This is a genomic window from Streptomyces sp. NPDC092952, assembly GCF_044754785.1.
GTDB lineage: Bacteria > Actinomycetota > Actinomycetes > Streptomycetales > Streptomycetaceae > Streptomyces.
In genome coordinates, this window is record NZ_JBIVPT010000004.1 from 225,226 (window position 1) to 279,965 (window position 54,740).

At 73.1% G+C, this 54,740-nt stretch carries 57 protein-coding genes, 1 tRNA gene and 1 pseudogene (2 of these 59 only partly in view); 34 read left to right on the top strand and 25 right to left on the bottom strand.

Annotation, left to right across the window (positions count from 1 at the left end; translation table 11 throughout):
* The 6 genes from ACIQGQ_RS12020 to ACIQGQ_RS12045 form a co-directional block, all read left to right on the top strand.
* Positions 1–17 carry the 3' portion of a hypothetical protein gene (locus tag ACIQGQ_RS12020; RefSeq protein ID WP_402393936.1) on the top strand. The gene continues 463 nt to the left of window position 1, outside the view, so only the last 17 of its 480 coding nucleotides appear in the window; its start codon lies off the left edge, out of view; its stop codon occupies positions 15–17.
* A gap of 174 nt (positions 18–191) precedes the next feature.
* Complete coding sequence (locus ACIQGQ_RS12025; protein WP_402393939.1) at positions 192–386, top strand: hypothetical protein; 195 nt, start codon at positions 192–194, stop codon at positions 384–386.
* 85 nt (positions 387–471) lie between these two features.
* A complete protein-coding gene (locus ACIQGQ_RS12030) occupies positions 472–813 on the top strand; it encodes a lysine transporter LysE (protein WP_402393941.1) in 342 nt (113 codons plus the stop codon).
* Between the two features lie 298 nt (positions 814–1,111).
* Entirely contained in the window at positions 1,112–2,125 is a 1,014-nt protein-coding gene (locus tag ACIQGQ_RS12035; RefSeq protein WP_402393944.1) for a carbon-nitrogen hydrolase family protein, read from the top strand.
* A gap of 331 nt (positions 2,126–2,456) precedes the next feature.
* Positions 2,457–3,317, top strand: coding sequence for a helix-turn-helix domain-containing protein (locus ACIQGQ_RS12040; RefSeq protein WP_402393946.1), 861 nt, complete (start codon positions 2,457–2,459; stop codon positions 3,315–3,317).
* Positions 3,314–4,213 carry a helix-turn-helix domain-containing protein gene (locus tag ACIQGQ_RS12045; protein ID WP_402393949.1) on the top strand — a complete coding sequence of 300 codons (900 nt, stop codon included), beginning with the start codon at positions 3,314–3,316 and terminating at the stop codon, positions 4,211–4,213. Before ACIQGQ_RS12040 ends, ACIQGQ_RS12045 begins: the two co-directional genes overlap by 4 nt.
* A gap of 123 nt (positions 4,214–4,336) precedes the next feature.
* Here the strand turns inward: ACIQGQ_RS12045 and ACIQGQ_RS12050 are convergent, their stop codons facing one another.
* The 5 genes from ACIQGQ_RS12050 to ACIQGQ_RS12070 form a co-directional block, all read right to left on the bottom strand.
* On the bottom strand, positions 4,337–4,792 hold the full coding sequence (locus ACIQGQ_RS12050; protein WP_402393952.1) for a peptidoglycan-binding domain-containing protein: 456 nt from the start codon (positions 4,790–4,792) through the stop codon (positions 4,337–4,339).
* 250 nt (positions 4,793–5,042) lie between these two features.
* Positions 5,043–5,282, bottom strand: a complete 240-nt coding sequence (locus tag ACIQGQ_RS12055) for a hypothetical protein (protein ID WP_402393954.1) — start codon at positions 5,280–5,282, stop codon at positions 5,043–5,045.
* 86 nt (positions 5,283–5,368) lie between these two features.
* On the bottom strand, positions 5,369–6,262 hold the full coding sequence (locus ACIQGQ_RS12060; protein ID WP_402393957.1) for an SDR family oxidoreductase: 894 nt from the start codon (positions 6,260–6,262) through the stop codon (positions 5,369–5,371).
* Positions 6,259–7,230, bottom strand: a complete 972-nt coding sequence (locus tag ACIQGQ_RS12065; protein ID WP_402393960.1) for an alpha/beta fold hydrolase — start codon at positions 7,228–7,230, stop codon at positions 6,259–6,261. Before ACIQGQ_RS12065 ends, ACIQGQ_RS12060 begins: the two co-directional genes overlap by 4 nt.
* A complete protein-coding gene (locus ACIQGQ_RS12070) occupies positions 7,227–8,759 on the bottom strand; it encodes a flavin-containing monooxygenase (RefSeq protein ID WP_402393963.1) in 1,533 nt (510 codons plus the stop codon). Before ACIQGQ_RS12070 ends, ACIQGQ_RS12065 begins: the two co-directional genes overlap by 4 nt.
* Before the next feature lie 180 nt (positions 8,760–8,939).
* Between ACIQGQ_RS12070 and ACIQGQ_RS12075 the strand changes: the two genes are divergently transcribed.
* The gene (locus ACIQGQ_RS12075) at positions 8,940–9,605 is read left to right on the top strand and encodes a MerR family transcriptional regulator (RefSeq protein ID WP_402394809.1); all 666 of its coding nucleotides are present in this window, start codon (positions 8,940–8,942) and stop codon (positions 9,603–9,605) included.
* A gap of 175 nt (positions 9,606–9,780) precedes the next feature.
* Here the strand turns inward: ACIQGQ_RS12075 and ACIQGQ_RS12080 are convergent.
* The 4 genes and pseudogenes from ACIQGQ_RS12080 to ACIQGQ_RS12095 form a co-directional block, all read right to left on the bottom strand.
* Positions 9,781–9,963, bottom strand: a pseudogene (locus ACIQGQ_RS12080) (DNA mismatch repair protein MutT); the annotation flags it as partial.
* Positions 9,964–10,119: 156 nt separating this feature from the next.
* Complete coding sequence (locus ACIQGQ_RS12085) at positions 10,120–10,935, bottom strand: exodeoxyribonuclease III (protein WP_402393966.1); 816 nt, start codon at positions 10,933–10,935, stop codon at positions 10,120–10,122.
* Positions 10,936–11,002: 67 nt separating this feature from the next.
* Positions 11,003–12,427, bottom strand: a complete 1,425-nt coding sequence (locus ACIQGQ_RS12090; protein ID WP_402393969.1) for a sensor histidine kinase — start codon at positions 12,425–12,427, stop codon at positions 11,003–11,005.
* The gene (locus tag ACIQGQ_RS12095) at positions 12,424–13,158 is read right to left on the bottom strand and encodes a response regulator transcription factor (protein WP_402393972.1); all 735 of its coding nucleotides are present in this window, start codon (positions 13,156–13,158) and stop codon (positions 12,424–12,426) included. Before ACIQGQ_RS12095 ends, ACIQGQ_RS12090 begins: the two co-directional genes overlap by 4 nt.
* A 246-nt stretch (positions 13,159–13,404) precedes the next feature.
* On the opposite strand from ACIQGQ_RS12095, the gene ACIQGQ_RS12100 reads away from it, so the two are divergent.
* Positions 13,405–13,920 carry a DUF2231 domain-containing protein gene (locus ACIQGQ_RS12100; RefSeq protein ID WP_402393975.1) on the top strand — a complete coding sequence of 172 codons (516 nt, stop codon included), beginning with the start codon at positions 13,405–13,407 and terminating at the stop codon, positions 13,918–13,920.
* Positions 13,921–13,936: 16 nt separating this feature from the next.
* Here the strand turns inward: ACIQGQ_RS12100 and ACIQGQ_RS12105 are convergent, their stop codons facing one another.
* Together ACIQGQ_RS12105 and ACIQGQ_RS12110 are read right to left on the bottom strand one after the other, a co-directional pair.
* On the bottom strand, positions 13,937–15,139 hold the full coding sequence (locus ACIQGQ_RS12105) for a serine hydrolase domain-containing protein (RefSeq protein WP_402393977.1): 1,203 nt from the start codon (positions 15,137–15,139) through the stop codon (positions 13,937–13,939).
* 81 nt (positions 15,140–15,220) lie between these two features.
* A complete protein-coding gene (locus ACIQGQ_RS12110; RefSeq protein WP_402394812.1) occupies positions 15,221–15,994 on the bottom strand; it encodes an SAM-dependent methyltransferase in 774 nt (257 codons plus the stop codon).
* A 157-nt stretch (positions 15,995–16,151) separates the two neighbouring features.
* Between ACIQGQ_RS12110 and ACIQGQ_RS12115 the strand changes: the two genes are divergently transcribed.
* The 13 genes from ACIQGQ_RS12115 to ACIQGQ_RS12175 all read left to right on the top strand — a co-directional run bounded on the left by ACIQGQ_RS12115 (position 16,152) and on the right by ACIQGQ_RS12175 (position 28,348).
* Positions 16,152–18,875, top strand: coding sequence for a BTAD domain-containing putative transcriptional regulator (locus ACIQGQ_RS12115; RefSeq protein WP_402393980.1), 2,724 nt, complete (start codon positions 16,152–16,154; stop codon positions 18,873–18,875).
* Positions 18,876–19,132: 257 nt separating this feature from the next.
* Entirely contained in the window at positions 19,133–19,366 is a 234-nt protein-coding gene (locus tag ACIQGQ_RS12120) for a hypothetical protein (protein WP_402393983.1), read from the top strand.
* A 175-nt stretch (positions 19,367–19,541) separates the two neighbouring features.
* Positions 19,542–19,682, top strand: coding sequence for a hypothetical protein (locus ACIQGQ_RS12125; protein WP_376683981.1), 141 nt, complete (start codon positions 19,542–19,544; stop codon positions 19,680–19,682).
* A gap of 438 nt (positions 19,683–20,120) precedes the next feature.
* A complete protein-coding gene (lanKC, locus tag ACIQGQ_RS12130; RefSeq protein ID WP_402393986.1) occupies positions 20,121–22,805 on the top strand; it encodes a class III lanthionine synthetase LanKC in 2,685 nt (894 codons plus the stop codon).
* 53 nt (positions 22,806–22,858) lie between these two features.
* Complete coding sequence (locus ACIQGQ_RS12135) at positions 22,859–22,990, top strand: hypothetical protein (RefSeq protein WP_402393989.1); 132 nt, start codon at positions 22,859–22,861, stop codon at positions 22,988–22,990.
* A 25-nt stretch (positions 22,991–23,015) separates the two neighbouring features.
* The gene (locus tag ACIQGQ_RS12140) at positions 23,016–23,132 is read left to right on the top strand and encodes a SapB/AmfS family lanthipeptide (protein ID WP_402393991.1); all 117 of its coding nucleotides are present in this window, start codon (positions 23,016–23,018) and stop codon (positions 23,130–23,132) included.
* Positions 23,133–23,196: 64 nt separating this feature from the next.
* Positions 23,197–23,331 carry a SapB/AmfS family lanthipeptide gene (locus ACIQGQ_RS12145; protein ID WP_402393994.1) on the top strand — a complete coding sequence of 45 codons (135 nt, stop codon included), beginning with the start codon at positions 23,197–23,199 and terminating at the stop codon, positions 23,329–23,331.
* A 41-nt stretch (positions 23,332–23,372) separates the two neighbouring features.
* Positions 23,373–23,504 (top strand): hypothetical protein, encoded by a 132-nt coding sequence (locus ACIQGQ_RS12150; RefSeq protein ID WP_402393997.1) that lies wholly within the window; start codon positions 23,373–23,375, stop codon positions 23,502–23,504.
* 352 nt (positions 23,505–23,856) lie between these two features.
* On the top strand, positions 23,857–23,979 hold the full coding sequence (locus ACIQGQ_RS12155; RefSeq protein WP_402394000.1) for a hypothetical protein: 123 nt from the start codon (positions 23,857–23,859) through the stop codon (positions 23,977–23,979).
* A gap of 44 nt (positions 23,980–24,023) precedes the next feature.
* The gene (locus ACIQGQ_RS12160; RefSeq protein ID WP_402394002.1) at positions 24,024–24,152 is read left to right on the top strand and encodes a class III lanthipeptide; all 129 of its coding nucleotides are present in this window, start codon (positions 24,024–24,026) and stop codon (positions 24,150–24,152) included.
* Between the two features lie 154 nt (positions 24,153–24,306).
* The gene (locus ACIQGQ_RS12165) at positions 24,307–25,596 is read left to right on the top strand and encodes an MFS transporter (RefSeq protein ID WP_402394004.1); all 1,290 of its coding nucleotides are present in this window, start codon (positions 24,307–24,309) and stop codon (positions 25,594–25,596) included.
* On the top strand, positions 25,596–26,975 hold the full coding sequence (locus ACIQGQ_RS12170) for a M16 family metallopeptidase (protein ID WP_402394007.1): 1,380 nt from the start codon (positions 25,596–25,598) through the stop codon (positions 26,973–26,975). Before ACIQGQ_RS12165 ends, ACIQGQ_RS12170 begins: the two co-directional genes overlap by 1 nt.
* Positions 26,972–28,348, top strand: coding sequence for a M16 family metallopeptidase (locus ACIQGQ_RS12175; protein WP_402394009.1), 1,377 nt, complete (start codon positions 26,972–26,974; stop codon positions 28,346–28,348). The genes ACIQGQ_RS12170 and ACIQGQ_RS12175 overlap by 4 nt, the downstream gene beginning before the upstream one ends.
* Here ACIQGQ_RS12175 and ACIQGQ_RS12180 read toward each other — a convergent pair.
* Both ACIQGQ_RS12180 and ACIQGQ_RS12185 read right to left on the bottom strand, forming a co-directional pair.
* Positions 28,338–29,387, bottom strand: coding sequence for a LuxR C-terminal-related transcriptional regulator (locus ACIQGQ_RS12180; RefSeq protein ID WP_402394012.1), 1,050 nt, complete (start codon positions 29,385–29,387; stop codon positions 28,338–28,340). The two genes, ACIQGQ_RS12175 and ACIQGQ_RS12180, sit on opposite strands and share 11 nt — an antisense overlap.
* Before the next feature lie 407 nt (positions 29,388–29,794).
* Positions 29,795–30,853: a hypothetical protein gene (locus ACIQGQ_RS12185; protein WP_402394014.1), complete on the bottom strand. Its 1,059-nt coding sequence runs from the start codon at positions 30,851–30,853 to the stop codon at positions 29,795–29,797.
* 195 nt (positions 30,854–31,048) lie between these two features.
* On the opposite strand from ACIQGQ_RS12185, the gene ACIQGQ_RS12190 reads away from it, so the two are divergent.
* From ACIQGQ_RS12190 to ACIQGQ_RS12200, 3 genes are all read left to right on the top strand, one after another.
* Positions 31,049–31,222: a hypothetical protein gene (locus ACIQGQ_RS12190; protein ID WP_402394017.1), complete on the top strand. Its 174-nt coding sequence runs from the start codon at positions 31,049–31,051 to the stop codon at positions 31,220–31,222.
* A 49-nt stretch (positions 31,223–31,271) separates the two neighbouring features.
* Positions 31,272–34,118, top strand: a complete 2,847-nt coding sequence (gene lanL, locus ACIQGQ_RS12195; protein ID WP_402394020.1) for a class IV lanthionine synthetase LanL — start codon at positions 31,272–31,274, stop codon at positions 34,116–34,118.
* 73 nt (positions 34,119–34,191) lie between these two features.
* The gene (locus ACIQGQ_RS12200; RefSeq protein ID WP_352278210.1) at positions 34,192–34,317 is read left to right on the top strand and encodes an ALQxL family class IV lanthipeptide; all 126 of its coding nucleotides are present in this window, start codon (positions 34,192–34,194) and stop codon (positions 34,315–34,317) included.
* Positions 34,318–34,455: 138 nt separating this feature from the next.
* On the opposite strand, the gene ACIQGQ_RS12205 is transcribed toward ACIQGQ_RS12200, so the two are convergent.
* Entirely contained in the window at positions 34,456–35,133 is a 678-nt protein-coding gene (locus tag ACIQGQ_RS12205; protein ID WP_402394023.1) for a ScbR family autoregulator-binding transcription factor, read from the bottom strand.
* Between the two features lie 281 nt (positions 35,134–35,414).
* Between ACIQGQ_RS12205 and ACIQGQ_RS12210 the strand changes: the two genes are divergently transcribed.
* From ACIQGQ_RS12210 to ACIQGQ_RS12220, 3 genes are all read left to right on the top strand, one after another.
* Complete coding sequence (locus tag ACIQGQ_RS12210; protein ID WP_402394025.1) at positions 35,415–36,410, top strand: 2-dehydropantoate 2-reductase; 996 nt, start codon at positions 35,415–35,417, stop codon at positions 36,408–36,410.
* A gap of 235 nt (positions 36,411–36,645) precedes the next feature.
* Positions 36,646–37,554, top strand: coding sequence for an EamA family transporter (locus ACIQGQ_RS12215; protein ID WP_402394028.1), 909 nt, complete (start codon positions 36,646–36,648; stop codon positions 37,552–37,554).
* 204 nt (positions 37,555–37,758) lie between these two features.
* Positions 37,759–38,295 (top strand): hypothetical protein, encoded by a 537-nt coding sequence (locus ACIQGQ_RS12220; RefSeq protein WP_402394031.1) that lies wholly within the window; start codon positions 37,759–37,761, stop codon positions 38,293–38,295.
* Positions 38,296–38,535: 240 nt separating this feature from the next.
* Here the strand turns inward: ACIQGQ_RS12220 and ACIQGQ_RS12225 are convergent.
* The 7 genes from ACIQGQ_RS12225 to galU all read right to left on the bottom strand — a co-directional run bounded on the left by ACIQGQ_RS12225 (position 38,536) and on the right by galU (position 43,990).
* Positions 38,536–38,609 (bottom strand) — tRNA-Ala (locus tag ACIQGQ_RS12225).
* A gap of 74 nt (positions 38,610–38,683) precedes the next feature.
* Entirely contained in the window at positions 38,684–39,823 is a 1,140-nt protein-coding gene (gene glpR / locus ACIQGQ_RS12230) for a gephyrin-like molybdotransferase receptor GlpR (RefSeq protein ID WP_402394033.1), read from the bottom strand.
* Between the two features lie 159 nt (positions 39,824–39,982).
* Positions 39,983–40,624 (bottom strand): GNAT family N-acetyltransferase, encoded by a 642-nt coding sequence (locus ACIQGQ_RS12235; protein ID WP_385207610.1) that lies wholly within the window; start codon positions 40,622–40,624, stop codon positions 39,983–39,985.
* Positions 40,621–41,142 (bottom strand): molybdenum cofactor biosynthesis protein B, encoded by a 522-nt coding sequence (locus tag ACIQGQ_RS12240; RefSeq protein WP_402394036.1) that lies wholly within the window; start codon positions 41,140–41,142, stop codon positions 40,621–40,623. Before ACIQGQ_RS12240 ends, ACIQGQ_RS12235 begins: the two co-directional genes overlap by 4 nt.
* On the bottom strand, positions 41,139–41,648 hold the full coding sequence (gene moaC / locus ACIQGQ_RS12245) for a cyclic pyranopterin monophosphate synthase MoaC (protein WP_402394039.1): 510 nt from the start codon (positions 41,646–41,648) through the stop codon (positions 41,139–41,141). The genes ACIQGQ_RS12240 and moaC overlap by 4 nt, the downstream gene beginning before the upstream one ends.
* Positions 41,649–41,772: 124 nt before the next feature.
* Positions 41,773–43,083, bottom strand: coding sequence for a gephyrin-like molybdotransferase Glp (gene glp, locus ACIQGQ_RS12250; protein WP_402394042.1), 1,311 nt, complete (start codon positions 43,081–43,083; stop codon positions 41,773–41,775).
* Positions 43,084–43,087: 4 nt separating this feature from the next.
* Positions 43,088–43,990, bottom strand: a complete 903-nt coding sequence (gene galU, locus ACIQGQ_RS12255; protein WP_366292513.1) for a UTP--glucose-1-phosphate uridylyltransferase GalU — start codon at positions 43,988–43,990, stop codon at positions 43,088–43,090.
* Between the two features lie 104 nt (positions 43,991–44,094).
* Between galU and ACIQGQ_RS12260 the strand changes: the two genes are divergently transcribed.
* Positions 44,095–44,676, top strand: a complete 582-nt coding sequence (locus ACIQGQ_RS12260) for a 5-formyltetrahydrofolate cyclo-ligase (protein WP_402394815.1) — start codon at positions 44,095–44,097, stop codon at positions 44,674–44,676.
* Positions 44,677–44,686: 10 nt separating this feature from the next.
* On the opposite strand, the gene ACIQGQ_RS12265 is transcribed toward ACIQGQ_RS12260, so the two are convergent.
* Positions 44,687–47,443 carry a penicillin acylase family protein gene (locus tag ACIQGQ_RS12265; protein ID WP_402394045.1) on the bottom strand — a complete coding sequence of 919 codons (2,757 nt, stop codon included), beginning with the start codon at positions 47,441–47,443 and terminating at the stop codon, positions 44,687–44,689.
* Between the two features lie 273 nt (positions 47,444–47,716).
* Here ACIQGQ_RS12265 and ACIQGQ_RS12270 point away from each other — a divergent pair, with 273 nt between their 5' ends.
* From ACIQGQ_RS12270 to ACIQGQ_RS12295, 6 genes are all read left to right on the top strand, one after another.
* On the top strand, positions 47,717–49,210 hold the full coding sequence (locus tag ACIQGQ_RS12270; RefSeq protein ID WP_402394817.1) for a potassium/proton antiporter: 1,494 nt from the start codon (positions 47,717–47,719) through the stop codon (positions 49,208–49,210).
* 318 nt (positions 49,211–49,528) lie between these two features.
* The gene (locus ACIQGQ_RS12275) at positions 49,529–50,812 is read left to right on the top strand and encodes an MFS transporter (RefSeq protein ID WP_402394048.1); all 1,284 of its coding nucleotides are present in this window, start codon (positions 49,529–49,531) and stop codon (positions 50,810–50,812) included.
* A 66-nt stretch (positions 50,813–50,878) separates the two neighbouring features.
* On the top strand, positions 50,879–51,223 hold the full coding sequence (locus tag ACIQGQ_RS12280; protein WP_402394051.1) for an FmdB family zinc ribbon protein: 345 nt from the start codon (positions 50,879–50,881) through the stop codon (positions 51,221–51,223).
* 88 nt (positions 51,224–51,311) lie between these two features.
* Positions 51,312–52,145, top strand: coding sequence for an S-methyl-5'-thioadenosine phosphorylase (locus ACIQGQ_RS12285; RefSeq protein WP_402394054.1), 834 nt, complete (start codon positions 51,312–51,314; stop codon positions 52,143–52,145).
* Between the two features lie 264 nt (positions 52,146–52,409).
* Entirely contained in the window at positions 52,410–52,913 is a 504-nt protein-coding gene (locus ACIQGQ_RS12290) for a hypothetical protein (RefSeq protein ID WP_402394057.1), read from the top strand.
* 129 nt (positions 52,914–53,042) lie between these two features.
* Positions 53,043–53,513 (top strand): MscL family protein, encoded by a 471-nt coding sequence (locus ACIQGQ_RS12295; RefSeq protein ID WP_402394060.1) that lies wholly within the window; start codon positions 53,043–53,045, stop codon positions 53,511–53,513.
* A gap of 55 nt (positions 53,514–53,568) precedes the next feature.
* Here the strand turns inward: ACIQGQ_RS12295 and ACIQGQ_RS12300 are convergent, their stop codons facing one another.
* The 3 genes in view from ACIQGQ_RS12300 to ACIQGQ_RS12310 are tightly spaced (at most 21 nt apart) and all read right to left on the bottom strand, a layout consistent with a single transcriptional unit that may run on beyond the window.
* Positions 53,569–53,772 (bottom strand): hypothetical protein, encoded by a 204-nt coding sequence (locus tag ACIQGQ_RS12300; RefSeq protein ID WP_366292534.1) that lies wholly within the window; start codon positions 53,770–53,772, stop codon positions 53,569–53,571.
* A gap of 21 nt (positions 53,773–53,793) precedes the next feature.
* On the bottom strand, positions 53,794–54,201 hold the full coding sequence (locus tag ACIQGQ_RS12305; protein WP_402394062.1) for a hypothetical protein: 408 nt from the start codon (positions 54,199–54,201) through the stop codon (positions 53,794–53,796).
* Positions 54,198–54,740: the 3' portion of a Rieske (2Fe-2S) protein gene (locus ACIQGQ_RS12310; RefSeq protein WP_402394065.1), read on the bottom strand. The gene runs 129 nt beyond the window's last position; only the last 543 of its 672 coding nucleotides appear in the window; its start codon lies beyond the right edge, outside the window — the gene reads right to left on this strand; the stop codon is at positions 54,198–54,200. Before ACIQGQ_RS12310 ends, ACIQGQ_RS12305 begins: the two co-directional genes overlap by 4 nt.

A 54,740-nucleotide genomic window follows, 5' to 3' on the forward strand; every position in this document is an offset into this window, starting at 1 on the left:
CCCTCGGAATCGATTGACCCACCACCCCGCACCCCCTGCCTCGCTTTTGTCACATCTTTCTTCAAGAGGGTGGTGACCTTGCCGCTTCGCGCTTCTGACGACGATGAGTGTCGGCTGAGCGACTCAGGACCGTACGCGAAGTCGCCTGAAAATGAACGGTGTTCAGTGCCGCTGCGCCGACAGTACGAGCCGTGGAAGAGGGCTCGGAACGCTCCGGCCCCACTGCGCGCCGGGCCGATCCCGCCGACCACCCCCGCGGTCGGACGGCCACCGGCACCGACCGCCACAACCATGACCGCGTCCTGGACGTCATGAAGGCATGGGGGCACGACATCGGTGGCCTGGAGAACGCGGACGACGTCACAGCCCGGGAGTGCTACGCCTGACGCAGAGCGGAACACGATCCTGGTAGGCGCACGGTCACACAGGCTGCTGCTCCGAAGCCCCACCGTTCTAACGAAGGGACAAGCAGTGCCTCTCAGAGACCGTAGGGCAGCGAAAGGCATCAGCGACTTCCTGACCGACACAGTGGGAGAAGTCATCGCCGAGCTGGTCCTCAATCTGCTCGCCTGCGCCCTCCTCGGCTGTCTGGCTCTCATCGCCTACCTGAGCTGGTCCTTCAGTCCACGCTTGACCATCGCGGGGGCCGGGCTGCTCAGCCTCGTCCTCGCCCACGGTGCCTGGCAGACCTTCCGCACTCCCCCGAAGGGCCGCCGTCGGGGCCTCGCCGCCCTGACCGCCTTCGGCTTCACCGCGACCGCCGCAACGGCCCTCTTCCTGCTGTTCTACGCCACGAACTGCAACTGTCTGTGAGACCGCCCGGCTCCTTGTGCTCAGCCGGCAGGTGCAACGCCCAGCGGCCGCCCGAAGCTCATGCCCCGGGATGTCACCGCTGCTCGGCAACGCGCCCGGATGTACGGGCGGGTGTTGACGGAGGCTGTCGTCGGCGGCAGGATGACCGACTGCGTGGCCTACGCCGAACCTCCCGCGACCGTCCCCGGCACGGTCTCCCATCGGAGGCAAAGGGACCAGCGTCTCAGGCCGTTGTTGCAGCCCGATCGCCTCGGGCGTGGTTGCCGGGGAGCTGTCGCCCAAGGCGTGGAAGGCAGCGATGACAGCCCGTAGCAACTTCAAGCGCCTGGTGCGCGCCCGCGCCGCGAAGACCGGCGAGTCCTACACCTCCGCCCTCCAGCACATCCGTCCGGCCCACCCGGGTGACGTCGGGCCGGACGAGGAGGGGACCAGGAGCGTGCGGCTCGCCGTGGCGCAGACCCCCGTGCACGACGACCCCCGCGATATCGATGCGCTGCGCGAAAGCGGGCGTACGGTCCGTGCGCTGATGCGCGAGGCCGGCGTCCAGGGCGCGAGGATCGTGCATTTCCCGGAAGGAGCACTCTGCTTCCCCGACAAGCTCGTCATGTCCGTCGACGGCCCGGACGCGGTCGGTCCGGCGGACTGGGACCGGTGCCAGTGGTCGGTGCTTCGGGCGGAGCTGGCCGCTGTCGCCGAACTGGCCGGTGAGTTGCGGCTGTGGACGGTGATCGCCTCCGCGCACCGCTTGACCGGCCCGAACCGTCCGCACAACAGCCTCTACGTCATTTCCGATCGCGGCAGGGTGGTCACGCGCTACGACGAGCGCCTGCTGTCGAGGACGAAGGTCTCGTACATGTACTCACCGGGTACGTCGCCGGTGACCTTCGAGATCGACGGTGTGCGCTTCGGCTGCCTGCTCGGCATGGAGATCCACTACCCGGAGCTGTTCGCGGAGTACGAGCGGCTGAACGTCGACTGCGTGCTGTTCTCCACGAGCGGCACCCTGGGCGGCACCGCCGCGCAGGCCCAGGGCCACGCGTCGGCCAACAGCTACTGGGTCAGCCTGTCGGTACCGGTACGGGGCAGCGCCACCGCACCGTCCGGGATCGCCGCCCCCAACGGCGACTGGATCGCGCGGTGCCCCTCGGGCGACGAGCCGTCGGTGGCGGTGGTGACCCTCGACGACAGTTCCGAGGCCGCCGCCGAATCGGTGACCTACGCACGCCCCTGGCGTCGTGAGGCGCGCGCGGGCATCTATGCCGAACACCAGGTGAGCGACCCGCGCAGCGAAGACCGGACAGCGGCCTTCTAAAGCGCTCCCCGGGAAACGGCCCCGGCGGCCGGTGCGAAGCAGACCCCCGTCCTTCTTCGCACGGACCGCCGGTGGCGACCCGCGGCCCTGGTCCGGAACGAGTCCGGACCAGGGCCGACAGCGACTCTGACGCACCGGATCCTCCGCTGCCAACCCCGCTCGCGGATCAGGTGCGATGTGGGACGATACCCATCCTGACCTGCTGGGACGTTCTGTCTCAGGGTGCGATCGTGGGACGGTCCCCGCCGGCCGACACGCCATGGCTTCGTCCATGTGGCAGCGATGCCGCACTATTTACGGGCAATGGCTGGAATGTATCGGGGGGATCCGAATGCCGCGCTGGAAAGAGCTGCCTGCCGAACTGACCACCAGTGAGCATCAGCTCCTGGTCCAACTGCGCAGGTTGAAGGACCACAGCGACCTCAGCCTCGCGGCCCTCGCGGGTCGTACCAGCTACAGCCGTTCCTCGTGGGAGCGGTACCTGAACGGGAAGAAGCCCGTACCGCGCAAGGCCGTCGAGGAGTTGGCCCAGGTCTGCGGTACGGACCCGACGCGGCTCGTCGTGCTGTACGACGTGGCCGAGCGGGCCCGCGCCAAGGAGGCGGGGCGGGCGGACGAGGTCCAGGAGCCGGAGGGCCCCGAGGGCGGGGACGCGGAGCGGGAAGAGGCCCAGTCCACGGAGCCGGTTACGGAACCGGTCATGGAGCCGGTCGTGGAGCCGGTCGTGGAACCGTTGCGGGCGGGAAGCCCGCGTCGGGAGGGCCGTACGGTCCCGCTGGGCCGGGCGATCGGCGCGGCGGTCGTGGCCGTCGCGGTGGCGTTCGGGGCCGGGATGCTGGCGGGCGGCGCCCGGAGCGGGACCGGGGCGCGGGAGGCCCGCCCCGGCAGCACCGTGGCGGCCGGTGCGGGGTACCTGCGCGGCCAGACGTACCCGTGCGAGGTCCGGCGTGAGCACGGCGAGCTGCGGGCGGGGCACAGCGGCACCCGCGAGATGCTGCTCGACATCAACAGCACCGGCTTCGACGTGGTGGAGGCGCAGTGCCTGCTGCGCGAGAAGGGCTTCGACCCCGGCGCCACCGACGGGCTGTACGACGAACGGGCCAAGGGCGCGGCCAAGAAGTTCCAGCAGGCCCGCCACCTGGTCGTCGACGGGATCATCGGCCCGGACACCTGGAGAGAGCTGCGCCGATGACCGTCTCCACGGCGAGCGGGCAGTTGGCGGAGGAACTCCGTGCGATCAGGGCGCGGGCCGGGCTGAGCCTGGCCGCGCTGGCGGCCCGTACCCCGTACAGCAAATCGTCCTGGGAGCGGTACCTCAACGGGAAGAAGCCCGCGCCCCGGCAGGCGGTCGAGGCGCTGTGCGCACTCACCCGGACGCCGCCCGGCAGGATGCTGGCGCTCTGGGAGCTGGCCGACGCGGAGTGGAGCGGCCGGGCCCGTCCGGTCGCCGCGCCGAGGAACGCCCCAGCGCCCGCGAGCAGCCCGGAAGACCGGCCGGAGAAGCCGGAGGAGGAGGCGGACGAAGCACGGGTCCGGCCGGAGGACCGGCCCGAAGAATCGGAGGACCGGCCGGAGGAGGCGCCTGCCGCCCGGTCGGGTGTGCTGTGGTGGGCGGTCGCGGTGGCGGTCGTCGGAGTGGTGGCCGTGGGCGCGGCAGCGGGGGCCCTCGCCGGTGGGTCCTCCGAGGAGCCGGGCCGGTCCGGCCGGACCGTGGCTGCCACGGAACAGGCCGTCCGCAACCCGGGCTGCCGGGGCGAGAGTTGCGAGGGCAGCAACCCGGTCGCGATGGGCTGCGGCGGGGCCGGGATGGTCACCACCCTGGCCACCCACACCGCGGTCGGCGGCCGCCGTCTGGAGCTCCGTCACGCCGCCCTCTGCCATGCCGTGTGGGTGCGTACCACCGGGCTGCGGCCGGGCGACAAGGTCGAACTGTCGCTGCCGGCCGGACGCTCCCAGCAGGTCACCGCCGTGGGCGCGCGCGACTCCGGGCAGTACCTGTCGACCCCGATGGCCGCCGGTGACAGCGGGGCCGGCACCCGGATCTGCCTCACCGTGCCGGGTGGCCGCCCCGAGTGCTTCACCGGCTGAGCGGACGGACCGCCCGCCGGTACGCCGGGCCCGAAGCCCCGACGTACCGGCGTACCCATGTGCCGGTGTGCCTTCCGTCGGTCACCGCTCCCGGTGTTCGGGAGCGGTGACCCGTTCAGGTGCTCAGGTGGACATGAGGTAGACGGCGAACCGGGCGAACGCGGCCTGGGTACCGGAACCGGCGACCCCGTCGATGGCGCCCGTGTAACCCCAGTAGCCCTTCAGCCAGTTCTGCATCGCCCGGATGGTGTTGGGGCCGGGGTCGCCGTCGATCGCGTCCGTGTAGCCGTAGTTCGCCTTGAGGAAGCGCTGCATCGCCTGCCAGCTTCCGTTGCCGAGCTGGCCGTCGATGGCACCCGTGTAGCCCCAGAAGTTCCGCAGCCACATCTGGACCGCGGCGGCCGCCGAACTGTTGAGGCCCATGTTGTTCACCGCGAGCGTGGAGACGGCCGTGGTGCTCACCTTCGCCTGCGCCTGGTGCCCGGTCGCCGCGTAGCTGGTGCCCGCCGCGGCCACGCCGCCCCCGGCGATCGCGACCGCCGTGGTCATGGTGACGAACATCCGCGTCATCCTGCGCATGTCTTGTTCCCTCCCCTTGATACGGAACCGGCCCCCCGGCCGGCTCGGGAACAAGATTGCGGGGCGGGGCGGGCGGGCCGCCACGGTCGCCGGGAGACTGACGCGATCATGGGACATCCCACCCTCCGACCTGCGGGGACGGGGGATGCGGTGAGGGCGCGGTGGGACGGCGGGCCGGCCGGGGCATGCGGAAGGGGCGCGCCCGGTCACCCCGGGCGCGCCCCTCACCGACAGACCCGCCAGGCGCGCCCTAGCGGTCGTCGCGGCGGTCGCGGCGGTCGCGGAGGTCGTCCATCGCGTCGGTCGCCCGGTCGCGGCCCTGCCCCATGGTGTCCGAGGCCTGGTCGGACGCGTCCTTCATCCGCTCCTTGGCCTCGTCGCTCGTGCGGCCCTGGCCCTTGTCGTTGCCCTGACCGCTCTGCCCGGCCCGCTTCTTGGCCTCCTCGGCGAGCTGCTGCGCCTTGTCCTTGAACTGGTCTGCGATACCCATGCGGGGTCACTCCTCGTGGGTGCGTGGGGGACGGTCCATGAGGACCGCGTTCAGCCTCGCAGCCCCCGCCGGGCACCGCATGTCGATCACTTACGCTGCGTGTCCGCCGCCCGCGCGTCCTGGTCGGCGGCGCCTCCGGCGCCCACCAGCCCCTTGCTGATGCCCTCCAGCCGGGGGGCGAACTTCCGTACCTCCCGCTGTCCGACGACCCCTATCAGCGTGGGCAGGTAGCCGCGTACCGACTGCATCCCGCGCAGCCACCACTGCGCGTACACGTGCGGGGCGCGGCGCTCGATGCCCGCCACGATCCGGTCGACGGCGGGCCCCAGCGGGTACGTGCGGTTCGCCGGGAAGGGCAGCCGCTGGCGCAACTCCCGCATCACGTCGTCCTGGTCGGCGCCGCGCACCATGTCCGTGTCGGTCCAGGACAGGTAGCCGACCCCCACCTTCACGCCCCGGTAGCCGACCTCGGCGCGCAGGCAGTGCGCGAACGCCTCCACGCCCGACTTCGACGCGCAGTACGCCGTCATCATCGGGGCCGGGGTCATCGCGGCCAGCGAGGCGATCTGGAGGAAGTAGCCCCGGCTCTCCATGAGCACCGGCAGGAAGGCCCGCCCGGTCACCGCGCCGCCGATCAGGTTGACCTCGATGACCCGCCGCCAGGCGTCCGGGTCCGAGTCGACGAACGGTCCGCCCGCCGCGACCCCGGCGTTGGCGACGACGACGTCGACCTTCCCGAACCGCTCCTTGACCTCCTGGGCGACGCGCGCCATCGCCTCGTGGTCGGTGACGTCGGCGAACCAGTGGTCACTCTCCGTGTGGAGCCGCTCGGAGACCTTCTTCAGCTCGTCCGGCTCCAGGCCGACCAAGGCGACCTTGGCGCCGCGCGCCGAGAGCTTGCGGGCCAGCAGCTCCCCCACGCCCCGTGCCGCGCCGGTGACGACGACGACCTGTCCTTCGAGATTCCGCCTGCCGCTCATGCGACCTCCTCCTTCTCGGCCGTGCCGTCCGTACTGTCCGTACTGTTCGTGCCCGTGCCGGGGATGCCTGCCGGGAGGTACGCGGCGGCCAGTTCCCGGATCTTCGCGGTGACCGCCTCCGGCGCCTCCACGGGGGTCATGTGGCCCAGGCCCGTCAGTTCGGTGAGGCCCAGGCCGTCGGGGAGCGCCGCCGCGATGGCGCGGGCGTGCCCGATCGGCGTCAGCCGGTCCGCGGTGCCCGCGACCACGGCCGTGGGCACCCTCAACTCCCGTACGCCCGCGTCGAGATCGAGGTCGGCGAGGACCTTGCCCCAGGCGGATCTGGCCGCCCTCGGGCAGGCGTGCACGATCCGGGCGCAGAGGGCGACGCGCTCCGGGGCCGCTCCCGCTCCCATCGTGGCGTACTTGAGGACCCGGCGGGTAATCGGAGTGACCGGGCCGAGCGGGGCGGCGGCCGCGAGGATCGCCCGGGTGCCGGCGGTCCGGGCCCTGCCGGCCGGGAGCGGCAGCACGGTCGACGCGTCGGGCAGCCGTGAGCTGCCGGTGCTGCACAGGAGTACGGCGGCGGCGTGCTCGCGCAGCCCGTCCCGGCGGGCGGCGGCCATGATTGTCATGCCGCCCATGGAGTGCCCGGCGATCACCGCCTTGCGCCCCGGTCCGAGGGTGGCGGCGAGCACGGCTTCGAGGTCGTCGGCAAGGGCGTCGGTGCTGTATCCGCCGGGGGCGGCGGCCGGGGAGCCGCCGTGGCCGCGCTGGTCGTAGGCGACGACCCGGTGGTCCGGCGCGAGGGCCCTGATCTGCGCGTCCCAGAAGCGGGTGCTGCACGTCCAGCCGTGCGCGAGGACCACGGTGGGGGCGTCCTGCGGCCCGTGCACCTCGACGTGGAGGCGGGCGCCGTCGGCGGAGCGCACGGTCAGCTCGCGCTCCGGTACGGGCGGGGCGCCGACGCGTCGCAGCAGCCGGCTCATCCCACGACCTCCTCGGCGCGCGGGGCCTCCTCCGTACCGGCGGCGGGCTCCTGCTTCGGGGGGCGTACGACCTGGTACTCCGCGAGGTCGACCGTGCGGGTGGCGCGGCGGAAGTCGGCGGTGGTGCCGGGCCAGACGGTGGTGTTGCGGCCGTTGGCGTCCAGGTACCAGCTGTCGCAGCCGCCGGTGTTCCAGACGGTGCGCCGCATCCGGTCCTGCACCCGGCGGTTCCAGGCGCCGAGCGCGGAGGGGCGGGCGTCGAGGGCGACCCGGCCGCCGAGCACGTCCAACTGGCGTACGTAGTCGGCGAGATAGTTGAGCTGGGACTCGATCATCAGGATCATCGAGGAGTTCCCGAGCCCGGTGTTCGGGCCGATGATCGAGAGCCAGTTGGGGAAGCCGGAGACGGTCGCGCCGCGCAGCGACTGCACCCCGTCCTTCCAGTGCTCGGCGAGGGTGATGCCCTCGGCGCCCACCACGCGCTCGGCGATCGGCATGTCCGTGACGTGGAAGCCGGTGCCGAAGATGATGACGTCGGCCTCGGTCTCCGTGCCGTCGGAGGCGACGAGGGTGGAACCGCGCACCTCGGTGAGGCCGGCGGCGACCACGTCCGCGTTGGGTTGCGCGAGCGCCGGATAGTACGTGTTGGAGAGCAGGATGCGCTTGCAGCCGATGCGGTACGAGGGGGTGAGCTTGGCCCGCAGCGCCGGGTCCTTGATCGCCCGCGCCATGTTGCCCTTGGCTATCCTCTCGACCAGGCCCAGCTCGTTCGGGTGCTTGGTGAAGGCTCCGACCTGCAACTCCCGGATGCCCCAGAGCAGTCCGCGGCGGGCGGTGCCGGTGACCGGCAGGGTGCGGTGCAGCCAGCGCTCGACGCCGCTGATCCTCCGGTCCATGCGCGGCATGACCCAGGGCGGGGTGCGCTGGAAGAGGGTGAGGCGGCCGACCTTCGGCTGGATCGCGGGGACGATCTGGATGGCGGAGGCGCCGGTGCCGACGACGGCGACGCGCTTGCCGGTCAGATCGGTTCCGTGGTCCCAGCGGGCCGAGTGGAAGACCTTGCCGGGGAAGTCAGCGAGGCCTGGTATGTCCGGCATCTTCGGGTCGGAGAGCGGTCCGCAGGCGGAGACCACGAGGTCGGCGGTGAGGGTGGTCCCGTTGGCCGTCTCGATGACCCAGCGCAGTTCCGTACCGTCCCAGCGCATGACGGTGACCTCGTGGCCGAGCCGGATGTGCGGGCGCAGCCCGAAGGTGTCCGCGACGTGCTCCAGGTACGCGCGGATGTGCCGCTGCCCGGAGAAGGTGCGCGGCCAGTCGGGGTTGGGCGCGAAGGAGAACGAGTAGAGGTGGGACGGGACGTCGCAGGCGCAGCCCGGATAGCTGTTGTCGCGCCAGGTGCCGCCGACCGAATCGGCGCGTTCCAGGACGACGAAGTCCGTGATGCCTTCGCGGCGCAGCCGGACCGCGGCCCCCAAACCCCCGAATCCGGATCCGATCACCGCCACCCGTACGTGCTCGTGCTGGGCCATGCTGCCGCCTCCTGCGGTACGTCACACGACTCTGCCAGCAATCACTGGCAATATCGGGAGCGTAGAGCAGCTCCGTACCGATGGGTAGGGGTACGACGGGGGAAAGTTACCGGCGGTACAACATAGGGTGCGGGTGTGGCCGAAGGACGCGAGAGGCGCGACGAGCAGCGTGAGTACCGCATGGCGGAGCTGGCCGAGAAGGCCGGGATCCCCGTGCGGACCGTGCGCTTCTACCGGGAGCGCGGGCTGATCTCGCCGCCCCGCCGCGAGGGGCGCATCGCCTGGTACGACGACCGGCACCTGGCCCGGCTCCGCACGATCACGGGCCTGCTGGAGCGCGGCCACACCCTCACCGGGATCGCCGATCTGGCCCGCACCTTCGAGAGCGGCCGGGACGTCGCCGAGGTGCTGGGGCTGGGCGAGCCCACCGAGGAGACCCCGGTCCGCCTCACGCCCGAGCAGCTCGCGGACTACTTCGAGGGCGAGACCACCACCGAGAACCTGGCCACCGCGCTCGACCTCGGCTACCTCGCCACCGACGGCGACGAGATCGTCCACATCAGCCGCCGCCTGCTGGACGTGTCGTCCGAGCTGGTACGGGAGGGCGTCCCGCTGGCCACGGTGCTGGCGGCCGGGCGCCGGGTCCGCGCGCACGCGGACGCGCTCGCGGAACTCTTCGTGAACGTCCTGCGGGAGCACACCGACGACCCCGAGCCGCCCCAGCTCCGCCCGCTGGCCCGCGCGGTGGTGGACGCCGAACTGTCCATGGCCCTCGACCGCCGCCTGCGCAAGGAGCCGCCGCGGAAGCCGGACGAACCGTCCGGGGGGCCCGGGGAGCCCGCCTGACGGTCGGCGGCACATGGCCCGGGCCGAGGTCTTCCGCGATCGCACGCCGGAATGCTGCCCGCCCCGAACCGCCCGGTACGCCCTCCCGTTCGCACGATCTCCCGTTCGACCGCCCCACCGTACGAGGCGGCGGGGAACGGTGGATCAGAGCGCTTCGACGTCGTGGGTCCACGGTGCGGCGTTCCAGGAAGTGCCGGATGCGCAGCCGTTGCGTGTGGTGCGTGGGGAGCGGGTCGATCTCCCCGGGCGCCACGAATCGCAGTTCCGCGCTCTCCCCCGAGATGCCCAGGACGCCGCCGACGACCCGTGCGACAAAGCAGGCGTTGAACTGCCGGCGCACCTCTCCGTCGCCGTACGCGCGTTCGGGTCGTCGTCGTACGCGGTTCGGGCCATGCCCCTCACCGTTCCACGGGACGGGCCGTTTCCCACACGGCGTCGAAGCGCCCCGCCCCGCGAGGTGCGATGCGTGCAGCACCCGGCAGCGCGGCCGGACGGGGCCGCCGGCCGCCGTCGGCTACTTCTCGTAGACCGCCGTCACCGGCGCGTGGTCGCTCCAGCGCTCGGCGTGGGTCGCGGCGCGCTCGACGTACGCCTTCACGCACCGCCCGGCCAGGCCCGGCGTCGCCACCTGGTAGTCGATCCGCCAGCCGGTGTCGTTGTCGAAGGCCCGGCCCCGGTAGGACCACCAGGAGTACGGGCCCTCCTGGTCGGGGTGGAGGGCGCGTACGACGTCGACGTAGGCGGCCTCGTCGAAGACGCGGGTCAGCCAGGCGCGCTCCTCGGGGAGGAAGCCGGAGTTCTTCTTGTTGCCGCGCCAGTTCTTCAGGTCGGCCTCCTGGTGGGCGATGTTCCAGTCGCCGCAGACCAGCACCTCGCGGCCATCGGCCGCCGCCCGCTCCTTCAGGCCCACCAGGTACGGGAGGAACGCGGCCATGAACCGCTCCTTCTCCTCCTGCTTCTCCGTGCCCACCTCGCCGGACGGCAGGTACAGGCTGGCGACCGTCACGCCCGGCAGGTCGATCTCGGCGTAGCGACCGCTGGTGTCGAACTCGTCACTCCCGTCGATCCCGAAGCCGCCGAACCCGATCTGCACCCGCTCCGGCGCACGCCGGGTGTAGAGGGAGACCCCGGCCCGGCCCTTCGCGGCGGCCGGTGCGTGGACGGTGTGCCAGCCCTCCGGGTCCCGTACCTCCTCGGGCAGCTGGTGCGGCTCGGCCCGCACCTCCTGGAGGCAGATCACATCGGCCTCGGTCCGGGCCAGCCACTCGACGAAGCCCTTCTTCGCGGCGGCGCGGAGCCCGTTCACATTGGCAGTGGACACAGTGAGCATTCACCCGACGATACCGAAGCCGGGCATCGGACGCGTAACGCCACAGGGCGCGCATGGGCGCGGGGCGTCAGGCGGGCAGGACGAGACGGAAGGCGGTGTGCCCGGGACGGCTGGTGACAGTGGCGGTTCCGCCGTGGGCGGTGAGGACGGCGTGCACGATGGCGAGGCCCAGACCGGTGCTTCCGGTGCTCCGGGAGCGGGTGTGGTCGGCCCGGACGAACCGTCCGAACACCTCGGGCTGGACCTCTTCGGGGATGCCCGGCCCGTTGTCGCTGACGGTCACGCGGACGTGCTCGCCGCCCGTGGCGAGGGCGACGGTCACGCCGGTGCCGGGCGGGGTGTGGGTGCGGGCGTTGGCGAGGAGGTTGCCGATGGCCTGCTGGAGGCGGTGGGCGTCACCGGTCACGGTGACGGGTTCCTCCGGGAGGTCCAGGAACCAGCGGTGGCCGGGACCGGCGGCGCGGGCGTCGTCCGTCGCGTCGAGGATCAGCAGGGTCAGGTCGACGGGCTCGTGCTCAAGAGGGCGTCCGGCGTCCAGGCGAGCCAGCAACAACAGGTCGTCGACGAGCCTGGTCATCCGCCGCGACTCGCCGTCGATGCGCTCCAGGGCGTGGCGGACCTCCCCGGGGACGGCGGAGTGGTGGCGCAGGGCGAGCTCCGCGTGGCCACGGATGTTGGCGACGGGGGTGCGCAGTTCGTGGCTGGCGTCGGCGGCGAAGTGCCGAAGCCGTTCCTCACCGGCCTGGCGGCGGACGAGGGCGTCCTCGACATGGCCGAGCATGTGGTTGAAGGCGGTGCCGACCCGCCCCACCTCGGTGCGCGGGTCGGTGTCGGAGAGCGGTCCGGGCATGGCGACCTCGCCCCCGGCGAGCGGCAGCCCGGCCACTTCCACCGCGCGGGCGGTGACGTTCTGGAGGGGGCGCAGGGAGATCCGCACCCAGAGCGCCCCGGCGAGGCCGGTGGCCACGAGCGCGGCGCCGAACAGGGCGGCCTCCACCGCTTCGAGGCGGTGGACGGTCTCCTCGACCGGACGCAGGGGCAGCCCGGTGACGAGAACGTCCCGGTCGTCGCCCCGGACGGCGGTGACACGGTAGGCCCCCCGGGTGGAGAGCCGGACGCTGTGCCCGTTCCCGTCGACCGGGATGCCCGCCAGGGCACGGCGGTCCCGGGAGGTGAGCCGGGCGGGACGGTCGGTGGCGCCGTCGACGACCGCGGCGCGGGTGACGGTCCCGTCCAGGAGGCGGGCGCCGAAGGTCGATTCGGCCTGGCCGCGGATGTCGGGGCGGTTGTCGGCGTCGGGCCTGGCCTCGTGTTCCAGACTGGCGGCGAACCGGCCGTCGGAAGCGGCGAGCTGGTCGTCCAGACGCCCCACGAGAAAACCTCGCAGCGCCAGGGCGGTGGTGACGCCGACGGCGAGGCAGGCCAGACCGAGCAGGGCGACGAGCCCCGCGGTGAGCTGGCCGCGCAGGGTACGGGGCAGCAGGCGCCTCACGGAGCGTCCGGCTTGAGGACGTAACCGACACCACGCACCGTGTGGATCATCGGAGTGCGTCCGGCGTCGATCTTCTTGCGCAGATAGCTGATGTAGAGCTCGACGACATGGGCGCGGCCGCCGAAGTCGTAGGCCCAGACCCGGTCGAGGATCTGCGCCTTGGACAGGACCCTGCGCGGGTTGCGCATGAGGAAACGGAGCAGTTCGAACTCGGTGCGGGACAGCTCGACGACGGACTCGCCGCGTCTGACCTCCCTGGCGTCCTCGTCCATCGTGAGGTCCCCGACGGTGAGCTGGTTCGTTCCCCGCTCGGCGGCCATACCGGCACGCCGCAGGAGTCCGCGGAGCCGGGCGAGGACCTCTTCGAGGCTGTAGGGCTTGGTGACGTAGTCGTCGCCGCCCGCCGTGATGCCCGCGACCCGGTCCTCGACGGCGTCGCGAGCGGTCAGGAAGAGCACGCACACGCCCGGCTCCTCGCGGCGCAGGGCCCGCAGGACCTGCAGCCCGTTCAGGTCCGGCAGCATCCGGTCCAGGACCACCGCATCGGGGCGGAAGTCACGGGCGGCGGCGAGCGCGGTCGCGCCGTCGGCGGCGGTACGGACCTGCCAGCCCTCGCCGGCCATCGCCCCGGCCAGGACGTCGGTGACGTCGGGTTCGTCGTCGACGACGAGGACCCGCACGGGTTCTCCGTCGGGGCGGTGCAGAAGTGATGTCGTACGCGGCTCGTCCATGGTCCCGCCAGCATGCCTCGGCGCGGGCCCCGGCGGGGTGGGCCGTACTTCTGGGTTCCCTCTGAGTTCCCCCGGGCCCCGGGGCCCCTCGGGCCCGGGGGACCGGGTTCAGAGCATTCACAGAGGTCCGGCTGTGAGAGTGGCCACCGTTGCCGGGGCACGCCCCGCCCGCAACCCCCATGACCAGCGCGTTCGCCATCACCGCGTGGCCCGCCCCGCGTCGGACGCCAACCTCGAAGGAGCCCTGTGGGACTCGATCTGATCAACGGCGTCCCGGCACACGTGCTGCTCGTGCACGTCGTCGTGGTCCTGGTACCCCTCACCGCCCTCGCCCTGATCCTGTGCGCCGCGCTCCCGTCGGTCATGCGCCGTTTCGGGGCGGCGCTGCCCGTCCTCGCCCTGATGTCCCTGGCCGCCGTCCCGCTGACGACGGACGCCGGCGAGTGGCTGGAGCGGCACGTGGACGGTGACCCGCTGGTCCGCCGGCACGCCGAGCTCGGCGACGGGCTGCTGCCGTGGGCCGTCGGGCTCTTCCTGATGTCCGCGGCGGTGTGGTGGTTCCACCGCCGCGCCGCCCACCGGACCCCCGACGCGGCCGGACCGGCGGGCACGGCGGGTGTTCCGCTGCGCGTCGCCGCCACGGTGCTCGCCCTCGCCGTCGGAGTCGGCGCGGGCGTGCAGGTGTACCGGATCGGCGACTCCGGCGCCAAGGCCGCCTGGCACGACGGTTACACCGCCACCTCCCACTCCGACCGCGGCTGACCGCTGCCGCCGGACCTCAGACGCCGGACGCGTAGCGCCAGAAGGCGCGCATCGGGGCGGGCGGGGCCGGGTCGGTCATCGCGAGCTGGGTCAGCAGGACGGCGACCGTGCCGGTGGCGGGGGTGAGGTGGGCCGTCGTGCCCGTGCCGCCGACCCAGCCGTAGCGACCCGGTACGTTCCAGGGCTCGATGGGGCGTACGTCGACCGAGCCGCCGTAGCCCCAGCCCTGGCCCTCCAGGAACGGCGCGGCGGCCTCGCGCTGGGCGGCGGTGAGGTGGTCGGTGGTCATCAGCCGCACCGACTCGGCGGACAGCAGCCGGCGCCCGGCCTTCTCCGCGTGCCCCCGGGCGAGCAGCATCCGGGCGAAGGCGTGCCAGTCGTCGGCCGTCGAGACCAGCCCGGCCGCGCCGGAGGGGAACGCGGGCGGGGTGCTCCACTGGCCGTCGGGGGCGTCGAGCAGCCGGAGGCCGCCGTCGGCGTCCGGGTCGGGGGCGTAGTGGCCGGTGAACCGGTCCAGCTTCCCGGGCGGTACGGAGAAACCGGTGTCGGCCATGCCCAGCGGGGCGAACAGCCGCTCCGCCAGGAATTCCGGCAGCGGCCGGCCCGCGACCCGGGCGATCAGCACGCCGAGGATGTCGGAGCAGGTGTTGTAGAGCCATGCCTCGCCCGGCTGGCGGAGCAGCGGGAGGCGGGAGAGCGCGGCCATCCAGGTGTCCGGGTCCGGGACGTGCCCCGGTTGCGGCGGGCCCTGCCGCAGCTCGTCGAGGAGCGCCCGGACGGCGGGGAGCGAGAAGTCCGGTGCGAAGCCGTACCCGGCCCGGGAGGCGAGTACGTCGGCCACGGTGATGGCCCGGTCGGCGGGCACCACGTCGTCGAGCGGGGAGGCCGGTGTGCGGACCACCCGTGGTTCGGCCAGCTCCGGCAGCCACTGGCGTACCGGCTCCTCCAGGGCGATCCGGCCCTCCTCGATCAGCAGCAGGGCGGCCGCGGCGGTCACGGGCTTGGTGAGGGAGGCGATCCGGAAGAGGGTGTCCCGGGCCATCGGGACCGGGGCCGTGCCCGTGCCGTCCTCGCCGCCCTCCCCGCCCGCCGTGGCGGTGCCGACCGCCGCCACCTCGACCCGGTCGCCCCGGGCCACCAGGCCAACGGCGCCGGGGGCCGCCCCGTTCGCGTGTCCGGGGCCGGTCGTCCTCGTCAGGAGCGCGCGCAGATCGTTCATCGGTCCACCTTCCCGTTGTCGCGTCCGGAAGGTGGACCGCCACACCGGCCCGGACTCATCGGTCCGGGCCCGGCACTCCGGTCAGCGGACCCGGCCCACGCCCGCGTAGAAGCCGCTGCGCTCCTGGACCGGCGCGGGCTCCTCCCGGTACCACTCCGTGGCGAAGACCAGGCCGGGCTCGACCAGTTCCAGCCCCTCGAAGAACGGCTCGACCTCGCTCCGGGTCCGCATCCGCAGCGAGATCTCCCCCTTCCGGTACGCCTCCTCGGTGGCCGCCCTCAGCTCCGGGTGCTGGTCGGCCGTGCCGTGCGAGAGCACCAGGTAACTGCCCCGGGGCAGGGCGTCGACGAGGGTGCGGGCGAGGCCGTAGGGGTCCTGGTCGTCCGGCAGGAAGTGCATCAGCGCGATGAGCGAGAGGGCGATCGGCCGGTCGAAGTCGAGCAGCGCGCGGGCGTGTTCGAGGATCGTCTCCGGCCGGCGCACATCGGCGTGGATGTAGTCGGTGACGCCCTCCGGCGTGCTGATCAGCAGCGCCTCCGCGTGGCGCAGCACGATCGGGTCGTTGTCCGCGTAGACGATCCGGGCGGTGGGTGTGATCGCCTGGACGACCTGGTGGAGATTGGGCTCGGTGGGGATGCCGGTGCCGATGTCGAGGAACTGGTCGACGCCGTTGCGGGCCAGCCAGGCGGAGGCCCGGTGCATGAAGGCCCGGTTGCGCGCCGCGTTGCCGCGCGCCTCCTCGGGCAGCTTCTCGGCCACCTCCTGGTCGACGGGGTAGTTGTCCTTGCCGCCCAGCAGCCAGTCGTAGACGCGGGCGGGGTGGGGCTTGCTGGTGTCGATCCGGGGCTCGGGCATGTCGACCGGCACGGGGCGCCTCCTTTGGGCTTGCTCACTCGTGCGAACGCGCCCAGCGTAGGTGACGCGATTCCGCCGGAATACGGCAGGGTTCGTATGATCATCTGTCCGGCATCTCGCCTCCAGGGCGCGGCCTCCGGACCGTTGAGGAGGCGCGATGGAATTCCGGTTGCTCGGCAGGGTGGGAGTCATCAGCGGGGCGGGAGAGCTCCAGCCGGGGCCCGCCAAACGGCGCGGCGTGCTCGCCGCACTGCTCCTCAAGGCCAACTCCCCCGTGTCCGTCGACCGGTTGATCGGCACCCTCTGGGACACGGCGCCACCCGTCCACGCCCGTACGGTCGTCCAGGGCCATGTCTCGCGGCTGCGGGCCCTGTTGAACGCGGCCGGGGCCGGGGAGCACGGGGTGCGCCTGCTGACCCGGGGCCCGTCGTACGTGTTCGAGGTGCCGGAGACGCTGCTCGACACGTACCGCTTCGAACGGCTGGTCCGGCGCGGCAGGTCCCGGCTGCGGCCCGCCGACACGGTGGCCGACCTCACCGAGGCGCTGGCCCTGTGGCACGGTCCGGCGCTCGACGGCACCGCCCCCAGCAGCACGCTGCGGGCCGCCGCGCAGGCCCTGGAGGAGGACCGGCTGGCGGCCGTGGAGACCCTGGCGGAGGGCTACGGCCGGCTCGGGGACGCGGCGGGCGCCGTGGCGGTGCTCCAGGCGGAGGCGGAGGCGCACCCGCTGCGCGAATCGCTGGCCGGGGCGCTGGTCGGGGCGCTGCACCGGGCGGGGCGCCGGTCGGACGCGCTCGACCACTACCACCGCACCCGCCGTCTGCTCGCCGCCGAGCTGGGCGTCGACCCGGGCGCCGGGCTGCGCAGGGAGCACGAAACGGTCCTGCGCGCGTCGGGGAAGGCGGTCGAGAGGCGGCGTTCCGGAGCGGCGGAGCCGGTCGCGCCCGGGGAGGGCGGCGCGGTGCCCCGGCTGCTGCCACGCGGGATACGGGGGTTCCTCGGCCGGGACGCGGAGCTGGCCGAGCTGGACCGGGCCGCCGGGGCCGGGGTCCCCGCGCTGGTCACGGGCGCCCCGGGGGTCGGCAAGAGCGCGCTCGCGCTCCACTGGGCGCACCACGCGCAGTCCCGCTACCCGGGCGGCACCCTCTACGCCGATCTCCGCGGCTTCGGCGGCGTTCCGGCCGAACCGGCTCAGGTCGTACGGGAGTTCCTGCTCGCGCTGGGGGTGCCCGCGCACGGGCTGCCCGAGTCCGCCGCCTGCGCCGCCGCCCTGTACCGGGAGCTGACCGGGCGGCGCGCGCTCCTGGTCGTGCTGGACGACGCGCGCGGCTCCGACCAGGTCCGCCCGCTGCTGCCCGCCGGGACCGGCTCGGCCGTCCTGGTCACCTCGCGCCTCCGGCTCGGCGGGCTGGCCGTCGAGGAACTGGCCCGGCCGGTGCGGGTCGACGCCCTCGCCCCGGCGCCCGCCGCCGACCTGCTCGCGGCGGCGGTCGGCGAGGACCGGGTGGCAGCCGAGCCCGGGGCGGCGGAGCGGCTCGCCCGGCTCTGCGACGGGCTGCCGCTCGCGCTGCGCATCGCGGCGGCCCAGCTCGCGGCCAGACCGCACTGGCAGCTCGCCGATCTGGCCGCCGAACTCGCGGACGAGCAGCGGCGGTTGGCCCTGCTCTCGCTGGACGACGCGCAGGAGTCGGGGGTCGCGGCGGTGCTCCGGAGCACGGTGCGGGGGCTGGCGCCCGAGGCGGTGCGGCTCTTCGCCCTGCTCGGGGTGGTGCCCGGCCCCGATCTGGACCGGTACGCCGCCGCCGCGCTGCTCGGCCGGCCGGCCGCCGTGGCCGCCGAGGCGCTGGACCGGCTCGCGGGGGCCCATCTGGTGACCGAGCACGCCCCCGGCCGCTACTCCCCGCCCGACCTGGTCCGGCTGTACGCACGCGGCCTGACCGCCGATGACGGGGCGCTGCTGCGGCTGCTGGACGGCTACGCGGCGACCGCTCTCGCCGCGTCCCTCGCCGCCGAGCCGGGCGACAAACCCTGCTGCGCCCTGCCCGCGACGGCCGTGGCGGACCTCCCGGTACGGAGGTTCGCGGACCGGGACGCGGCCCTGCGCTGGTACGCGGCAGAGTGCGACAACCTGGCCGCCGCGGTCACCGCCGCACGGGCGGCGGGCCACGAGGACCGGGCCTGGCGGCTGGCCGTGCTCCAGTGGCCCTACGTGGTGTGGAGCGTCCGGGACGGCTGGGTACCGCTGCTCGAACAGGCCCTGGCGGCGAGCAGTCGGGTCGGCGACCCGGACGCGGAGTCCCGGGTCCGGGCGCTGCTGGGGTGGGTGCTGACCCGGGAGGGGCGGCTCTCCGAGGCGCTGGCCCATCTGGAGGCGGCGCCCGCCCTCGCGGCCCGCGCGCACGATCCGTCGAGCGAGGCGATCGCCCTGATCAACCTGGCGGTCGCCCTGGACACGGACGGGATCACCGACACCTCCCTGCGCCATGTCACCCGGGCGGTCCGCCTCGCCCGCGAGGCCGACGACGTACTCACCGAACTCCTGGCGCTCCAGCACCGCACGTACCAGCTCCTGACCCGGGGGGACGTCGCGGCGGCGGAGAGCTGCACGGCGTACGCGCTGGCGCTCGACGACCAGGGGGTGACGACCGGGCTGGGCGTGATGCGCCGGGCCACCCTGCGGCTGAGCCGGGGCGAGGCGCTGCTCGCGCTCGGCGAGCGGGAGGCGGCGGAGCGGTGCGTGCGCCAGGCGCTCGCGGAAGCCACCCGGCAGGGGTTCCAGGAGGGGGTGAACCGGGCCAGGTACCAACTCGCCCGCCTGAAGGGGACGGTGGCCCCGCAGACGCGGCCCGGTGGCGACAACCGGTCCGTTTTGTCTCCCTGACCGAATGGGCCTGCAGCTTGTGGACGGGTTCCCGGAGGACCTCCGGCGGGTTATTCGGCGGGGGTTGGTCCTGGTTTGCCACCCCCTCTCAACCGGGCTGCACGTTCAGGACGGATCGACCGTATGGTCCCGGTGCCGCCGGGACGGCAGTCTCTTCATCAGAAGGAAGGGGCCACCGGAGAATCCCGGAGGAACCCGAACCGAAACGATCCGGACCGACCGGGACCGGAGCCGATCGAGATGTGGGGAGACACGACATGCGCAACGTGATCCGAGTGGTGGCAGTGGCTGCGGCGACGGCTTTCGTCCTGGGCGGCGCGAGCGCCTCCTACGCGGCGGAGGGCGCGGCGACGAGGGCCGCCCCGGTCTCGACCCTCTCGGTCTCCCCGCTCTCGGTCACCTCGCCGGCCTCGCCCGAGGGTGACGAGACCGGCTGGGGCGAGCAGAGCTGCACCGTCCGGCCCCTGCCGGCCGGTTGCCCGGTCCAGTAGCCCCGGTCCGGTAGTCCCGGGCCCGCGGCCCGAACGCACCACGGTCCGCACCCGGCGAGGTCCGAACCCACCGCGGCCAGTGACCCGCGCGGCCCGCCCTCACGGCCCGTACCCGGCACCGCCCGTACGCCTGGAAGAACCCCGTTCGAGCCCATACCTCAGGGAGATGATCCTCGTGCACGCGTTTTCGAGCTCCGCCCACGACCCGTTCTTCGACCGCTTCTACGACCCCCGTCAGGACGAGGAGGGCGGTCCGGCCGCCGACGGCGCCCTTCCCTGGCCCGACATGGGACCGGAGCAGGTCGTGGTGCTGTGACCGGCACGGCACCCGCCCCCGCGCTTCCGTGAACCGCCCGTCCCCCCGACCGGTCCGGCCCCTTCGCCCCGCGGCCCCCTGATCCGGCAGCCGGCCGACGGCTTCCCGGCCCGCCGATCCGCGTCGCGCTTCGCGGTCTCCCGCGCCTTCGCGGTCCGCTGCGGCCCTCACGCGAGCCCTCGCGTCCCTTCGTCTTCGTGACGCCTCACGGTCTTTCGCGGACTCCGTGACGCCTCACGGTCCCCGCGGACCCCCCGTGACTTCTCACGGCCCCCCGCGGCTCCTCACGCGGCGAGTCCCCCGCCTGTCCGGGCAGCCCGCTCCAGCACCCCGCCGCGCCCCTTCCTTCCGCACCCCGCCCTGTCCGCCCCGCCACGCCCCGGCCGACCGGTGGTCCCGTCACGCCGCCGCGCCCCGGCGCACTCCGAGGAGAATCCCGTGGAGAGAATCAACCACCTCGCCTACTGCCGGGCGGACGAGCCGTTCTACGAGAGCAACGACACCGCCCGCACCGGTTCGCCGTTCCCCGCCACCGAGCGCCCCGCACCGCCCGGCTGGCGCCGCGCCGAAAGCAGCGTCTGGCTCTACGTGCACCCCGAGCACGTGCAACTGCCCGCCCAGGGGTGGAAGATCCACGTCTCCGCCACGGCCTCCGACGCCGCCGAGGTCATCGACACGGTCTGGGACTACTGCGTGCCCCGCTCGCTGTCCTTCAAGTTCCTGCCGCACCCGCAGGTGCACCGCGCCATGAACGCGAAGTACGCCCCCCGGGGCAGCAGCGGCAAGCTCATCACCCTCTACCCGGCCGACGAGGCAGAGCTGAAGCGCACCCTCGACGACCTCGACCAGCTGCTCGCCGGGCGCCCCGGACCGTACATCCTCAGCGACCTGCGCTGGCGGGAGGGCCCCCTCTACCTGCGCTACGGCGGATTCGCCCGCCGCGAGTGCCTGACCGAGAACGGGGACCGGAGCCCCGCCGTCTGCCGCCCGGACGGGGTACTGGTGCCTGACGAACGCACCCCGGTCTTCCAGGTCCCCGACTGGGCACCGGTGCCCGACTTCGTCGCCGCTCAGATCGACGCCCGCGCCGCGGCCCAGGACGAACCGTCCTTCCCGTACACGGTGGAACGGGCCCTGCACTACTCCAACGGCGGGGGCGTCTACCTCGCCACCGACGACAGGACCGGCCGCCAGGTGGTGCTGCGCGAGGCCCGGCCGCTCGCCGGGCTGGACGGCGCGGGGGACGACGCGGTCACCCGGCTGCACCGCGAGGCCGCCACCCTGAGCCGTCTCGCCCACCTGGACTGCGTGCCCGAACTGCTCGGCACGTTCACCGCCTGGGAGCACCACTTCCTGGTCCAGGAGTACATCGAGGGCCAGACCCTCCAGCGCTTCACCTCCACCACCAACCCGCTGATCAGGCCGCACACCGACGCCGAACAGCGCAAGGAGTACGCGGACCGGGTACGGGACGTCCTCGACCAGCTGGAACACATCCTGGAAGCCGTCCACGCCACCGGAACCGTATTCGGCGACCTGAGCCCCAACAACGTGATGATCCGCCCCGACGGGCGCGTCGCACTGGTCGACTTCGAGATCTCCTACCGCCCCGACGCCGGCGAGGCCGTGCCCAGCATCGGCACCCCCGGGTACGTCGCCAAGCACGCCACCGGCTTCGACCGCGACCGCTACGCCCTGGACTGCCTGCGGCTCTCGCTGTTCATGCCGCTCACCATGACCCTGGAACTGGACCCGGCCCGCGCCGGACAGCTCGCCGAGGCGGCCACCCGGCTCTTCGACCTGCCACAGACGTTGACGGACCGGATACGCACCGGCCTCACCCCACCGGGCGTCACCGCCCGCACCGACCGCTCGATCGCGGAGCTCTTCGCCGCCACCGCCGCCGACCCCGCCTCGGAGCCCGCCCGCGAGCTGGAGAAACGCCTGGTCACCGCGATCCGGTCGGCCGCCACCCCCGAACGCACCGACCGGCTCTTCCCCGGCGACCCCGCCGCGCTGCACGACGGCGGCTACACCCTGGCGCATGGCGCCGCCGGCGTCCTCTACGCCCTGGCCGCCACCGGCCACCCCACCGACCCCGAGCACCACGAGTGGCTCTGGCAGGCCACCCATCGCGCCGCCGACCCACGCCCCGGCCTGTACGACGGGCTGCACGGCGCGGCCCACGCCCTGCATCTGGTCGGCCGCACCGGGCAAGCCCTGGAGGTGCTCGACCGGGCCATCGACCTCACCGGCGACGCCACCCCGGTCGGCCTGCACGACGGACTGGCCGGAATCGGCCTCAACCTGAGGTACTTCGCCCGCGCCCTGGACGAACCCGGCCTGCACGCCCACGTCCTGGGCACCGGCGACCGCCTCGCTGCCCGCCTCGCCACCATCACCCGCACCCCCGCCCGCAGCGCCGGACTGCTGCGCGGCTGGAGCGGCCCCGCCCTGTTCTTCGTCAGCCTGTACGAGGACACCGGCGAGGAGCGCTATCTCGGCCTGGCCCGCCAGGCCCTCCAACTCGACCTGGACCACTGCCACGAGACCGACTCGGCGCTCAACCTCAACGACGGCACGCGGCTCCTGCCGTACCTCGGGCAGGGCAGTGCCGGAATCGCCCTCGCGCTCAGCTCCTACCTGCGCCACCGGCCCGACGAGCAGCTCGCCACCACGCTCGAATCCCTGCACACCGCGACGGAGTTGAGCTTCACCGTCCAGAGCGGGCTGTTCGCCGGAAGGGCCGGGCTGGCCGCCGCGCTGGCCCACAACCGCGCCGCCGAGGACGATCCGGGGCTCGCGGCGGCCCTCACCGGGCACGTCCGCGACCTCGCCTGGCACGCACTGGACCACGAGGGCGGCATCGCCACCACCGGCGACCAGAACATGCGCCTGTCCGTGGACCTGGCCACCGGCACCGCGGGCATCCTGCACACCCTGCACACCGTGTCCGGCCGGCTCCCGGCCCTGCCCCTCCTGGACCGGCCCGGCGCCCCGGCCCCCGCACCACGGGCCACCGTGTCCGCCGCGGCCCCGCACGGCAGTGCCCCGCACGGCACCACGCCCACCGAGGACCCGCACAGCGTCTGGGCCTGCGACGGCACTGAAGCATCCTCCTGACCCGTACCACCGAAGCCCCACCGACCGACCCCACCGAAGGAGACGGAAGACGGATGAACACCGTCCTCGCCCTGCAGGGATTCGCCGCCCATGACCCCCCGGGCGGTGGCGGAGGCCCGCTCGAACTCACCGCCGTACACAGCTCCATGAGCTTCAACTGCGCCTCCGACAACACCGACGAATAGCCGAAAGAAAACAAAGGAGAAAACCATGGACAAGGTCCTCAAGCTCCAGAACCTCGAACTCCCCGAGGGCCCGCAGAAGGACGGCGTGGCCGACGGCTACAGCTCCCTCAGCGTCGCCTTCTGCACCAGCGCCTACGAGTAGGCCGAAAACCCGGCGCACCGAACCACCCCACCGAAGAAATCAACCGACCACGAAGGAGAAAACCATGAACGCGATCCTTGAGCTCCAGAACCTCGAACTCCCCGAGGGCCCGAACGAGGACGGCGTGGCCGACGGCCTCAGCTCGATCAGCCTGGCCTTCTGCACCGGCGGGGGCGGCGGAACCGCCACCGACGTCTGAGAAACACAGCCGAGCCGCCAGCCACCGACCAGGGAGAAATCATGAACGACATCCTCGCTCTGCAGGACATGACGCCTCGGAACGGCATGTCCGAGGGATACGAGGCCGGGGCCTGTTCTTCCGCCCTCAGCGCCATCAGCGCCCACTGGATGTGCCTGACCCACGAGATCTGAGAAATCCCTGACCGATCGAACCCCCAGAAGGAGAACGGACATGGACAAGATCCTCGCCCTGCAGAACGTCACCCCCCAGGACGGCCCGTCCGACGGCGACGCCCTCGTCAGCACCATGAGCCTGCTGATCGCCTGCCGCACCACCACAGAGGTCTAGAAAGCCCCGCCCGATCGAACGTCCGGAAGGAGACCGCAGATGAACAGGATCCTCGCTCTGCAGAACGTCACCCCTCAGGACGGCCCGTCCGACGACGACGCTTTCCCCCGCAGCATCTTGAGCACGATCAGCTGCCCCACCACCAGCGCGGAGCTGTAGGGACCGCCCGATCAAGCATCCAGAAGGAGACCGGAAATGAACAAGATCCTCGCTCTGCAGAACGTCACCCCCCAGAACGGCCCGTCCGACGAAGAGGCGTTCCCCGGCACCAGCTCCATCAGCGGAATCAACATCTGCGGCACCGGCGGAATCGACTGATACCTCGCCGTCCGACCGATCAGGAATCCGGAAGGAGACCGGAAGTGAACAAGATCCTGGCCCTGCAGGACCTGGCTCCCCAGAACGGCCCCGATGAGGGGGAGACCAACATCACCTCGCAGATCACCAGCGCGCTCAGCATGACGAACCGGTGCACCTCCACGATCGACTGACGACGGAGAACCCTCCACGTCATCGAGAGAGCCGGAGCCGATCCGGCCGGAGGCCGGGTGGGGGCGGACCGATCGGTCCGCCCCCACCCGCCGTTCTTCCCCTCGTCCGTTCTCCCGGAAATCCATCGCCACCTCTCCAGAAAGGAGGAATTCCATGTCGCATCCCGTACCTCTTTCGAAGAACCGGAATTTCCGGCTGCTGTGGAGCGCGAACGCGCTCTCCACCCTGGGTTCGCAGGCCGCCTTCATCGCGCTGCCGCTCCTGGTCCTGTCACTCACCGGGTCGGTCACCGACTTCGGTCTCGTCCTGTTCGTCGAGTCCGTCGTCTCGGTGGCGGCGGGCCTTCCCGCCGGCATCGTGGTGGACCGGGTCGACCGCAGGAAGGTGATGCTGGTCTGCGACGGTCTGCGCGCCCTGATCAGCGCCGTGTTCGTGGTCGCGATGGTCACCGACCGGGTGTCGCTCACGCTGATCATCGCCGCGGGCACCCTGACCGGGATCTCGTCCAGCCCCTTCGGCCCGGCCGCGAGCGCGATGCTGCGTTCCGTCGTGCCGCCCGGGCAACTGGTCTCCGCGTACGCGATCAACCAGGCCCGCAACTCCGCCATCGTGCTCGCGGGCCCGCTGATCGGAGCCGCGCTCTACGGGGTCTCCCCCACGCTTCCCTTCCTGGTCGACGCGGTCAGCTATCTGGCCTCCGCCGCCTGCGTGCTGGGCCTGCGCCCGCCCGAGCGCCCGAGCCCCGCCGCGGACCGGGCCGACGCTCCGTTCCCCCGGTGGCGGAGCGACCTCACCACCGGACTGCGCTTCATCCGTGCCAGCCCCTTCCTGCGCTACACCCTGGTCAACGGCACCTTGATGAACTTCGCGCTCTCCGCGGTGGTGGTCGTCCTGATCGCCGTCCACTCCGGTGCCGGGTCCACCCCCATGAGCACCGGCCTGCTCGTCGCGGTCTCCGGTGCGGGCAATCTGCTCGGCGCCGCCCTCGCCCCACGTCTGAACCAGCTCCTCAGCCCCCGTCGCCTGGTGCTGGCGGTGAGCTGGAGCACCGCCGTACTCGTCCCCGCGATGGCCGCCGACGACGCGATCTGGTGGACGCTGCTGCTGATCGGCGGGGCGAGCGTGGCCACCCCGGCGGCGAACATCGCCCTGTCCGCGGCGGCAGCCCACACGATCCCCCACCACCTCCAGGGGCGCGTGCAGTCGACCGGCGCGCTGCTGCCCGCCGTGGTGTCCCCGCTCGGCCCGGTCGTCGCCGGTCTGCTGACCGACCGGCTCTCGGCCCCCACCGCCCTGCTGCTGTTCGGCGGGGCGCTTCTCGTCCTGGCCTGCTTCAGCACCGTCAGCCGCGGCCTGCACCTCATCCCCGATCTGCGCCGTCCCACCGCCGAGGAGCCGTCCGGCTCCGCCACGGACGACCGCGTACCCCAGCAGGTGCCGTGATGGACCGTTCCCCGCTCCTCGTCCCGGACCACGAGTTCCGGCTCCCCAACGGGCTGCACGTCGTCCTGTCCGAGGACCACCTCAATCCGGTGGCCGCCGTGTGCGTCTGGTACCACGTGGGCTCCCGCGACGAGCGGCCCGGCCGCACCGGGCTGGCCCACCTCTTCGAGCACCTGATGTTCCAGGGGTCCGCCCAGGTCCCCGGCAACGGCCACTTCGAGGCCGTACAGGCGGGCGGTGGCCAGCCCAACGGGACCACCGGTTTCGAGCGCACCAACTACTTCGAGACGGTCCCCGCCCACCAGTTGGAACTCACCCTGTGGCTGGAGGCCGACCGGATGGGCAGCCTCCTGGACGCCCTGACCGAACAGGCCCTGGACAACCAGCGCGCCGTGGTGAAGAACGAGCGCCGCCAGCGGTACGACAACGTCCCCTACGGCACGGTGTGGGAGCACCTGATGGCGATGCTCCACCCGCCGACGCACCCGTACCACCACATGCCGATCGGTTCCATGGCCGATCTGGACGCGGCCACCCTCGACGACGCCCGCGCCTTCTTCCGCACCCACTACGCCCCGTCCAACGCGGTGCTCGCGGTGGTCGGCGACATCGACCCGGTGCGGACCCGGGCCTGGGTGGAGAAGTACTTCGGTTCGCTGCCGGACTGCCCCACCGCCGGCGGCGGCACCGAAACCGCCGTACGCGGGCCGCTGCCCGATCCGGTCCCCGGGGAGCGGCGGGCCGTGCTGCGCCACCCCGTCCCGTCGGCCGCGCTGATGTGCGCGTACCGGATGCCCGTGGACGGCACCCGGGAGGCCGACGCGGCCGAGGTCGCGCTGGCGGTGCTCGGCGCGGGCGAGTCCAGCCGGCTCGCCACCCGGCTCGTCCTGGACGACCAGAACGCCCTGAAGGTGTCCATGGGGCTGATGCGGTTCGCGCACGCGCCCTCGCTCGGCTGGCTGGACATCAAGGCGTCCGGCCGGGGCGACCTGCCCGCCGTCGAGGCGGCACTGGACGAGGAGATCGCCCGGTTCGCCGCCGAGGGCCCCACCAAGGACGAACTCGACCGGGCCCGGGCCCACTTGAGCCGCAAGCACCTGGACGCCTCCGCCACCGTCGGCGGCCGGGCCGACCTGCTGTGCCGGTACGCCACCTTCTTCGGGACCGCCGCCGGGGCGGCCGGTTCCCTGCCCCGGCTGCTGGACGTCACCGCCGCCGAGGCACGGGCCGCCGCCGCGCACCTGGACCCCGCCAACCGCTCCGTACTCCTCTACGAACCCCCGCCCAGGAACCACACACCGGGCGCGGGCCCGCGCCCGGAACCGGCCCCGGATCCCTCTCCCGCCACCGCACCGACCGGAAGGACGGCCGACCGATGATCCCCGCCACCGCTCCGGCACCGCCGCCGCCCCGGATGACCTTCCACCCGCGCCCGGTGCCGCCCCCGGCACCGCGCTGGCGGCCGCCCGCGGCCCGCACCGACGTCCTGCCCAACGGCCTGCGGGTGGTCCACCTGCACCGGCCCGGACAGCAGGTGATCGCCCTCGAGATCCTGCTGGACGCCCCGCTGGAGGCCGAGCCCCGCGACGTGGAGGGGGTCGCCACCCTGACCGCCCGCGCCCTGTGCCGGGGACCCGCCGCCACCGACAGCCGGACCTTCGCGGCCCGGGTCGAGTCCTGCGGCGCCACCCTCCAGGCGCACGCCACCGCCGACGGCATCCGGCTCGCCTGCCAGGTCCCGGCCCCCGCCCTGCCCCGCCTCCTGGACCTGCTCACCGAGACCCTCCGCGAACCCGCCTTCACCCCGTACGAGATCGACCGGCTGGTCCGTCAACGGCTCGACGAGATCCGCCACGAGCACGCCGGACCCGCCCGGCTCGCCGCCCTCACCCTCTACCGGCGCCTCTTCCTCGCCCGGCACCGCGCCTCCCGCCCGCCCAAGGGCAGCGCCGCCACCGTGCCGGGCATCGACAGCCGCGCCGTACGCGCCTTCCACGACGCCCACGCCCGGCCCGCCACCGCCGCCGTCGTGCTGGTCGGCGACTTCACCGGGTTCGACGTGCCCCGGCTCGTCGGAGACACCCTCGGCCGCTGGGACCGTCCCCCCGCCCCGCCCAGCCGCCCCCCGGCCCCGCTGCTGACCGACCGCCCCGGAATCGTGCTGGTCGACCGGCCCGGATCGGTCCAGACCCATCTGCTGATCGGCCGCGTCGGCGTCGACCGGCACTCGCCCCGGTGGCCCGCCCAGTCCGTGGCGCTGCACTGCCTCGGCGGGCCCCTCACCTCGCGGCTCGACCGGAGTCTGCGCGAGGAGAAGGGCTACACCTACGGCATCAGCGCCTTCGCGGCCCCGCTGCGCTCCGGCGCACTGATCGCCATCAGCGGATCGGTCGAGACCGGGGTCACCGCCGACGCCGTCGCCCGGATCGCCGCCACCGTCCAGGACGCCTCCCGCGGTCTCACCGAGGAGGAGCACACGGCCGCCCGGCTCGGCCTGAAGGGGATCACGCCCGCGCAGTTCCTCACTTCCGCCACCACCGCGCGCGTCCTGGCCGACACGGTGGCGGAACGGCTGCCCGACACGTACCTCCCGACGCTGCACGACCGTCTGGACGCCGTGACCGCGCACGACGCCACCCGGGCGCTGGGCACCGCGCTGCCGGCCGGGCGGCTGGTCACCGTCGCGGTCGGGGACGCCTCACTGATCCACCGGCCGTTGCGGGAACTGGGGCCGGTCACCGTCACGGAGTGACCGCCGGTACGGCGGACGCCCCCGCTCCGAGGTGGAGCCCGTGGGCATGGATGAGGACCCCGGCCTGGGTCCGGCTGCGGGCGCCCAGTTGCTCCATGAGTTCGGAGATGTGGCGACGGCAGGTGCGCAGGGAGAGGCCCAGGCGGCGGGCGATCACCTCGTCCTTGAGGCCGTCCGCGAGCAGGACGGCCAGGGTGCGCTTGATGTCCTCGGTGACCGCGCGGGCGGCCGCTGGCCCGCTGAGGTACGGGGTCGCGCGGCTCCAGGACTGCTCGAAGGCGTCGTACAGGAAGGCCACCGCGGAGGGCTGGCGGATCACCACGGCCCCCCGCGGGCTGGTGCGGTCGGGGATGAACGCGACACACTGGTCCACGATGATCATCTGGCCGAAGAGTTCGTCGAGGGTGCGGATCTGCGACCCGGCCGCGCTGGCGGCACGGACGTAGTCCTGGGTGGGCTGGTGGAAGCGGGCCGGGTGCTGGTAGACGCACCGGACGCGGATGCCGCGCTCCAGCAGGGCCAGGTCCCGGGGCAGGGCGTCGGCCAGGATCTCCGCGGGCCGTCCGCCGCCGGGCTGGAAGGACACCACCTCGGTCCGGCACTGCGCCACGGAGGCGCTGATCGCGCCGCGGGCCGCGTGCACGTCCGGCAGGATCTCCAGCACCTCGGCGGCGGCGGGCCGTTGGTGGGCCTGGGGCAGCGGGAGTCCTTCGAGGGCGGCGCGCCGGGCCGCGACCCGGCCCTCGCACAGCCGTAGTTCGGCCTGGGCCTCGCGCAGTCCGGCCTCCTGGGGGCCGAGCAGGGTGGCGATGGCGTGGTGCGGGGTGACCGCCTCCCAGACCCCGTCGTCGGCCCCGGGGCGCAGGAGGTGCCAGGCCCGCAGGGTGGCCAGGGAGGCGGCGTGCAGGTCCGGGGAGAGCCCGGCGGCCGGGGTCCGGTCGGACAGGCCGTACTCCAGGGCGTGCTGGTAGAGGGCCACGGCTTCGTGGCCGAGCGGGGGGAGATCGGATGAGGCCGGAAGCGTGGTGCGTTCGGGCATGGATTCTTCCTCTCCGGATGGTCCGTCTCGGGCGTGGGCGCCCGTCCTCGGCCCGTCGGGCCGCGAGCGGTGCCGTGGACGCGGGCCGACCCCATGGACGTGGTCTACGTGTACGCCATGGACACGGCCGGGGCGGCCGGCGTCAGGGCGACGGCCGTAACGGAATGGCGGCTCGCGTGCGGGCCGGTCGTCCCCCGGAGACCTGGACCAGCCGCGCCGGCCCCGTGCCGGGCGCGGACTGGATCGGTACGTAGGCGCGCATCGGGTTCTCCCGGCCTCCGGCGGTCGCGCGGCCCGACGGGCCGCATGGTGGACGGGATTGTCGCAGCGGCCGCCAACGCTTCGCTGACCACCGGCTAACGCCCCTTCTCCCCGGCGTTAGGGCCTGCCCGGCGGATCCTCATGGATCAGGAGACCTCGACCCCGTCCGCCACCTCCGGCGCGGCGGGCGCCGTGAGTCCCGCGCGTTCGGCGAGGGCGCCGCCCTGGAAGCGGCTCGTGGCGCCCAGCTCCTCCAGCAACTCCGCGATGTGCCGTCGGCAGGTGCGCAGCGACATGCCCATCCGCCGGGCGATCACCTCGTCCTTGGCACCTTCGGCCAGCAGCCCCACCAGGGCGCGCCGCAGGCTGTCGCCGACCTCCTTGTACGCGGCCCCGCTGGTGCCCCGGAAGGGCGTCGCCCCGGACCAGTGCTGCTCGAAGGAGCGGCAGAGGTAGGCCACCACGTCGGGGTCCCGCACCAGCACCGCGCCCTCGCCCGAGCCCCCGTTCGACCGCATCGGCAGGAAGGCCACGGCCCGGTCGAACACCACGGCCCGGTCCGGCAGTTCGGCGGCCGTACGGTACTCGGCACCGGCGGCGGTGAGCCGTTCCACGTACCCCTGGGTGGCCAGGCTGGTGCGGGCCGAGTGCTGGTAGAGGGTGCGCATCCGCACGCCCCGGTCGAGCATCGCCAGGTCCCGGTCGATGGCGCCGCCGAGGTGGCGGGGCGAGCGGCCGCCGCCGGGCTGGATGGTGAACACCTCGTCCCAGCAACGTGCCGACTCCTCCGTGAGCATCGCCGAGGCGGCCGCCAGGTCGGGCAGTACGGTGACGCCCTCCTCGCCGCGCCGGGCCCGCCGGGCGGCCCGGTACTGCGGCATCAGCGAGCGCAGTTCGTCGCGTACCGCCTGGACGTGCGCCGCCGCCCGCGCCAGTTCCGCCTCCCGGGGGCCGACCACCTCGGCCGCCGCGGTGTCCGGGCTGACCGGGATCAGCTGGTCGGGGTTGCCCGGGGCCGGTCTGAGCAGGCGCAGGGCCAGCAGGGAGCGGCAGGCCCGCTCGACCTCCTCCGGGGCCAGGCCGAGCCCCGGCGGCACGTCGGGGCTCCGCCGCTCGACACCGCCCAGCGACAGCGCGTGCTCGAAGACCGCGACGGTCGCCGGGTCGAGGCGCGGCAGTTCGCCGAAATTTGTCCCTGTAGTCATGTTCTTCCCCGCAATGCGGCCCTGCTACTTCCGTGCCATGCAGGGTATTGCCAGCCGGGATCGCTGGACCGGGAGGGCGTCGGAGGATGAACTTCTGACGTCCGGCCGAAGCCCCCTTCAGCTGCGACAACCGGCGGCGAACCCGTCCCACGCGGTGCTCGCCGCCACCACACTCCCGATCCAGGAGCCGCGCCCATGTCCTCAGCCGTCCGCAGTCTTCTCGTTCTCACGGCGCTGTTCGCCGCCGGCGTCGCCGCCGTGGTGGCCGGTCCCGCGGACCACGGGCACGGCGCGGACCCGGCCGGCACGGTCGCGGCGTCCCTCGCCGACACCAGCTGGGGCGACGGCTACACCCCGCCCCGGCAGTAGACCCCGCGCCCTTCCTTCCGCCCGTCCACGACTTGCGAGGTCGATCCGCGTGTCAGCACTGCCCGAGGCCGCCGGACCGCCGGACCGGGAAGGTTCCCACCGGGAAGGTCCCCGCCCCGAACGACCGGAGGACCTCGCGCTCCTCCCCGGTCTGGTACGCGCCGCCATCGCCCGGCACGCGCCGGGGGCGGAGCACGAATGGCGCCTCGACCAGGCCGCGTTCTGGTGCCACGCGGTCCCCGAGGGCCCGGCCCCGCGCGAGCAGGGCTGGAAGCTGCACGTCTCGGCCACCCCGCTCGCCGCGCCGCTGACGCTGGCCAGGGCCGCCGAGGTGCTGGTCGCCCACCGGTGCCGGTTCAAGTTCGCGGGGAGCCCGGCCCGGGTCACCGAGCTGGTCTCGGGGCGCTTCGCGCGCGGCGGGTCCGGCAAGTTCATCACCGTCTACCCGGCGGACGACGAGCAGTTCCGGCTGCTGGCCGAGGAACTGCACCGGGCCACCGTCGGCCTGCCCGGCCCCGCCGTCCTCTCCGACCGGCGCTACCGCCCCGACAGCCAGGTCTTCTACCGGTACGGGGTGTTCTCCGCCCCCCGACGGCTCGCCCCCGACGGCACGTACGTCCCGCTCCTCACCGACCCCGAGGGGCGGCCGGTGGCCGACGAGCGCAACGCCTGGTACAGCCCGCCGGCCTGGGCGGGCGACCCGTTCCCCGACCGCCCGGCCGCCCCGGTCCGCACCACCGCCACGGCGAAGCCCGTGCTGCTGAACGGGCGTTACCTCGTACGGGGCGCGATCCAGCACTCCAACAAGGGCGGGGTGTTCCGGGCGGAGGACACCCGGACCGGGGAGCAGGTCGTCGTCAAGCAGGCCCGCGCCCATGTGGGCGCCGGGGTGGAGGGTCTCGACGTACGGGACCTGCTGCGCCGGGAAGCGGCACTGCTGGAACGTTTCTCCGAAGCCGCCCCGGCCCCCGACCAGACCCCGGACCGGACTGCTTCCCCGGCCCCGGAGCTCCCTCCGGCGCCCCGCGTCGTCGAGGTGTTCGAGCAGCAGGGCAGTGTCCTGATGGCGGTGGAGTCGGTACCGGGCGCCACGCTGCGCCGCACCGTCGCCCAACGGCTCGTCGGGGGCGGCGCCGCCTGCCCGGACATGGAGACGGCCGCGTCCCTGGTCGGGCAGCTCGTCGGGCTGGTCGCCGCCGCCCACGGACTGGGCGTCACCCTGCACGACTTCAACCCCAACAACATCATGGTCACCCCCCAGGGGCGGCTGCTCCTGATCGACCTGGAGATGGCGGCGCCGGAGGGCGAGCGCTGGATCCTCGGCTCGACCCCGGGCTACGCCGCCCCGGAGCTGCGGGCCGCCGGGCAGGTGGCGCCCGCGCTGGGGCCGTCCGTCGACCTGTTCGCCCTGGGCGCGACCGTGCTGCACGCGCTGAGCGGCGCCGATCCGCTGTTCGCCCCGGACCGGCCCCGGGCGGCGGCCCGCCCCGGCGAGGAGCGCATGGCCCGGCTCGTCGAACTCCTCGGCCGCGACCGGCCGGTGGTGCGCGCGTACGCCCCGCTGGTCCTCGGGCTGACCCGGGACGATCCCGTCGGCCGCTGGACCCTGGAGCGGGCCCGCGCCTTCCGCCCGGCCCCGCCGGAGAGCGCCCCCGCCGGCGCAGCGGACCGTACGGACCGGCCCGAGGACGTCCGCGAACGCCTCCTGCACGACGGCCTCGCCCACCTCCTGGCCACCATGCGCCCCGACGACCCCGAACGGCTCTGGCCCTCGGACCGCTTCGGCGAGACCTGCGACCCGGTCGCCCTCCAGCACGGCTCGGCGGGCGGGGTGGCGGTCCTCGCCCGGGCGCTGCGGCACGGCGCCGGATCCGATCCGGCGGCGCTGCGCGAGGGTCTGCGCACCGCCGCGCACTGGACCGCGGACCGGCAGGACGCGCTCCCCGGCGACCTGCCCGGCCTGCACTTCGGCCGGTCCGGCACGGCCTGGGCGCTGCTCGACGCCGCCCGGGCGCTGGACGACGGCGACCTCGCCGAACGCGCCGTGAAGACGGCCCTGGAGCTGCCCGTACGGTGGCCGAGCCCGGATGTGACGCACGGAGCGGCGGGGGCGGGCCTGGCCCAGCTGCACTTCTGGCACACCACCGGGGACGAGCGCTTCCTCGACCGGGCCGCCCGGATCGCGGACGGACTGCTCGACGCGGCGCGGCGCACCCCCGAGGGCGTCTTCTGGCCGGTGCCCGAGGACTACGGCACGGCGCTGGCGGGCTCCTGGCACTACGGCTTCGCGCACGGCGTGGCCGGGGTCGGCACCTTCCTGCTCCGGGCGGCCGGGGCCACCGGCGACGAGCGATTCCGCACCGTGGCCGCGGAGGCCGGCCGGACCCTGGCGACGGCCGCCCGCGGCGGTCCGGCCGGGACGCTCTGGCCCGTCGACCGCGCCCGGCACCTCTCCGACTCGCCGGACCTCGCCCGGCACTGGTGCAGCGGCTCGTCCGGCGCGGGAACCTTCCTGGTCCGGCTCTGGGCGGCCGGGGACGGCCGGGACGCCACCCTGCGCTCCCTGGCCGAGGGCGCGGCCGAGGCGGTCCTGGCGGGCCGGGTGACCGACTCCCCCGCCACCTGCCACGGGCTGACCGGCAACGCCGAACTCCTCCTGGACATGGCCGGGCTGACCGGTGAGGAGCGGTACCGCGCCGACGCCGAACTGCTCGTCGAGCACCTGGCCGCCCAGGCCGTCCTGCGCGACGGCCGCCTCCTGGTGCCCGACGAGAACCGCCGCACCGTCCTCGCCGAGTACGCCACCGGCCTCGCCGGAAGCCTCTCGCTGCTGCTGCGCCTGCGGTACGGCGGACCCCGCGCCTGGCTCCCCGAGGGAGACCGCGCCACCCCCTGAGTCGTCCGGCGGCCACCCGGCCACCGGCATCGGGTCCCCACGGACCCGGCCCCACCGATCGAAGGAGACCGACATGATGGAGCACGACATCGACGCCCTGCAGCTCCTCCCCGAGGACCTGCGTGCCGAGGACAGCCGGGGCGAGGAGCACGCCGCCGCGCTGATCACCGCCTGCAACATCCACACCAGCGGCTGCTGACGAGACGTCACAGCGCACCTCGGGGTACCGGCGTCCCAGGCCGGTGCCCCGGGACGTCCGTCACCCGGGCCTCCCCGGGCCGGGTGACGGACACCGCGCGGGCCCGGGGCGTCCCCGCGGCCCACGCGGTCCCGTCGCCTACGAGGTCGCGTTCCGGAGCGCGCCCGCGCCCCGGGCCGGATCGACCTCGGTACGGGCGATGACGGTGGGGACCGCGATCCCCGGCAGCAGCAGGCGCCACATGCGGACCACGCGGTCTGCCAGGTCCGCGCGCCCCTCGCTCGCGACGGCCGAGTAGGTCTGCATCCCCGTACAGGACTCCACCACGAACTCGGCCAGCTCCGCCGGTTCGATGCCCGACAGGAGCTCCCCCTTCTCCACCGCCACCTCCAGGCAGTCGGCCATGATGCGGCTCCAGTCCTGGTACGGCGTGCTGTCGCGCAGGCCGAACGCGCCCTGCTCGCCGGTGAGCCGGACACCGGCCCGCAGAAGGACGTCCGTCCGGAGCCGGTGGGCCCAGACGAGAGTGATGTCGACCAGGCGCTGAAGACCCTCGGACGAGAGCTGCGGGACTATCGACTCCGGCTGCGCGTTCATGACGGCACGCGCGAGGTCTTCCTTCGACTTGAAGTGGAAGTACAGCGCACCGGCCGTGAGACCGGCCTCCGCGAGGATGCGGTTGATGCTCGCACCGGCGAAACCCGACTGGTCGAAGACGACCGCCGCGGCCCGGAGGATCTCCTTGCGGGTCTGGACGGCTCTCTCCTGCTTCGGTCGCTGCGCCACGGTACGTACCTCCTGAAAGAAACAGAACATTCACTATGTTAGGCAAGGCGAGCAGTGCCGCCAAGCCTGAACGAGGCGACAGGCTCCAGCAGGAGCCATCTCGCGGGACCACCGACAAATCCACGCGAAACAAGAACATTTACCCTTCCGAGCAACCCGCCTCCCTCCAGTCGACACCAGAGAATCACTGGAAAAACAAAGCGAATGTTCTGTACTGTTCCCGGCGCTGGAAGTGATCCGGCCTCCGGGGCGCGCCCATCGGGCGCCGCCCGCCGCATTGCAGAGAAACGGGGAAGTCCGTGAAAGTAGCGGTGGTTGGAGCCGGCGGCATCGGCGGCTACTTCGGTGGCCGTCTCGCCGCGGCCGGACATGACGTCCGGTTCATCGCCCGGGGACGCCACCTGGAGGCCCTCCGACGCGACGGACTCACCGTCGAGGGTCCGGCGACCCCTGCGGGCCCGGCGGGCGGCGCGTCCGCAGACTCCTCCGGCGGCCTCCCCGGAGGCTTCTCCGTTCCGGCGAAGGCGCTGCGCGCGACCGCCGACCCCGCCGGGGCCGGACCGGCCGACGTCGTACTCCTCGGCGTCAAGACCTGGCAACTCCCGTCCGCGCTCCCCCTGCTGAAGCCTCTGATGAAGGACGGCACGGCAGTCCTCACCACGCAGAACGGGGTCGAGGCGCCCGCCGAGGTCGCCGGGGCCGTCGGCAGGGACGCGGTGCTGCCGGGCAGCGCGAAGATCATCGCGTACCTGGAGGGGCCCGGCCGGATCCGCCACGTCGGCGGGCCCGGTTCCCTGACCTTCGGCGAGTGGGACAACCGCCCCTCGGAGCGGGTCGAGGCGCTGCGCCAGGCACTGGACGGAGCCGGGGCGACGGCGGTGGTACCGGAGGACATCTGGGCCGAGCTCTGGGCCAAATTCCTGTTCGTGGCCCCGCTCGGCGGCCTCGGCGCGGTGACCGACGCGCCGATCGGCGCGCTCCGGTCCCGGCCGGGCACCCGGCGCCTGCTCGCGGACGCGATGACCGAGGTCCAGCAGGTGGCGCGGGCCACCGGCACCGTCCTGCCCGAGGACATCGTCGCGACCACCCTCGACTTCGTCGACCGGCAGCCCGCCGAGGGCACCTCGTCGCTGCAACGCGACATCGCCGCGGGCCTCCCCTCCGAACTGGAGGCGTGGACGGGCGCGGTGGTCCGCCTCGGCGCCGTCCACTCCGTCCCGACCCCGGTCAACGGCTTCCTCCACGAGGTCCTCGGCCTGCGCGAGGCACGCGCGGCCGAGCGGCGCACGGAAGCGGGTACGGCATGACCTCCCCGGCCGGATCCACCGGACCCGCCGGACCCATCGGAACCACGGCGGTCGACGCGCCGGACGAGCCGGGCGGCCGGCTCGCGGCGGTGCACCCGGAGGGGCCGCCGTACGACGTCGCCCGGACAGGGCCCGTCGGGCCGGATCCTCGGACGCTGCTTCCGCCGTCCCGGGCATCACGGGCGCACGAGCCGTTCGAAGGCCGGGGCACCATCGTCAAGACGCCGCCGACGCCATGAGTACCGACATCCGAACGGGTGCGCCGGCACGCCCCGGCAAGGACGCCGGGGCGGCCGCCGCCACGGGCCGGAAGGGCATCGGCGTGGTCCCGGCCCCGGCGCTCATGCTCGTCGGCATGGTCAGCACCCAGCTGGGCGCGGCCTTCGCCAAGCAGCTCTTCGGCACCGTCGGCCCGGCGACGATCACGCTGATGCGGCTCGGCTTCGCGGCCCTCGTACTGCTGCTGTGGTGGCGCCCCTCCGTCCGTCTGGACCGGCGTACGGCGGGCGCCGTGGCGGCGCTCGGCGTGGCCATCGCGGGCATGAACATCTGCTTCTACCTGGCCATGGCCCGGATGCCGGTCGGGGTGGCACTGACCATCGGCATGGCGGGCCCGCTCGCGGTCGCCGGCCTGTCCTCGCGCCGGGCGGCGGACCGGCTGTGGATCGTGCTCGCGGCCCTCGGCATCGCGCTCCTCGGCTGGCAGGGCGGCGCGGCGGGCCTCACCGGCCTGCTGATCGCGCTGGCCTGCGCCGTCTTCTGGGGCTCGTACGTACCGCTGTCGGCCCGGGTCGGGGCGGTGCTGCCGGGCGGCGGCGGGCTCGCGCTCGCCATGGCCTTCGGCACGCTGTGCTCCCTGCCGGCCGGTCTGGCCGAGGGCGCCGGCTCACTCGCCCGGCCCGAGGTCCTGGCCTTCGGCTTCGGCGTGGCGATGCTGTCCTCGCTCGTCCCGTACACCTGCGAGATGGAGACCCTGCGCCGGGTCTCCGCCACGGTCTTCGGGGTGCTGCTCAGCCTCGAACCGGCCATCGGCGCCCTGGTCGCCCTCGCCGTGCTGCGGGAGACCCTCTCCCCGGCCCAGGTCGCGGGTCTGGCCGCGGTCGTCGCGGCCTCGATCGGCGTCATCCGGGCCATGGCCAGGTAGAAGCAGACGCTCAGGCCGGCGATGGACCCGCTGGCCGCCCGGTTCGGCACTCCGGTGCGCGGGACCATCGCCGCCCACAACGGCACCGACGCCGCTGCCCGGCAACCGCGTGCGACGACTCGCACCGACTGTCAGAGGCCGCTTCTATCGTGCGGGAAGCAGTGCAAGAAGCAGTGCGGGAAGCAGCCCTGGAGAGGGGCAACGATGGGATTCTCGGGTGAGTTGGTCTTCGGTCGCAGCGAGCGTCCCCTGCTCGAAGCCCCGGTCTTCGGCGGAGCGCAGGCGGACGGCGCGGGCGGCACAACCGCCTGGTGGCCGAGGCCCGGTGGGTGGCAGACGTCGCAGTTCCACCACGAGGCCTCACCGGCCGAGCCGGAGGAGATCCTGCGAGCCGTGGTCGAGTGGACCGGAGCTCCAGCGTGCGTGGCGTCCGTGCAGGACAGCAGCGTCGCGCTGGTCCGGGGCCTGACCCCCGGAGGTGACCAGTGGGACGCGTGGCTGAATCTGACGATCGCCGCAGAGATGTCGGACCGTCCGCTGTCCGAGATGGACGCCTACGTGCCAGGCGACGCCAGTCGTGCCCTCGCCTGGGCCCAGGCCGCAGGGGTCGGCCAGGGTGTGGACGTGACCACGATCGAGGAAGTCCTGCGGTCTCACGAGGATTTCGCGGAGGAGCTCTTCGGCACGCTTCTGGATCGCTTGGGCTTCCCTGCGGCGTCCGATCCTGCGGCGGAAGGCTGAGCGAGGATCCTCCCCGTCCCGCCGACGGCCGTGTGAGGCGGGGCTGAACCGCGGGCAGACACCCTGAGCCGAGCTGAAGCCCGTGGCCGCCGAGCGACTGTCCCACTTTCTCGAATTCGAGCAGAACGCCGATACCCGTGGAACCGTCCACCCGCCATGCCCGGCGGCCGGACCGCCGCCTTCCATAACAACGAAAATCCCGCCCGATCTTTCGATCGGACGGGATATCCGTATGTGCGGTGGACCTGTGGGGATTTGAACCCCAGACCCCCTCGATGCGAACGAGGTGCGCTACCAGACTGCGCCACAGGCCCTTGCAACGAGTGAAACTCTAGCACCCCCTGCGCGATGTACAAAAATCCGGTCCGCGCTGGTCAGCCGAGGCGACTCACTCGTTGGCGGCCCGTGGGCGTTCGCCGTCCTCGTACTGGTCGAAGAGCGGGGTCCGGCCCCGGTCGCGGGTGCGGCGGGACTGGGCCGGGCGGCGGCGGGGGGCCTGGTCGGCGGGGGGCTCCACGGGGTGCGAGGTGCCCGTCTGGCTCGGCTCGGCGGAGCTGGAGCGGGCGGCGCTCCAGGTCTCCGGGTTGCCGACCTCGACGCCGCCGGTGGCGCGCGGGGCGACCGGGGCGGTGACGTACGTCGGCAGTGGGACCGGGACCGGCTCCCAGCTGTCGCCCTGGGCCGGGCCGCGCTGGCGCTGCTGGTCGACCCACTCCGCGTGGTCCGTCTGCTCGACCAGGGCGCGGCGGCCGGCCTCCTGCGGGGAGACCTCGGGCACGGGCTCCGGCTCGGGGCGGCGCACCTCGGGCTCCTCCTCCGGCTCGACCGCGGACGGGCCGGCCGGCTGGTGCCTGCGGGTGCGGTTCTCGCGCAGGTGCTGCGCGGCCACCTCGGCCCGGCGCCGGTCCATGGTGAAGGCGAACCGGTGCCGCTCCTGGGCCCGCAGATGCACGATGTACGAGCTCAGCAGCACCGCCGGGACCGCGGGGGCCCACAGGAAGTGGATGCCGCCGACCGCCGCGACGACCGCGCCGAGGGTGAAGGCCAGGAAGAGGACGACGGTGGTCCGCCGACGCCGCGCGAGGACCTGGAGGCGCTGGGCGCGGCGGGCGCGCTCGGCCTCCGTGCCGCCGCCCGGCCGGGGACGGGCAGGCCGCACGGGGGCCTGCGCCCGGGGCTGCTGGGCCGATGCCTGGGCCGGGACCGGTGCCTGGGCCGGATCGTGCGCCCGGTCACCGGTGCGCGTCTCGGGCGCGGCGAAGGCCCGGACGTCCACGGAATCCAGTCGGTCCGTGGCGACGTCCGGGTCGGCTTCGTCGGGCCCGGGCTCCTCGGCCGTGCGTCCCCGCAGGTCCTTGGCGTACCGGCGCTCCATCGCCGCCCGTCCGGACAGCAGCCGGATGGCCGTGCTGAAGCGTTCCGTCGGACGGGCTTCGTTGAGCTCGTCCTGCCTGCGGAGCCACATCGGCACCAAGTAGGCGGCCCAGGCCCCGACGATGACTGCGTAAATGAGGCCGCTGCTGCTCACGTCTCACACCGTAGAGGGGTTTGCGCGGGGGGATCCGCCAATTGGGCCGGTGTGTCGCACGATCCGGGTGATATCACAAACGTTTTTTGTGTTTGTTCAGATCATTCCTGGACGTTTGCCCCTGCGGTGTCGCTCGAACGAAGGAGAAATATCGAACACCTATTTGATTTCGCGCGGTGTTTGCGGAGCCGCAGGTCGGGTCCGGTGCCAGCGCCGGAGCATCCCGTCCGGCACTTCCTCCGCGGTGAGCGCGTAGATGAGGTGGTCGCGCCAGTCGCCGTCGATGTGGAGATAGCGCGGGCGCAGCCCCTCCGAGCGGAATCCCAGTTTCTCCACGACTCTTCTGCTCGGCCCGTTCTCCGGCCGGATGCACACCTCGACGCGGTGCAGTCCGACCGTGCGGAAGCAGTGGTCGACGGCGAGGGCTACTGCGGTCGGCATCACCCCGCGGCCGGCCACGTCCTGGTCGACCCAGTAGCCGACGTGGCCCGAGCACATCGAGCCCCAGGTGATCCCGGCGACCGTCAGCTGGCCGACGAGCCGGCCCCGGTACTCGATGGCGAAGGGCAGCATCCGGCCGGCGTTGGCCTCGCTCCGCAGATGGCGGACCATCTGACGGTACGTGGGCCGCTGGATCAGCGGGCCGCCCGGGGCCGGCGGCGGCACGGTCGCCTCCCAGGGGCGCAGCCAGTCGCGGTTGCGCCGGTTGACCTCGCGCCATACGCGCTGGTCACGCAGTTTGATCGGCCGGAGCACGATGTCTCCGTCGCTGAGGACGACCGGCCAGGTCGAGACGTTCAGATCGAGCTCCCCGGTCGGGGGTGGTCGCCGCCGCGCAGTTGGTCGACGGCGTGCACCAGGAGACGGGTGAGGACGGCGAGACCGTCGCGCACCCCGCCGGTGGAGCCCGGCAGGTTCACGATGAGGGTGCGGTCCGCGGTGCCGGCGAGGCCCCGGGAGAGCGCGGCGGTGGGGACCTTGTCGCGGCCCTCGGCGCGGATCGCCTCGGGGATGCCGGGGATCTCGCGGTCCAGGACGCGGCGGGTGGCCTCGGGGGTGCGGTCGGTGGGCGAGATGCCCGTGCCGCCGGTGGTGACGATGACGTCGTAGCCGGCGGTGACGCCCTCGCGCAGGGCCTGTTCGACGGGGTCGCCGTCCGGGACGACCCGGGGGCCGTCGACGGCGAGGCCGAGCGCGGTGAGCGCCTCGGCGATCAGCGGGCCGCCCCGGTCCTCGTAGACCCCGGCCGAGGCGCGGTTGGAGGCGGTGACGACCAGGGCGGTGTACGGGGCGGCGGGGGCGCCGCCGTCGCCGGTCACGCGTCCGCCCCGGCGGCCCCGGCGGTCCCGGCGCGGTGGTAGTCGCCGGACTTGCCGCCCGACTTCGACTCGACCCGTACGTCGGTGATCACCGCGGCCTTGTCGACCGCCTTGACCATGTCGATCACGGTGAGCGCGGCGACCGAGACCGCGGTCAGGGCCTCCATCTCGACGCCGGTGCGGTCGGTGGTCCTCACGGTGGCCGTGATCTCCACCGCGTCGTCGGCCACGGAGAGGTCGACGGTGACCCCGGAGACGGCCAGTGGGTGGCAGAGCGGGATCAGGTCGGGGGTGCGCTTGGCGCCCATGATCCCGGCGATCCGGGCGGTGGCGAGCGCGTCGCCCTTGGGGACGCCCTCGCCGCGGAGCAGCTCGACGACGCGCGGCGAGACGAGGACCCGTCCGCTCGCGCGGGCGACCCGTGCCGTGACGGCCTTCTCCGACACGTCGACCATCCGGGCCGCGCCCGCGTCGTCGATGTGCGTCAGGCTGTTCTGCGTACTCAACTCACTCCGCCTCGCGGTAGGGCGCCGGTTCCCGCGCGGCCCGCGCCGGGGCGCGGGTCTGCGGGGCCCGGGGGTGTCCCCGGGACGGCACAGCGGCAGACACCGTACCGCCACCGCCCGGGAATCAGCGGAGCAGGATCACCTCGACGTCCGTACCGGGCTCGGCGGAGGTGGTGTCCTCGGGGAGCACGATCAGCGCGTCGGCGCGGGCGAGCGCGGCGACCAGATGCGATCCGGAGCCGCCGACGGGGGTGACCGTGCCGGCCTCCGCGTCGTACGTCCCGCGCAGGAACTGGCGCCTGCCGGACGGCGAGGTGAGCGCCTTCCCGCTCGCCAGCCCGGCCCGGACGGTGGGGCGGTGGACGTCGGGCAGGCCCATCAGCGTACGGATCACGGGCCGGACGAACAGCTCGAAGGAGATGTACGCGGAGACCGGGTTGCCGGGCAGCGCGAGCAGCGGGGTGTGCTCCGGGCCGATCGAGCCGAAGCCCTGCGGCTTGCCGGGCTGCATGGCGAGGGTGCGGAAGTCGATTCCGCTGCCTTCCTCGTCCTCGTCGCCGACCGAGGCGAGGGCCTCCTTGACGACGTCGTAGGCGCCGACGCTGACGCCGCCGGTGGTGACGACGACGTCGGCGCGGATCAGCTGGTCCTCGATGGTGGCGCGGAGCGTCTCGGCGTCGTCGGTGACGGCTCCGACCCGGTACGCGAGCGCCCCGGCGTCCTTGGCGGCGGCGGTGAGCGCGAAGCTGTTCGAGTCGTAGATCCGGCCGCCGGTCAGCTCCTCGCCGGGCTGCACCAGCTCACTGCCGGTGGAGACGACGACGACCCTGGGCCGGGGCAGCACCTTCACCGTCGAGCGGCCGATCGCGGCGAGCAGGCCGATCTGCGGCGGGCCGAGCACCGACCCCTCGGCCAGCGCCGGATCACCCGGCTTCACGTCGCTGCCCCGGCGACGGACGTGGGCGCCGGCCTCGGCCGGCCGGTGCACCCGCACCTCGCCGCCCGACGCCTCCGGGTCCTCGCTGTGGGCCCGCATCGTGGTGGCGGGGCCCTCCCCCGTACCGCCGTCGGTCCACTCGACGGGGACCACCGCGTCGGCACCGGCCGGGAGCGGGGCGCCGGTCATGATCCGGGCGGCCTCCCCCGGGCCGACCTCCCGCCCGTCGGCCAGCCCCTCGCTGCCCGCCGCGACGTCCCCTACGACGGTGAGCACCGCGGGGAACTCCTCGTCGGCGCCCGCGACGTCGGCGGCGCGGACCGCGTACCCGTCCATCGAGCTGTTGTCGAAGGGGGGCAGGGCGATCTCCACCATGACGTCCTCGACGAGGACGCAGCCCTGGGCGTCGTGCAGTTGCAGCTCGATGGGTTCGAGCGGGCGCACCGCTTCGAGAATGTCTTTCAGGTGCTCTTCCACCGACCACATCGTGCTGCTCAAGGTGCTACATCTCCTCGGTGACGTAACTGCGGAGCCAGGTCCGGAAGTCCGGACCCAGGTCTTCACGTTCGCACGCGAGTCTGACAATGGCACGGAGGTAATCGCTACGGTCGCCGGTGTCATAGCGGCGGCCCTTGAAGACGACGCCGTGCACGGGGCCGCCGGCCGACTCGTCCTCGGCCAGGAGCTGGAGCGCGTCGGTCAGCTGGATCTCGCCGCCGCGGCCCGGTCCGGTCCTGCGCAGTATCCCGAAGACGGCCGGGTCCAGGACGTAGCGGCCGATGATGGCGAGGTTGCTGGGCGCCTCGGCGGGCTCGGGCTTCTCGACCAGTCCGGTGATCCGCACCACATCGCCCTCGGCGGTGGGTTCGACCGCCGCGCAGCCGTACTGGTGGATCTGCTCCGGCGCGACCTCCATCAGGGCGATGACGCTGCCGCCCTCGCGCTCCTGGATCTCGACCATGCGGGAGAGCAGCGGGTCGCGCGGGTCGATCAGGTCGTCACCGAGGAGGACCGCGAACGGCTGGTCCCCCACGTGCGGCTCGGCGCAGAGCACGGCGTGGCCGAGACCGCGCGGGTCGCCCTGGCGGACGTAGTGCATGGTGGCCAGGTCGCTCGACTCCTGGACCTTCTTGAGCCGTTCGGCGTCTCCCTTCCGGGTGAGCGCGGACTCCAGCTCGTAGTTGCGGTCGAAGTGGTCCTCCAGCGGACGCTTGTTGCGCCCGGTGATCATCAGCACGTCGGAGAGACCGGCGGTCACGGCCTCCTCGACGACGTACTGGATCGCGGGCTTGTCGACCACAGGCAGCATCTCCTTAGGAGTGGCCTTGGTGGCGGGCAGGAAGCGCGTCCCGAGCCCCGCGGCCGGGATGACCGCCTTGCTGATCCTGGGGTGCGACTGAGTCATGCGCAGAACGATAACCGGTGCGTATGTGAGGAAGATGAGGTTTCGGTTAACTTTGTACGCCTATATGCACATGGGGAGATCAGGGGTGCCGCTTGAACACCGAGATGGACCGAAAAGCCCGGTTGCGGCGTGAACTGCTGGCCGCGCGACGCCTTCTGACCGGGGAAGACGTGGAGAACGCCGCGGCGGTTCTGTCCCGGCGGGCACGGGCGCTGCCGGAGCTGTCCGGGGCCCGTACCGTCGCCGCGTACGTCTCGGTGGGCACCGAGCCGGGCACCCGGGTGCTGCTGGACGCGCTGCGCGAGCACGGCGTACGGGTGCTGCTGCCGGTCCTCCTCCCCGACAACGACCTGGACTGGGCCCCGTACGAGGGGGCCGGCCGGCTCGTCCGGGCGGGCCGGGGGCTGCTGGAGCCGGACGGCCCCCGCCTCGGGCCCGGGGCGGTGCTGGAGGCCGACGCGGTGCTGCTGCCCGGACTGGCCGCCGACGCGCGCGGCATGCGGCTGGGCCGGGGCGGCGGCAGCTACGACCGGGTGCTGGCCCGCCTCGCGGCGGCCGGGGCGCACCCCGCCCTGATCGTCCTGCTGTACGAGAACGAGGTGGTCGCGCGGGTCCCGGAGGAACCGCACGACCACCCCGTCGATGTGGTGGTGACACCGGCCGCGGCCCGTCGGACGGGCCCCTGACCTCAGCGGATCATGGCTTGAGGGTCAGCGTGTCGGTCGTCGTCCGGGCGACTGCGTTGGTGCCGAAGGACCAGTCGAGCAGTTCGCCGTTGACCCATTTGTCGGTCTGGTCGGTGTAGTGCGCGTTGAACGCGTGCCCGGAGGCGCCGGTCAGGTTGATCCAGCGGGACTTGTCCCAGTCGCCGACGTTGACCACCATCCGCATCGACGGCACCCAGACGACCTCGTAGCCGCCCGCCGCGTTCCAGCCGGTGGCGTTCACCGCAGCCTCGCCGCCGCCCAGGTTCCACGGGCCGCGGTTGAGGGCCCGCTGGAGCAGGTCGGGGCCGGCGGTGCCGAGGGTCTGGTTCTTCAGCGTCAGCTGGTGCAGCCGGCCCCAGTTCCAGGTGGTGATGTCCTTGCCGAGCTTGGCCGTCAGCTCCCAGCGGGCGTCCTTCATGGCGCGGGCGAAGAGCTGGTCGCGGTTCTCGGTCGGCTCGTCGCGGCGGTTGCCCGCCGTCTTCCACCAGTCGTTGTCCTGGTCGTCCATCAGCTCGGTGACCACCTGGTACCAGCGGTCGCCGCCGTCGGGCTGGGCCGAGTCGGCGTCGCGCATGCCGCACTCGCGCACCAGCTTGTTCTGCTCGTCGACGGGGCCGGAGGCGTCGGCCCGGCGCACGTTGAGGCACTCGCCCTTGACCCGCAGCTCCTTGGGCAGCTTGTTGCCGAAGGCCAGCTTGAGGACGTTGCGCCAGACCGCGTTGAAGTACGCGGCCGCCGCCGAGTCCGGCTCCTGGGTGTAGTCCCAGCCCTCCAGGAGCTTCTGCGCCTCGCGGACGCTCTTGTCCGAGATGTTGATCTTCAGCAGCTCGGGCACCAGCAGCGCGGCGATCGCGCTGTTGTTGTCCATCTGCATCTTCTGCATGTCCTCGGTGGAGATCTTCCCGCCGTCCTTGATCTTCGACTCGATCAGGTCGTTGATCCGCTGGCTGCGGGTGCCGTAGCCCCAGTCCTTGGTCAGCAGGGGGGAGTAGTTCTTCTCGTCGATGACGGCCTGGTTGGCCGTGACGATGTAGCCGCGCTCCGGGTTGTACTCGTAGGGCAGCTCTTCGAACGGGATCGGGTCCTTCTCCCAGCCGTACTCCGAGGACCAGCCGGGGCTGGGCATCGTGCCGTCGCCCTTGAGGCGGACCGGGATCGTGCCGGGCGCCTGGTAGCCGATGTTGCCCTTGGTGTCGGCGTAGATCAGGTTCTGCGAGGGGACCTCGAAGTGCGCGGCCGCCTTGCGGAAGGTGGTGAAGTCCTTGGCCCGGTTGAGCTCGAAGACGGCGTCCATGGAGTGGCCGGGCTGGAGCGCGGTCCACTTCAGGGCGATCGCGTAGCCCTCGGCGCGGTCCGGGGCCCCGTCGGTGACGGGGGCCTTCTGGCCGACCGTCTCCAGCTCGCCGCTGCGGTCGGAGACCAGCGGGCCGTTGTTGGTCTCGCGGACGGTGATCGTCCGGTCCTTGCCGCCCGCGACCTTGATGGTCTCCTCACGGGTGGTGAAGGGCTTGGTCCTGCCGTCGTAGAGGTAGCCCTTGCCGGAGACCTTCTCCAGGAAGAGGTCGGTGACGTCGGCGCCGAGGTTGGTGAAGCCCCAGGCGATGTCCTGGTTGTGGCCGATGATCACGCCGGGCATGCCGGAGAAGGTGTAGCCCGCGGTGTCGTACTGGCACTTCGCCGAGATCTCGCGGCAGTGCAGGCCCATCTGGTACCAGAGCGAGGGCAGTTGCGGCGCCAGGTGCGGGTCGTTGGCCAGCAGCGGCTTGTCGGTGGTCGTGTACTTGCCGGAGACCACCCAGGAGTTGGAGCCGATGCCGTTGCCGTTCGGGCCGAGCAGCGCCGGGACCTGGTCGAGGGTGTCGGAGAGCGAGGCGAGCTGGGTGTTGAGCGCCTCGGTGGCGCCCTGCACGGTGCCCGTGCCGGTGCCGAGGGCGTCGGACGGCTTCGCCTCCGGGTCGAACTTCCCGGTGACCGGGGAGACGGCGCCCTGCTCGACGATCGGCCGGTGCTCCTTGTACGGGTACTCCGGGTACAGGGACTTGATCTGCTTCGCGTCGAGCCTGCTGGTCATCAGCGAGCGGTCGATCTCGTCCTGCATGTTGCCGCGCAGGTCCCAGGCCATGGCCTTGAGCCAGGCGACCGAGTCGACCGGGGTCCACTCGGAGGGCTTGTAGTCGTTGGTGAAGCCGAGGGCCGCGTACTCGACGGAGATGTCCTTGCCGTCACGCCCCTTGAGGTAGGCGTTCACGCCCTCCGCGTACGCCTGGAGGTTCTTCTTGGTCTCCTCGGACAGGACCTTGTCGTACTCCTCCTGCGCGACCTTGCGCCACCCCAGCGTGCGCAGGAAGGCATCGGTCTCGACCTGTCCGGAGCCGAACATCTCGGAGAGCCGCCCGGCCGTCATGTGGCGGCGGACGTCCATCTCCCAGAAGCGGTCCTGCGCCTGGACGTAGCCCTGGGCGCGGAAGAGGTCGGCGTCGGTGTCCGCGTACAGCTGCGGGATGCCGTAACTGTCGCGCTTGACGTCGACATTGGCGTCGAGGCCGTCGAGCTTGACCGAGCCGGTCGTCTGCGGGTACGAGGCCCGCACGGTCGATACGGACCAGAACGCCCCGTATCCGATACCCGCGACAAGCGCCAGCACCAGAACGATGACGATCAGGCGGGCACGTCGCCCCTTCTTCCGGCCGGTCTTCGCACCGGCAGCGCCGGGGGCGTCGGAAGGGGCGGTGGTATTGGCGGGCATCGCTGTCCTTCGAGGGGCAGGTGGTCCTGGGAGTGCAGGAGCAACCATAGGCGCAGCACCGGGGCGGCTCCGACGCGGTATGCGGATGACTCGTACGACGGAGCGATCGTACGGATGCCTGAACCCGTCAAGAAAGCGTTAAAGATTAGGTAAGGTAACGAAGTACCGGCCGCAGATGGCCGATGCCGAAGATCGATACCGAGGGATCGACCGACTCGGCAGGCGCACGCGGGGAAGGAACGGCCACTGTCTGTCCACACGCTCAACGAACTCCTGCTCGTCTGCTCGCTCGTCCTGCTCGTCGCGGTGGCGGCGGTACGCGTCTCGTCCCGCAGCGGGCTCCCCAGCCTGCTGCTCTACCTGGGCATCGGGATCGCGCTGGGGCAGGACGGCTTCTTCGACGTCTCGTTCAACAACGCGGAGCTGACCCAGGTCATCGGCTACGCCGCACTGGTCGTGATCCTCGCCGAGGGCGGCCTGGGCACGAAGTGGAAGGAGATCCGCCCGGCGCTGCCCGCCGCGGCGATGCTCTCCCTGGTCGGCGTCGCGATCAGCGTCGGCGTCACGGCGGCCGCGGCCCACTACCTGGTCGGCCTGGAGTGGCGGCAGGCGCTGATCATCGGCGCGGTCGTCTCGTCGACGGACGCGGCGGCGGTCTTCTCCGTGCTCCGCAAGGTGCCGCTGCCCGCCCGGGTCACCGGCGTCCTGGAGGCGGAGTCCGGCTTCAACGACGCCCCCGTCGTCATCCTGGTCGTCGCCTTCTCCACCCGGGGCCCGGTGGACAGCTGGTACGTCCTGATCGGCGAGATAGCCCTGGAGCTCGCCATCGGCGCGGCCGTGGGCATCGCCGTCGGCTGGCTCGGCTCGTACGGGCTGCGCCATGTGGCGCTCCCCGCCTCCGGTCTCTACCCGATCGCCGTGATGGCCATCGCGGTCTCCGCGTACGCGGCGGGCGCGATGGTCCACGGCAGCGGCTTCCTCGCCGTCTACCTGGCCTCGATGATCCTCGGCAACGCCAAGCTGCCGCACTGGCCGGCCACCCGGGGCTTCGCCGACGGGCTCGGCTGGCTGGCCCAGATCGGGATGTTCGTCCTGCTCGGCCTCCTGGTCACCCCGCACGACCTGCTCGACGACTTCTGGCCCGCGGTCATCGTGGGCCTGGTGCTGACCGTGGTCGCGCGCCCGCTGGAGGTCTTCGTCTCGCTGGCGCCGTTCAAGCTGCCCTGGCAGGAGAAGGCGCTGATGTCCTGGGCGGGGCTGCGCGGCGCCGTGCCGATCATCCTGGCGACCATTCCGATGGTCTCCGGCGTCGAGGGCTCCACCCGGATCTTCAACATCGTCTTCGTCCTCGTCATCGTCTACACCCTCATCCAGGGACCGACCCTGCCCTGGCTGGCGAAGGCCCTGAAGATCGCCGACGATCCGGGCGAGACCGCCGACCTGGGCATCGAGTCGGCACCGCTGGAGCGGCTGCGCGGCCATCTGCTCTCCGTGGCGATCCCCGGCCGGTCGAAGATGCACGGCGTCGAGGTCGGCGAGCTGCGGCTGCCGTCCGGGGCCGCCGTCACCCTGGTCGTGCGGGACGGGAAGAGCTTCGTGCCCGCCCCGTCCACGGTCCTGCGCCACGGCGACGAGCTGCTGGTGGTCGCCACCGACCCGGTGCGCGACGCGGCGGAGGAACGGCTGCGCGCGGTCGGCGAGGGCGGCAAGCTCGCGGGCTGGCTGGGAACCGGCGGGCCCCCGAAGGCACACCAGCGAGGCGCCTGAGTCCTCGGTCCGGGCAGGGGTCCACACGCACATTCACAGGTTCACAAGGGCCCCTGCCTGTACGATGAAGGAAGCTGTCCGTCCCCGGTACGGGGCCGGCCGGCCCGATCGACCAACCCGAACGACCAACTCTGCCTGACGCAGAGCTGGCGCGACCGTATGGCGGTCGTGGCGTCCTCCGCCTCTGCTGAGCGCCCGGCATCTACCGCAGTTCCGCGCGAAGAGGACAGCTCTCGGCAGCACCCGTACGAGCCCGTCGGCGCCCCGTGCCGACGACCCGCGGGTGCCCGGCCACCAGGCGGCAGAAAGGCATGGACCGTGGCGTCCACGGTCACCGACCGCCCCGGATACGGGCAGTTGCTGCGCACCCCCGGTGCGTGGACCTTCCTTCTCCCCGGCTTCGCCGCACGGCAGCCCTTCGCGATGCTGACCATCGGCATCGTGCTCCTCGTCCAGCACACCACCGGCTCGTACGGCAGCGCGGGCGCCGTCGCCGCCGTCACCGGTGTCTCCATGGCGCTGTTCGCGCCGCAGACCGGCAAGCTCGCCGACCGGTTCGGGCAGCGCGCCGTGCTGCTGCCCGGTGTCGTGGCGCACGCGGCGTCGGTGTCGGCGCTGACGGCGCTGGCGCTGGCGGGCGCGCCGCTGTGGGCGCTGTTCCTGGCGGCCGTGCCCACGGGCGCGTCCGTCCCGCAGGTCGGGCCCATGGTGCGGGCCCGCTGGGCGGCGCTGCTGGGGGCGGCACCGGGGCGCGCCGCCTCGCCGCTGCTGCCCACGGCGGCGGCCTTCGAGTCGGTGACGGACGAGTTCACCTTCGTCATCGGCCCGGTGCTGGCCACCGCGCTGTGCACCGGGGTGCACCCGGCGGCCGGGCTGGTCACCGAGGCCGCGCTGACCCTGCTGGGCGGGCTGTTCTTCGCCGCGCAGCACCGCACCCAGCCGGCGGTGCGCGCCACCACCGGCGGCCCCGCCGAGCGGCACGCCTCCGCCCTGTCCGTGCCGGGCGTACGGGTGCTCGCGGTGGCCTTCCTCGGTATCGGCGCGGTCTTCGGCGGGATGCAGGTCTCGCTGACCGCCTTCGCCGAGGAGATCGGCCGCCCGGGGGCCAACGGGCTGCTGTACGGGGTCTTCGCGGCGGGCAACATGCTCGCCGGGATCGCCTGCGGCGCCATCGCCTGGAAGAGCGGGCCGCGCCGCCGGCTGATCGCCGGGTACACGGCACTGGCCCTGACCGCGTCCGGGCTGTGGGCGGTGCACTCGGTGCCGCTGCTGGCCGGTCTCGGCCTGCTGGTGGGGCTCTCCATCGCCCCGGCCCTGATCAGCGGGTACACGCTGGTCGAGTCGCTGGTGCCGGGGTCCGCCCGGACCGAGGCGTTCACCTGGCTCACGGGCTCGGTGGCGCTCGGCCAGGCGGCCGCGGTGACGGTGGCCGGGCGGCTCGCGGACGCCCACGGGGCGAGCACCGGATTCCTGGTGCCGCTGGTCGGTACGGTCCTGGCGCTGTTCACCCTGGTGGGGCTGCGTTCCCGGCTGACACCGGCCGGGAAGGAGCGGACCGTGGCACGTGGCGTCGGTCACCGGGAGCCGGTCACGGTGGACTGATGCAGCGGAATACGTCAGTATGGAGCGTCGTTAGCACTCATTGAGTCAGAGTGCCAGGAGGAGCAAGTGCCGACCTATCAGTACCAGTGCACCGAATGTGGCGAGGGCCTCGAGGCGGTGCAGAAGTTCACCGATGACGCGCTCACCGTGTGCCCGAACTGCGAGGGACGCCTGAAGAAGGTGTTCTCGGCGGTCGGCATCGTCTTCAAGGGTTCCGGTTTCTACCGGAACGACAGCCGCGGCTCCTCGTCGAGCAGCACGCCGGCCTCGTCGTCGACGAAGACGTCCGGCTCCGGTTCGGCTTCGTCCGACTCCGGTTCGTCGTCCTCCTCGTCCGCCTCGTCCTCTTCCACGGCGTCGACGTCCACCGCGTCCTCGTCGTCGTCGACGAGCGGTACGTCGGCCGCCTGAGCCGCACGCTCCACACTCTTTCCCGGGAAGCCCCGCCGGTTCGTCCGGCCGGGGCTTCCCGCGTTTCCGGCGCCGATACTGTGATCGCATGGCGAACGCAGAGATCGGTGTCATTGGTGGTTCGGGCCTGTACTCCTTCCTGGAGGACGTGACGGAGGTCCGGGTGGACACCCCGTACGGGCAACCGAGCGACTCCCTCTTCCTCGGCGAGGTCGGCGGCCGCCGGGTCGCCTTCCTCCCCCGCCACGGCCGCGGCCACCATCTGCCGCCGCACCGGATCAACTACCGGGCCAACCTGTGGGCGCTGCGCTCCGTCGGGGTGCGCCAGGTGCTCGGCCCGTGCGCGGTGGGCGGCCTGCGCCCGGAGTACGGACCGGGCACGCTGCTCGTCCCGGACCAGATGGTGGACCGCACGAAGAGCCGGACGCAGACCTTCTACGACGGGGAGCCCCGCGCCGACGGCGTGCGGCCGAACGTGCTGCACCTGGGCTTCGCCGACCCGTACTGCCCCGAGGGGCGGCGGGCCGCGCTGGCGGCGGCGCGGGCGAAGGGCTGGGAGGCGGTGGACGGCGGGACGCTGGTGGTCGTCGAGGGCCCGCGCTTCTCGACCCGGGCGGAGTCGCGCTGGCATGCGGCGATGGGGTGGTCGGTGGTCGGGATGACCGGTCACCCGGAGGCCGTCCTCGCCCGCGAGCTGGGCCTCTGCTACACGACGACGACCCTGGTGACGGACCTGGACGCGGGCGCGGAGGCCGGTGAGGGGGTCTCGCACGCGGAGGTGCTGGAGGTGTTCGCGGCCAATGTGGACCGGCTGCGTTCGGTGCTCTTCGACGTGGTCGCCGCGCTGCCCGCGGAGGCGGACCGGGACTGCCCGTGCTCGCACGCGCTGGACGGCATGGAGCCGGGGTTCGAGCTGCCGTGATCCGGGTGGGCCGGGTGGCTGCCGGGGCGTGAGTGGGTGACGGAGTTGTCCACAATCCCGGGGGCGTCCACAGCCTCCGGCGGGGATCGCGCGGACGGTGGATCGTGAGGGGAGTCCGCCCGGATCCCCTCACGACAGGTGGTGCCCACCGTGTTTCCTTCCCTCTCTCCCACCGCCCCGTTGCCGCCATCCGCTCCGTCCGCGCCTCCGGCCGCGTCCTCCTTCGCGCGGCCCGCTCCTTCCTCGGTACCGCCCACGCGTGAGGTGCCCGCCTTCGAGCCGCTACGGGTACGCGGAGGCGGAGGGCGTCGGTCGCGGCAGGCCCTGTGGCGGCAGCGCCGGGCGCTGGCCGCCGGGCTGGCCGTGACGGCCGCCGTGCTCGGCGTCACCGTGCCGGGCGGGGACGGTACGGCGCCGGGCGCCAGGGCCGCGTACGGGGCGGGGGCCGGGGAGGTGCCGGAGCGGGCCCGGCCACCGGCGCGGCGGGTCTCCGCGCCGGTCCGGATCGCGGATGCGGGGGCGGTGCGCCTCCTGCGTCCCGGCGACCGGGTGGACGTGGTCGCGTCGGGGCGGGACGGGCCCGGAAGCGGCGCCGGGGACGGGGTGCGGGTGCTGGCGAAGGGGGCGCTGGTCGCGGAGGTGCCGCCGCCCCCGGTCGAGGACGCCGGCCGGGACGGCGCGCTGATCGTGCTGTCCGTCCCCCGGTCCACGGCCACCGCACTGGCGGGCGCGGCCATCTCGTCCCCGCTGGCGGTGACCCTGTGCTGACCTTTATTCGTACTGGCGAACGATCACTTCACCTTGCCGCGCACTGGAATGGGGTGTTTTCTCCGCTTACTGCCGTACATTTCACCCGAGTTTGCTCGGTCCACGGCACATGCGAAGGAAGGCTCATCCGTGAAGGAGAAGAAGGTCAGTCTGCTGGAGGGGTTCAAAGCCTTCCTGACCCGCGGCAATGTCGTCGATCTCGCGGTCGCGGTCGTCATCGGCGCCGCGTTCACCCAGATCGTGAACGCGTTCGTCAAGGGCGTCATCAACCCGCTGGTCGGTGCGTTCGGCACCAAGGACCTGGAGAGCTACAGCTCCTGCCTCAAGGGCCCGTGCGTCACGGACCCGAAGACGGGCGAGGCGACGGAGGGCATCCGCATCCTGTGGGGTTCGGTGCTCAGTGCCGCGCTCAGCTTCGTGATCACGGCCGCGGTCGTCTACTTCCTGCTGGTCCTGCCGATGTCGAAGTACCTCGCCAGGCGGGCGGCGATGCAGGCGGCGAAGGACGGCGTCCAGGAGACGCTGGAGGTGAGCGAGCTGGAGGTGCTGAAGGAGATCCGCGACGTCCTGGTCGCCCAACGGGGCGGCCCGACGGGGTGACCCCGGCGCCGTGGGAGCGGGTGGCGGCGCCACCCGACCACCACGGCGCGGAACGTCAGATGTGGTGGGGCGGCTTCTCGTCGAGGAAGCGCGCCAGATCGGCGGCGCTGCCACCGGCCGGGGCCCGCTCGCCCCACCCCTGGTCCGTATCGTCCGAGGACTGCTGGTCCAGCGGATCGTCGAAGACCAGGGCCGGTCTCGGTCTCGGAGCCGGCTGCTGCTCCGGATCACGCGGGCCGGGGGCGGGGGCGGTACTCATACGTCAAGGGTACGGCGGCGGTCAGCGGTCCTTCGGGTCGATCAGCCACAGCCCGAGGACGACGAGGAACGACAGGCAGAGGAAGCCCGCGCCCCACCAGGCGGTTCCGGTGCGGCCCTCCATCCAGGAGTCGATGACGACGGTCAGACCCCAGAGCTGGCCGATGACCACCGTCATGGCGAGGGTCAGCCGGGCCGTCAGCTTCGAGGACCGCTCGGGCTCCTGGTCGGTGCCGGCCCCCGGGCCGGGTCCGGTGTGGCGGATCCGGGGGTCGCCGTAGCCGCTGGTGGCCCGGATCTGCGGGTAGCGCTCGTGGACGGGCCGGTTCAGCTCGGGGCGGGCGCTGCCGGGGTGGTACTCCGGGTACCGCTGGCCGCCGGCGCTCGGGTCCACGGGCCGGTCGCCGCCGGGCTGCGGGGTGCCGGTCATGACGGCCTGCCCGGGTGACCGGCGGCGGTGCCGGTGTCGGGGGCCTCCGCGCCGCCGTCCTTGACGTTCGGGCAGCCGATCCGGGAGGCGAGGTCCGGGCGGTTCTCGCCGAGCTGACGGCACAGGGCGTGCTGGACGCTCTCGCCCGAGCGCGTCGTGCCGACCGCCCAGATGCTGCCGTCGGGCTGTTCGGCGAGCACCACCTTGGGCAGCGGGCGGGGCGGCGGACCGGCGGTGACCTCGCCGGTCCGGGCGTCGAAGATCCCCTCGTGGCAGGGGCAGTACAGCTCGCCCTCGGCCCCCCGGTCCTTGCGCCACAGCACGGCGCAGGCGAGATGGGTGCAGATCGCGGAGTAGCCGACGAGGGTGCCGTCGTCCAGCCGTACGGCGACCGCCCGGTCCTCCTCCTCCGGATAGCGGAAGGCGAGGGACTCCCCGGGCAGGAGCTGGGCGGCGATCCGCTTCGGTGCGGGCGCCTCGGCGTCCTCGGGTTCACCGTGGCGCGGCAGGATTCCGGCGGCCACGCCGAGGCCGCCGAC

Coding starts and splice junctions, on each gene's coding strand:
- ACIQGQ_RS12300 (WP_366292534.1), bottom strand. CDS start 53,772: ATGAGTACCGCCCCCGCCCCCGGCCCGCGTGATCCGGAGCAGCAGCCG.
- ACIQGQ_RS12055 (WP_402393954.1), bottom strand. CDS start 5,282: ATGGGTATCGCAGACCAGTTCAAGGACAAGGCGCAGCAGCTCGCCGAG.
- ACIQGQ_RS12095 (WP_402393972.1), bottom strand. CDS start 13,158: ATGGACGAGCCGCGTACGACATCACTTCTGCACCGCCCCGACGGAGAA.
- ACIQGQ_RS12180 (WP_402394012.1), bottom strand. CDS start 29,387: ATGCCCGAACGCACCACGCTTCCGGCCTCATCCGATCTCCCCCCGCTC.
- ACIQGQ_RS12185 (WP_402394014.1), bottom strand. CDS start 30,853: ATGACTACAGGGACAAATTTCGGCGAACTGCCGCGCCTCGACCCGGCG.
- ACIQGQ_RS12165 (WP_402394004.1), top strand. CDS start 24,307: ATGTCGCATCCCGTACCTCTTTCGAAGAACCGGAATTTCCGGCTGCTG.
- ACIQGQ_RS12260 (WP_402394815.1), top strand. CDS start 44,095: ATGGACCGAAAAGCCCGGTTGCGGCGTGAACTGCTGGCCGCGCGACGC.
- ACIQGQ_RS12215 (WP_402394028.1), top strand. CDS start 36,646: ATGAGTACCGACATCCGAACGGGTGCGCCGGCACGCCCCGGCAAGGAC.
- ACIQGQ_RS12175 (WP_402394009.1), top strand. CDS start 26,972: ATGATCCCCGCCACCGCTCCGGCACCGCCGCCGCCCCGGATGACCTTC.
- ACIQGQ_RS12200 (WP_352278210.1), top strand. CDS start 34,192: ATGATGGAGCACGACATCGACGCCCTGCAGCTCCTCCCCGAGGACCTG.
- ACIQGQ_RS12065 (WP_402393960.1), bottom strand. CDS start 7,230: ATGAGCCGGCTGCTGCGACGCGTCGGCGCCCCGCCCGTACCGGAGCGC.
- ACIQGQ_RS12305 (WP_402394062.1), bottom strand. CDS start 54,201: ATGACCGGCACCCCGCAGCCCGGCGGCGACCGGCCCGTGGACCCGAGC.
- ACIQGQ_RS12220 (WP_402394031.1), top strand. CDS start 37,759: ATGGGATTCTCGGGTGAGTTGGTCTTCGGTCGCAGCGAGCGTCCCCTG.
- ACIQGQ_RS12050 (WP_402393952.1), bottom strand. CDS start 4,792: ATGCGCAGGATGACGCGGATGTTCGTCACCATGACCACGGCGGTCGCG.
- ACIQGQ_RS12070 (WP_402393963.1), bottom strand. CDS start 8,759: ATGGCCCAGCACGAGCACGTACGGGTGGCGGTGATCGGATCCGGATTC.
- ACIQGQ_RS12040 (WP_402393946.1), top strand. CDS start 2,457: ATGCCGCGCTGGAAAGAGCTGCCTGCCGAACTGACCACCAGTGAGCAT.
- ACIQGQ_RS12170 (WP_402394007.1), top strand. CDS start 25,596: ATGGACCGTTCCCCGCTCCTCGTCCCGGACCACGAGTTCCGGCTCCCC.
- ACIQGQ_RS12145 (WP_402393994.1), top strand. CDS start 23,197: ATGAACGCGATCCTTGAGCTCCAGAACCTCGAACTCCCCGAGGGCCCG.
- ACIQGQ_RS12265 (WP_402394045.1), bottom strand. CDS start 47,443: ATGCCCGCCAATACCACCGCCCCTTCCGACGCCCCCGGCGCTGCCGGT.
- ACIQGQ_RS12190 (WP_402394017.1), top strand. CDS start 31,049: ATGTCCTCAGCCGTCCGCAGTCTTCTCGTTCTCACGGCGCTGTTCGCC.
- ACIQGQ_RS12150 (WP_402393997.1), top strand. CDS start 23,373: ATGAACGACATCCTCGCTCTGCAGGACATGACGCCTCGGAACGGCATG.
- ACIQGQ_RS12120 (WP_402393983.1), top strand. CDS start 19,133: ATGCGCAACGTGATCCGAGTGGTGGCAGTGGCTGCGGCGACGGCTTTC.
- ACIQGQ_RS12115 (WP_402393980.1), top strand. CDS start 16,152: ATGGAATTCCGGTTGCTCGGCAGGGTGGGAGTCATCAGCGGGGCGGGA.
- ACIQGQ_RS12035 (WP_402393944.1), top strand. CDS start 1,112: ATGACAGCCCGTAGCAACTTCAAGCGCCTGGTGCGCGCCCGCGCCGCG.
- galU (WP_366292513.1), bottom strand. CDS start 43,990: ATGACTCAGTCGCACCCCAGGATCAGCAAGGCGGTCATCCCGGCCGCG.
- ACIQGQ_RS12285 (WP_402394054.1), top strand. CDS start 51,312: ATGGCGAACGCAGAGATCGGTGTCATTGGTGGTTCGGGCCTGTACTCC.
- ACIQGQ_RS12045 (WP_402393949.1), top strand. CDS start 3,314: ATGACCGTCTCCACGGCGAGCGGGCAGTTGGCGGAGGAACTCCGTGCG.
- ACIQGQ_RS12140 (WP_402393991.1), top strand. CDS start 23,016: ATGGACAAGGTCCTCAAGCTCCAGAACCTCGAACTCCCCGAGGGCCCG.
- ACIQGQ_RS12105 (WP_402393977.1), bottom strand. CDS start 15,139: ATGAACGATCTGCGCGCGCTCCTGACGAGGACGACCGGCCCCGGACAC.
- ACIQGQ_RS12110 (WP_402394812.1), bottom strand. CDS start 15,994: ATGCCCGAGCCCCGGATCGACACCAGCAAGCCCCACCCCGCCCGCGTC.
- ACIQGQ_RS12135 (WP_402393989.1), top strand. CDS start 22,859: ATGAACACCGTCCTCGCCCTGCAGGGATTCGCCGCCCATGACCCCCCG.
- ACIQGQ_RS12085 (WP_402393966.1), bottom strand. CDS start 10,935: ATGCTCACTGTGTCCACTGCCAATGTGAACGGGCTCCGCGCCGCCGCG.
- ACIQGQ_RS12155 (WP_402394000.1), top strand. CDS start 23,857: ATGAACAAGATCCTCGCTCTGCAGAACGTCACCCCCCAGAACGGCCCG.
- ACIQGQ_RS12060 (WP_402393957.1), bottom strand. CDS start 6,262: ATGAGCGGCAGGCGGAATCTCGAAGGACAGGTCGTCGTCGTCACCGGC.
- ACIQGQ_RS12075 (WP_402394809.1), top strand. CDS start 8,940: ATGGCGGAGCTGGCCGAGAAGGCCGGGATCCCCGTGCGGACCGTGCGC.
- ACIQGQ_RS12205 (WP_402394023.1), bottom strand. CDS start 35,133: ATGTTCTGTTTCTTTCAGGAGGTACGTACCGTGGCGCAGCGACCGAAG.